The sequence below is a fragment of the Dyella jiangningensis genome (genome assembly GCF_003264855.1).
Classification (GTDB): Bacteria; Pseudomonadota; Gammaproteobacteria; order Xanthomonadales; family Rhodanobacteraceae; genus Dyella; species Dyella jiangningensis_C.
This window is the reverse complement of the sequence record NZ_NFZS01000001.1, coordinates 1,320,915-1,378,113: the sequence shown is the minus strand read 5'-3', so window position 1 is coordinate 1,378,113 and position 57,199 is coordinate 1,320,915. Positions and strand designations below refer to the sequence as shown.

The 57,199-nt window shown below is 65.6% G+C and carries 54 protein-coding genes (1 of these 54 running past the window's edge); 29 read left to right on the top strand and 25 right to left on the bottom strand.

What is annotated here, in order from left to right; translation table 11 throughout:
- Positions 1-58, top strand: the 3' end of a protein-coding gene (locus CA260_RS06130) for a phosphodiester glycosidase family protein (RefSeq protein WP_111981475.1). It extends 761 nt beyond the left edge of the window; only the last 58 of its 819 coding nucleotides appear in the window; the start codon falls outside the window, past its left edge; the stop codon is at positions 56-58.
- A 67-nt stretch (positions 59-125) separates the two neighbouring features.
- Positions 126-2,546: a penicillin acylase family protein gene (locus CA260_RS06125; protein WP_111981474.1), complete on the top strand. Its 2,421-nt coding sequence runs from the start codon at positions 126-128 to the stop codon at positions 2,544-2,546.
- A gap of 66 nt (positions 2,547-2,612) precedes the next feature.
- Here CA260_RS06125 and CA260_RS06120 read toward each other — a convergent pair whose 3' ends face one another.
- The 15 genes from CA260_RS06120 to CA260_RS06050 form a co-directional block, all read right to left on the bottom strand.
- Positions 2,613-3,260 (bottom strand): hypothetical protein, encoded by a 648-nt coding sequence (locus CA260_RS06120; protein ID WP_146745288.1) that lies wholly within the window; start codon positions 3,258-3,260, stop codon positions 2,613-2,615.
- Positions 3,257-3,922 (bottom strand): TadE/TadG family type IV pilus assembly protein, encoded by a 666-nt coding sequence (locus CA260_RS06115; RefSeq protein WP_111981472.1) that lies wholly within the window; start codon positions 3,920-3,922, stop codon positions 3,257-3,259. The genes CA260_RS06120 and CA260_RS06115 overlap by 4 nt, the downstream gene beginning before the upstream one ends.
- A complete protein-coding gene (locus CA260_RS06110; RefSeq protein WP_172461735.1) occupies positions 3,919-4,419 on the bottom strand; it encodes a tetratricopeptide repeat protein in 501 nt (166 codons plus the stop codon). Before CA260_RS06110 ends, CA260_RS06115 begins: the two co-directional genes overlap by 4 nt.
- A complete protein-coding gene (locus tag CA260_RS06105; RefSeq protein ID WP_111981470.1) occupies positions 4,416-4,769 on the bottom strand; it encodes a DUF192 domain-containing protein in 354 nt (117 codons plus the stop codon). The genes CA260_RS06110 and CA260_RS06105 overlap by 4 nt, the downstream gene beginning before the upstream one ends.
- Entirely contained in the window at positions 4,766-5,656 is an 891-nt protein-coding gene (locus CA260_RS06100) for a type II secretion system F family protein (RefSeq protein WP_111981469.1), read from the bottom strand. The genes CA260_RS06105 and CA260_RS06100 overlap by 4 nt, the downstream gene beginning before the upstream one ends.
- Positions 5,653-6,495, bottom strand: coding sequence for a type II secretion system F family protein (locus tag CA260_RS06095; RefSeq protein WP_111981468.1), 843 nt, complete (start codon positions 6,493-6,495; stop codon positions 5,653-5,655). The genes CA260_RS06100 and CA260_RS06095 overlap by 4 nt, the downstream gene beginning before the upstream one ends.
- Before the next feature lies 1 nt (position 6,496).
- Positions 6,497-8,200: an ATPase, T2SS/T4P/T4SS family gene (locus tag CA260_RS06090; RefSeq protein ID WP_172461734.1), complete on the bottom strand. Its 1,704-nt coding sequence runs from the start codon at positions 8,198-8,200 to the stop codon at positions 6,497-6,499.
- A gap of 9 nt (positions 8,201-8,209) precedes the next feature.
- Positions 8,210-9,559 carry a type II and III secretion system protein family protein gene (locus tag CA260_RS06085; RefSeq protein WP_111981467.1) on the bottom strand — a complete coding sequence of 450 codons (1,350 nt, stop codon included), beginning with the start codon at positions 9,557-9,559 and terminating at the stop codon, positions 8,210-8,212.
- A 2-nt stretch (positions 9,560-9,561) separates the two neighbouring features.
- The gene (gene cpaB / locus CA260_RS06080) at positions 9,562-10,338 is read right to left on the bottom strand and encodes a Flp pilus assembly protein CpaB (protein WP_111981466.1); all 777 of its coding nucleotides are present in this window, start codon (positions 10,336-10,338) and stop codon (positions 9,562-9,564) included.
- Between the two features lie 15 nt (positions 10,339-10,353).
- A complete protein-coding gene (locus tag CA260_RS06075) occupies positions 10,354-10,542 on the bottom strand; it encodes a hypothetical protein (protein ID WP_111981465.1) in 189 nt (62 codons plus the stop codon).
- A gap of 11 nt (positions 10,543-10,553) precedes the next feature.
- Positions 10,554-11,075 (bottom strand): hypothetical protein, encoded by a 522-nt coding sequence (locus CA260_RS06070; RefSeq protein WP_238149617.1) that lies wholly within the window; start codon positions 11,073-11,075, stop codon positions 10,554-10,556.
- Between the two features lie 133 nt (positions 11,076-11,208).
- Positions 11,209-12,105, bottom strand: coding sequence for a TadE/TadG family type IV pilus assembly protein (locus tag CA260_RS06065; protein ID WP_111981463.1), 897 nt, complete (start codon positions 12,103-12,105; stop codon positions 11,209-11,211).
- 24 nt (positions 12,106-12,129) lie between these two features.
- On the bottom strand, positions 12,130-13,014 hold the full coding sequence (locus CA260_RS06060) for a hypothetical protein (RefSeq protein WP_111981462.1): 885 nt from the start codon (positions 13,012-13,014) through the stop codon (positions 12,130-12,132).
- Positions 13,015-13,049: 35 nt separating this feature from the next.
- Positions 13,050-14,546 carry a pilus assembly protein TadG-related protein gene (locus tag CA260_RS06055; RefSeq protein WP_172461733.1) on the bottom strand — a complete coding sequence of 499 codons (1,497 nt, stop codon included), beginning with the start codon at positions 14,544-14,546 and terminating at the stop codon, positions 13,050-13,052.
- A 218-nt stretch (positions 14,547-14,764) separates the two neighbouring features.
- A complete protein-coding gene (locus tag CA260_RS06050) occupies positions 14,765-15,055 on the bottom strand; it encodes a pilus assembly protein (protein WP_111981460.1) in 291 nt (96 codons plus the stop codon).
- Between the two features lie 373 nt (positions 15,056-15,428).
- Here CA260_RS06050 and CA260_RS06045 point away from each other — a divergent pair, with 373 nt between their 5' ends.
- From CA260_RS06045 to CA260_RS06035, 3 genes are all read left to right on the top strand, one after another.
- Positions 15,429-16,406, top strand: a complete 978-nt coding sequence (locus CA260_RS06045; protein ID WP_111983029.1) for an OmpA family protein — start codon at positions 15,429-15,431, stop codon at positions 16,404-16,406.
- A gap of 53 nt (positions 16,407-16,459) precedes the next feature.
- Entirely contained in the window at positions 16,460-16,930 is a 471-nt protein-coding gene (locus CA260_RS06040; RefSeq protein ID WP_111981459.1) for a hypothetical protein, read from the top strand.
- Positions 16,931-17,022: 92 nt separating this feature from the next.
- Positions 17,023-17,703, top strand: a complete 681-nt coding sequence (locus tag CA260_RS06035; protein ID WP_111981458.1) for a zinc ribbon domain-containing protein — start codon at positions 17,023-17,025, stop codon at positions 17,701-17,703.
- Between the two features lie 94 nt (positions 17,704-17,797).
- Here CA260_RS06035 and CA260_RS06030 read toward each other — a convergent pair whose 3' ends face one another.
- The 8 genes from CA260_RS06030 to map form a co-directional block, all read right to left on the bottom strand.
- On the bottom strand, positions 17,798-19,447 hold the full coding sequence (locus tag CA260_RS06030; RefSeq protein ID WP_111981457.1) for a M20/M25/M40 family metallo-hydrolase: 1,650 nt from the start codon (positions 19,445-19,447) through the stop codon (positions 17,798-17,800).
- Between the two features lie 85 nt (positions 19,448-19,532).
- Complete coding sequence (dapE, locus tag CA260_RS06025; RefSeq protein WP_111981456.1) at positions 19,533-20,666, bottom strand: succinyl-diaminopimelate desuccinylase; 1,134 nt, start codon at positions 20,664-20,666, stop codon at positions 19,533-19,535.
- Positions 20,667-20,725: 59 nt separating this feature from the next.
- A complete protein-coding gene (locus CA260_RS06020; protein ID WP_111981455.1) occupies positions 20,726-21,787 on the bottom strand; it encodes a VIT1/CCC1 transporter family protein in 1,062 nt (353 codons plus the stop codon).
- A 16-nt stretch (positions 21,788-21,803) separates the two neighbouring features.
- Complete coding sequence (locus tag CA260_RS06015) at positions 21,804-22,301, bottom strand: DUF2165 family protein (protein ID WP_111981454.1); 498 nt, start codon at positions 22,299-22,301, stop codon at positions 21,804-21,806.
- Positions 22,302-22,314: 13 nt separating this feature from the next.
- Positions 22,315-22,671, bottom strand: coding sequence for a Spx/MgsR family RNA polymerase-binding regulatory protein (locus CA260_RS06010; RefSeq protein ID WP_111981453.1), 357 nt, complete (start codon positions 22,669-22,671; stop codon positions 22,315-22,317).
- Positions 22,668-23,495 carry a 2,3,4,5-tetrahydropyridine-2,6-dicarboxylate N-succinyltransferase gene (gene dapD, locus CA260_RS06005; protein ID WP_111981452.1) on the bottom strand — a complete coding sequence of 276 codons (828 nt, stop codon included), beginning with the start codon at positions 23,493-23,495 and terminating at the stop codon, positions 22,668-22,670. Before dapD ends, CA260_RS06010 begins: the two co-directional genes overlap by 4 nt.
- Positions 23,496-23,636: 141 nt before the next feature.
- Entirely contained in the window at positions 23,637-26,285 is a 2,649-nt protein-coding gene (glnD, locus tag CA260_RS06000) for a [protein-PII] uridylyltransferase (protein ID WP_111983028.1), read from the bottom strand.
- Positions 26,286-27,083: 798 nt separating this feature from the next.
- Positions 27,084-27,851: a type I methionyl aminopeptidase gene (map, locus tag CA260_RS05995; protein ID WP_111981451.1), complete on the bottom strand. Its 768-nt coding sequence runs from the start codon at positions 27,849-27,851 to the stop codon at positions 27,084-27,086.
- Positions 27,852-28,199: 348 nt separating this feature from the next.
- On the opposite strand from map, the gene rpsB reads away from it, so the two are divergent.
- Positions 28,200-29,084: a 30S ribosomal protein S2 gene (gene rpsB, locus CA260_RS05990; RefSeq protein WP_111981450.1), complete on the top strand. Its 885-nt coding sequence runs from the start codon at positions 28,200-28,202 to the stop codon at positions 29,082-29,084.
- A gap of 58 nt (positions 29,085-29,142) precedes the next feature.
- Entirely contained in the window at positions 29,143-30,021 is an 879-nt protein-coding gene (gene tsf, locus CA260_RS05985) for a translation elongation factor Ts (protein ID WP_111981449.1), read from the top strand.
- A 58-nt stretch (positions 30,022-30,079) separates the two neighbouring features.
- On the opposite strand, the gene CA260_RS21100 is transcribed toward tsf, so the two are convergent.
- Entirely contained in the window at positions 30,080-30,670 is a 591-nt protein-coding gene (locus tag CA260_RS21100; protein WP_111981448.1) for a hypothetical protein, read from the bottom strand.
- 119 nt (positions 30,671-30,789) lie between these two features.
- Between CA260_RS21100 and pyrH the strand changes: the two genes are divergently transcribed.
- The 13 genes from pyrH to CA260_RS05915 all read left to right on the top strand — a co-directional run bounded on the left by pyrH (position 30,790) and on the right by CA260_RS05915 (position 44,108).
- Entirely contained in the window at positions 30,790-31,512 is a 723-nt protein-coding gene (gene pyrH / locus CA260_RS05975; protein ID WP_111981447.1) for a UMP kinase, read from the top strand.
- A gap of 269 nt (positions 31,513-31,781) precedes the next feature.
- Entirely contained in the window at positions 31,782-32,339 is a 558-nt protein-coding gene (gene frr, locus CA260_RS05970; protein ID WP_111981446.1) for a ribosome recycling factor, read from the top strand.
- A gap of 26 nt (positions 32,340-32,365) precedes the next feature.
- Positions 32,366-33,109: a polyprenyl diphosphate synthase gene (gene uppS, locus CA260_RS05965; protein ID WP_111981445.1), complete on the top strand. Its 744-nt coding sequence runs from the start codon at positions 32,366-32,368 to the stop codon at positions 33,107-33,109.
- 8 nt (positions 33,110-33,117) lie between these two features.
- On the top strand, positions 33,118-33,936 hold the full coding sequence (locus CA260_RS05960) for a phosphatidate cytidylyltransferase (protein WP_111981444.1): 819 nt from the start codon (positions 33,118-33,120) through the stop codon (positions 33,934-33,936).
- Positions 33,933-35,123 carry a 1-deoxy-D-xylulose-5-phosphate reductoisomerase gene (locus CA260_RS05955; protein ID WP_111981443.1) on the top strand — a complete coding sequence of 397 codons (1,191 nt, stop codon included), beginning with the start codon at positions 33,933-33,935 and terminating at the stop codon, positions 35,121-35,123. The genes CA260_RS05960 and CA260_RS05955 overlap by 4 nt, the downstream gene beginning before the upstream one ends.
- Before the next feature lie 22 nt (positions 35,124-35,145).
- Positions 35,146-36,492 carry an RIP metalloprotease RseP gene (rseP, locus tag CA260_RS05950; RefSeq protein WP_111983027.1) on the top strand — a complete coding sequence of 449 codons (1,347 nt, stop codon included), beginning with the start codon at positions 35,146-35,148 and terminating at the stop codon, positions 36,490-36,492.
- 202 nt (positions 36,493-36,694) lie between these two features.
- A complete protein-coding gene (gene bamA / locus CA260_RS05945) occupies positions 36,695-39,157 on the top strand; it encodes an outer membrane protein assembly factor BamA (RefSeq protein ID WP_111981442.1) in 2,463 nt (820 codons plus the stop codon).
- A gap of 117 nt (positions 39,158-39,274) precedes the next feature.
- Positions 39,275-40,303, top strand: coding sequence for a UDP-3-O-(3-hydroxymyristoyl)glucosamine N-acyltransferase (gene lpxD / locus CA260_RS05940; RefSeq protein WP_111981441.1), 1,029 nt, complete (start codon positions 39,275-39,277; stop codon positions 40,301-40,303).
- Positions 40,296-40,769: a 3-hydroxyacyl-ACP dehydratase FabZ gene (fabZ, locus tag CA260_RS05935; protein ID WP_111981440.1), complete on the top strand. Its 474-nt coding sequence runs from the start codon at positions 40,296-40,298 to the stop codon at positions 40,767-40,769. Before lpxD ends, fabZ begins: the two co-directional genes overlap by 8 nt.
- A complete protein-coding gene (gene lpxA / locus CA260_RS05930) occupies positions 40,766-41,539 on the top strand; it encodes an acyl-ACP--UDP-N-acetylglucosamine O-acyltransferase (protein WP_111983026.1) in 774 nt (257 codons plus the stop codon). The genes fabZ and lpxA overlap by 4 nt, the downstream gene beginning before the upstream one ends.
- Before the next feature lie 76 nt (positions 41,540-41,615).
- Complete coding sequence (lpxB, locus tag CA260_RS05925; RefSeq protein WP_111981439.1) at positions 41,616-42,827, top strand: lipid-A-disaccharide synthase; 1,212 nt, start codon at positions 41,616-41,618, stop codon at positions 42,825-42,827.
- Between the two features lie 13 nt (positions 42,828-42,840).
- Positions 42,841-43,464, top strand: a complete 624-nt coding sequence (gene rnhB, locus CA260_RS05920) for a ribonuclease HII (protein WP_111981438.1) — start codon at positions 42,841-42,843, stop codon at positions 43,462-43,464.
- 428 nt (positions 43,465-43,892) lie between these two features.
- The gene (locus CA260_RS05915) at positions 43,893-44,108 is read left to right on the top strand and encodes a hypothetical protein (RefSeq protein WP_111981437.1); all 216 of its coding nucleotides are present in this window, start codon (positions 43,893-43,895) and stop codon (positions 44,106-44,108) included.
- A 55-nt stretch (positions 44,109-44,163) separates the two neighbouring features.
- Here CA260_RS05915 and CA260_RS05910 read toward each other — a convergent pair whose 3' ends face one another.
- Positions 44,164-45,597 (bottom strand): amino acid permease, encoded by a 1,434-nt coding sequence (locus CA260_RS05910; RefSeq protein ID WP_425479725.1) that lies wholly within the window; start codon positions 45,595-45,597, stop codon positions 44,164-44,166.
- Positions 45,598-45,880: 283 nt separating this feature from the next.
- On the opposite strand from CA260_RS05910, the gene CA260_RS05905 reads away from it, so the two are divergent.
- The 9 genes from CA260_RS05905 (at position 45,881) to CA260_RS21095 (ending at position 57,164) form a co-directional block, all read left to right on the top strand.
- Positions 45,881-46,417: a TlpA family protein disulfide reductase gene (locus CA260_RS05905; RefSeq protein ID WP_111981435.1), complete on the top strand. Its 537-nt coding sequence runs from the start codon at positions 45,881-45,883 to the stop codon at positions 46,415-46,417.
- 83 nt (positions 46,418-46,500) lie between these two features.
- Complete coding sequence (gene dnaE, locus CA260_RS05900; protein ID WP_111981434.1) at positions 46,501-50,058, top strand: DNA polymerase III subunit alpha; 3,558 nt, start codon at positions 46,501-46,503, stop codon at positions 50,056-50,058.
- 174 nt (positions 50,059-50,232) lie between these two features.
- Entirely contained in the window at positions 50,233-51,189 is a 957-nt protein-coding gene (locus tag CA260_RS05895) for an acetyl-CoA carboxylase carboxyltransferase subunit alpha (protein WP_111981433.1), read from the top strand.
- Between the two features lie 346 nt (positions 51,190-51,535).
- Positions 51,536-52,636 carry a hypothetical protein gene (locus CA260_RS05890; RefSeq protein ID WP_146745286.1) on the top strand — a complete coding sequence of 367 codons (1,101 nt, stop codon included), beginning with the start codon at positions 51,536-51,538 and terminating at the stop codon, positions 52,634-52,636.
- A 109-nt stretch (positions 52,637-52,745) separates the two neighbouring features.
- A complete protein-coding gene (locus CA260_RS05885) occupies positions 52,746-53,498 on the top strand; it encodes an NYN domain-containing protein (RefSeq protein ID WP_111981431.1) in 753 nt (250 codons plus the stop codon).
- The gene (gene tilS, locus CA260_RS05880) at positions 53,491-54,780 is read left to right on the top strand and encodes a tRNA lysidine(34) synthetase TilS (RefSeq protein WP_238149616.1); all 1,290 of its coding nucleotides are present in this window, start codon (positions 53,491-53,493) and stop codon (positions 54,778-54,780) included. The genes CA260_RS05885 and tilS overlap by 8 nt, the downstream gene beginning before the upstream one ends.
- Positions 54,781-54,875: 95 nt before the next feature.
- Positions 54,876-55,133 (top strand): exodeoxyribonuclease VII small subunit, encoded by a 258-nt coding sequence (locus tag CA260_RS05875; RefSeq protein ID WP_111981430.1) that lies wholly within the window; start codon positions 54,876-54,878, stop codon positions 55,131-55,133.
- Between the two features lie 251 nt (positions 55,134-55,384).
- Positions 55,385-56,284 (top strand): polyprenyl synthetase family protein, encoded by a 900-nt coding sequence (locus tag CA260_RS05870; RefSeq protein ID WP_111983024.1) that lies wholly within the window; start codon positions 55,385-55,387, stop codon positions 56,282-56,284.
- Between the two features lie 118 nt (positions 56,285-56,402).
- Positions 56,403-57,164 (top strand): hypothetical protein, encoded by a 762-nt coding sequence (locus CA260_RS21095; RefSeq protein WP_172461732.1) that lies wholly within the window; start codon positions 56,403-56,405, stop codon positions 57,162-57,164.
- Positions 57,165-57,199: the final 35 nt, after the last annotated feature.

The following is a 57,199-nucleotide window of genomic DNA, read 5'->3' as shown; positions in this document are numbered from 1 at the left end:
GTTCATGGTGAAGCCTTACGCGGGCATCTTCGCCGTGTTCGCACAACCCACGCCCTGATCACGGCGCGCTCGCGCCGCCGGGATCGTTTCCAACGTCACCACCAACGGATCGAGCATCGCGCGCCATGACCCAACCACGACGTTTCCGCTGGCTTCGTTATCTCATCGGGACCCTGCTGGTCCTGATCGTCGGCGCACTCGCCGCGGTCTGGTTCCTGCTGGCCGGCAGCCGCGCCAGGCTCGATGGCGAAGTGCGCGTGGCCGGGCTCGGCGACGCGGTCTCGATCACGCGCGACGCGCTGGGCACAGCTACCCTGCAGGGCAAGAGTCGCGACGACATCAGCTATGCACTCGGCTACGTGCACGGCCAGGAACGCTTCTTCGCGATGGACCTGATGCGCCGACTGCCTGCCGGCGAGCTCTCCGAACTGGTGGGAGCCAAGGCGCTGGATACCGACATCAACCATCGCCGCCATCGCCTGCGCGCCGTTGCCCAGGCTGCCTATGCCGCGCTGCCGCCGGAGCAGAAGCACACGCTCGACATGTATGCCTCGGGCGTCAACGCCGGCCTCACGCATCTGCACGTGAAGCCGTGGGAATACCTGCTGCTCAACACCAGGCCGCAACCCTGGCGTCCGGAGGATTCATTCCTGGTAATCGCGGCGATGTACCTCGACCTCAACGGCGATGGCCGCAACGAGCGCGAATTGCACATGGCCGAGTTGCGCGCGACCTTGCCGCGCCCCGTGGCGGATTTCCTGCTCTCACCCGATCCCGACTGGGAGGCACCACTCAAGGGTGATCTATCGCGCCCGCCGGTGATCCCGAGCGCTGACGTATTCGACCTGCGCCATGCGCAGCCCACCACCAGCGCTGACAACACCGCGCTCACCGCCGCGCTGCTGCCTGCACTCGACCAGCCGCGCCCCGGCAGCAACAGCTTCGCCGTCTCCGGCAACCTCACCGAGAGCGGCTCGGCCATTCTCGCCAACGACATGCACCTGAGCCTGCGCGTGCCGAACATCTGGTTCCGCGCGCGCCTGCGCTATGCCGACCCGACCGCGCCGGGCGGCCAGCGCGACGCCAGTGGCGTGACGCTGCCGGGCACGCCGGCCCTGGTGGTCGGCTCCAACGGCCAGGTGGCGTGGGGCTTCACCAACAGCTACGGCGACTGGCTGGACTGGGTGCGCGTGCAGCGCGATCCGAACGACGCCACGCACTACAAGGTGCCCGAGGGTTGGGCCGCCATCGAGACGCACGACGAAGTCATCCGCATCAAGGACGCGCCCAGCCATACGCTGAAAGTGGAAGTGACGCGCTGGGGCCCGATCATGGGCAAGGACACCGACGGCACCTCGCTGGCGCTGGCCTGGGTGGGCGATCGTGCGCGCGGCTACAACATCAACGTGATGCAGCTGGAGCACGCCACCACCATGCATGCGGCGCTGGATCTTGCCTCCACCATGGGCATGCCGCCGCAGAACCTGCTGGCTGCCGACGCCGCCGGCCACATCGGCTGGACCATCACCGGCAACTGCATTCCGCTGCGCAAGGGCTTCGATCCGAGGGGCCCGGCGGATTGGTCCACACCCGACACCGGCTGGACGGGCTGTGCCGATGCTTCGCAGTACCCGCGCATCGAGGATCCGTCCGACGGCCGCCTGTGGACGGCCAACAACCGCACCATCGACGGCGCGGAACTCGAACTGCTGGGCAATGGCGGCCACGATCTGGGCGCACGCGCGCAACAGATCCGCGACGACCTGCGCGGACGCAACAGCTTCACGCCGGGCAACCTGCTGGATATCCAGCTCGACAACCGCGCGGTCCTGCTCACGCGTTGGCAGCGCCTGCTGCAGGATACGCTGGCCGGCACGCATGATCCCGGCCTCGAACAGTTGCGCCAGCTCACCGCCACCTGGACCGGCCGCGCCGCGCCCGAAAGCGTGGACTACCGGCTGGTGCGTGCATTCCGCGACCAGGTGAAGGAAGCAGCGCTGGCGCCGTTCGTGGCGCAGGTGAAGGCGAAATACGACGACTTCGCGTGGCCCGGCATGGTCGATGCGGAGGCTGCGGTGTGGGCGATGCTGCGCGATCGTCCCGCCAACCTGCTGGATCCGAAGTACGACAACTGGAACGCATTGCTCACCGCTGCAGCACATCAGGTGGTGGACGAACTCGGCAGCCAGCCGGGCGGCCTCGCCGCACGCACCTGGGGCGAATACAACCGCACGCAGATCCGTCATCCGCTGTCGCGCGCCCTTCCCTCCTTCATCGGACGCGTGCTGGACATGCCCGATGAACCCGTGGCCGGCGACCACAACATGCCGCGCGTCGTCTCGCCTGGTTTCGGCGCCTCCGAACGCCTGGACGTCATGCCCGGCCACGAAGCGCAAAGCATCCTGCACATGCCGGGCGGCCAGAGCGGCCATCCGTTGTCGCCCTACTACGGCGCCGGCGAAGAAGACTGGGTAAATGGACGTCCAACACCGCTGCTGCCGGGCCCGGACCAACACACGCTGACGCTGATGCCTGCGTCGTCATGAGCGACGAAGACGCGTGTTCGCCGTGGTGCGAACACGCGTCCACTTGCACATGCCCGCGCCGTGCAGCTAGCGGCCCCAGCGTCCTGTCGGCAGCGTCACGCTCTTGGGCACTGCAAACACCGCGTCATCGAGCGTGACCTGCTCGAAGCTCACGGTCTGCATGCGGTAGCGGTGTTCGGCGAGATCGCGCGCATCGAACGCGAGCACGACGCCCGTGGCGGCATCGATCCAGAACTCGCCCTGATCGGTGCCCTGCGGGCCGCTGCGTTCGGCGTGGCGGTATCGCCAGCCGGTGGCCTGTCGCCCGGCAATGGTCTTGTTCTCCAATTCCTGGCAGGGAAAGCCCAGGTCCCAACAGGGACGCTTGGGATCGAGCCTGGTGACACGGCCGATCGCCACGCCACCGGCCGGTATGGCCTGATGCGAATTCGGACGGATCAACCAGGCGTGATCCTTGTCGCGCAGGATGCGCCCGCGCATGCCCGGCCCCGCGTCGAAATCCACGCGCACCTTGTCGCCGCTGAGCCAGGTCGTCGTGACCATCGAGCCTTCGCGCGAAACGCTGGCCGTGGAGGACCGGATGCCATCGCCGGTGATGACGGACGCCAGCTTGATGTCCTTCGCCTCGTCCGCGGCCAACGCGCGTGGAAGCGCACAGGCCATGACGAGCAGCGCAAGACCGCGCAACGGCAGCCCATGGCTTCGCATCGTCACGGCAGCAAGCCGCTGTCGCGGATCGGCGTCTGCATGCGCACCATCGCTTGCGTGGCGATGGGCAGGCGGCCGCTTTCCAGCATGGCGACTTCCTGCGCGCTCATGCCCTGGTAGAACGCGAGCCGGTAGACGCTGAGGATGATCTTGTCGATCACGGGCACGATCATCTTGTAGCCGTACACGACGCGGATCTTCAGCACGTTGGCGTCCTGCACGGTCAGGCCGCTGCGTCCGCCCGTGCTTGTGGATCGATACGGCAGGCTGTCATTGGGTATGGCGTCCACGCCATCGAACTGGCGCACCTTCCAATCCGCAAACGCGGCCTTGGTCGGACTGACCACCTGGATCTGCGAAGCCAGCGGATTGATGGTGTCCGCGTACGCCTTGGCGTAGGCATCGATCAGCGCCGTCTTGCTCGCTTCCGTCGTGTAGAGCGGCAGCAGGCCACGCGCCAATCCCACCCGCATCGCATTCATCTCCACCCCGTGGGTGGCGCCGTTGCGGGCGGCTTCCAGCGCAGCGTAGTCGACCAGGCTCTTGGCGCGATAGAACAGGATCATCTGGAAGATGCCCAGCAGGAACGTGCCGAACACGGCCATCACCACGCAGGTTTCGATCACGCTCTGGCCGCGCTGGCGGCGCCCGGCGACGCGGCGTTTCATGGCCCGTGCCCCGCATCGGGCGCCGCAGGCGCACGGCTGTCGCCCAGTGGCGATGTAAGGCGCGCGATGCCGTCGACCATGTGCGTGCTCTGCTGCTGCAGCGTGGGATCGGCGCCATTCGCATCGACTGCGCTTTCCGAGAATGCCGCGGCCGCCTGGCGCAGGCGCAACACGCCCAGGTTGTGCCACGCCTTCGCATGCTTGGGTTCGATCTTCAGTACCTGCTCGTAGGCCGCCACCGCCTGCTCCGGCTGACCAACGCGCACATAGGCATTGCCGAGGCGGAACCAGGCATCGGCGTTGGTCGGCAACTGATGGGCGAGTTGCCGGTAGGCAACCAGGGCCTGCTCGGGCCGACCCGACGCCGCATCGCGATCGGCCTGCTCCTGCAGCGCCTTGACGCCTGCAAGCGTGGGCTTGGGCGCGCTGGACGACGCACACGCGGCAAGCCCCGCGCATGCCATCGCCGTCATCACCATGCGCATCATCGTGTTCATGCCAACTCCCATGTCCATGCGTCTCCCAGCCTGGGCTTCAGGCGACGCAACGCGCCGGAAGCGAATTCGATGGTTTGATGAGCGCCGCGCGCGCCTCGCACGCGCCAGGGCCCGACATGCTCGTGGCAATCGATCACGCCGCCCTGGCGATCAAGGAACACCAGATCGAGCGGGTACCCCATGCCGATGGTGTGGACACTGCCGCACGGCACCAGCCACAGCGCTTCGCCGCGGTCCGCTCGCAGCGGCTCGCGTCCCAGCAAACCGCGCAGACGCGACCAGGCCCGGTCCGCACGCCATGCCGTCGACACGATCAGCCGTCCGTCGCTGCGGATGACGCCGCACTTCACAGGATGCCCTCCTCCTGCATGCGCAGGAAAATGAAATAGCCGAGCATCAGGAAGATCAGCGGGAAGAAGAACATCACCAGCGGCAGCATCATCTTGACCGGCGCTTCCAGCGCGAGTTTCTCGGCACGCAGGAAACGCTCCTCGCGACGTTGCGACGCCTGGGCGCGCAGCGTATCGCCGAGGCTGGCACCCACGCGGTCGGCCTGGATCAGCGTGCCGGTGAAACTGGAGATCTGCGGCATGTCCATCCGCTCGGACATGCGCGACAAGGCCTCCGAACGCGGCAGGCCCGAACGTACGTCGCGCAGCAACCGGGTGAATTCCTGCGCCAGCGGTCCCGGCGGCCCCTTCTGCGTGGCCTGCTCGATGCCGCCGGTCACGTTGAGCCCCGCCTCCACCGCCATGGTGATGAAGTCCAGATAGACCGGAAGATCCTTGATCACCTGGCGACGCCGCTTGTTGCGGCGTTCGCCCAGCCAGAGGTTCGGGTAGAACCAGCCGAGCACCGCGCCCAGGCCGACGGCGCCGATGTAGAGCATCAGCCCGTGCGCCTTGAGCAGCCCCACCAGCAGCCACATGAACAAGGCCACCAGTGTGGCGCCCACGACGCGCAGACCGTAAAGCTGTTCCGGACTGAGCACGAAATCCTGCCCGGCCGTCTGCAGCTCGCGATGCGCGCGCTCCAGCTTGTCCGGCGTCAGGCGCGGCCCGATCACGAAGGTCGCCGCGTTGACCAGCGGCCAGATCATGCGCAAGCCGAACGGCAGCGGATCCTGGAAGTGCCGGTCGGCCAGCGGCACTTCGCGCATGAAGCCGTACACCGACCAGATGACCAGGCCGATGCAACCGCCTGCGCACACGGAAAGCACGATAAGCAGGAAGGTCATATGTCGATGCTCATGATCTTGCGGCACATGCGGTAGCCCAGGTACTCCATCACCACGCAGATCGCGATGACGACCCAGCCTATGGGCGTGTGGTACATGGCTCGCATCGTGTCGGGATAGGCAAAGGTGAGGAAGGCCACCAGGCCGGCCGGCATCATCGCCATCACGATGCCCTGCAGGCGGCCTTGCGCGGTGAGCGATTTCACCTTGCCTTCCATGATCTGCCGGCGCCTCAGCGTGTCGGACAGCGAGGCGAGGATCTCCGCGAGATTGCCGCCGACCTCGCGCGAAATACCCACCGCCGACACGAACAAAGCGACGTCCTGCACCGGCACGCGTTCGTTGAAATGCACGAGCGCATCGTCGAGCTTCACGCCCATGCGCTGCTCGCGAAGCACGAGTGCGAACTCCTGCGCCAGGGGCGGCTCGATATCACGCGCCAGGCTTTCCAGCGCGGGCGTGAAGCCCAGGCCGGCCCTCATGCTGCCGGCGATCATCATCAGGCCATCCGGCAGCTGGGCCTGGATGAGGTCCATCCGTCGCTGGCGCATCCACGTGTAGACCTTCTTCGGCAACACGTAGATCAGCACCAGCACGGCGCCCGACAACAAGGGGTTGCCCGTCGCCACCCACAGCACGGCGGGCAGCACCACCATGGCGATCACGTTGAAACGGAACAGGTTGCCCGTGTCCATGAACATGAACATGTCGGCGAGATTGAACCGCGCCTGTTCGGTGAAGGCCTCCTGGTAGCGCCCCCAGAACACCGTGGACGAGCGCGCCATCAGGAAACCCACCAAGGTGACGCAGGCAAACACGGCAATGGCGATGCCCAGCATCTCAGCGCTCCTCGCCTTCGGGACGGAAGATGCCCAGGTCCACCGACACGCCGCGCGCGGCCAGCTCTTCGTAGAACTCGGGGACCGAACCCGTGGCCATGAACTGCCCGCGCACCTTGCCGCCCGGGCCGCCCTGGTCGCGCGCGCGGAACACGAACAGGTCCTGCGTCTGGATGGTCCCGCTCTCGATGCCGGTGATCTCGCAAACGTGGGTGATCTTGCGCGAACCGCAGGGAAAACGGCGCTGGTGGATGATCAGATCGATGGCCGAGGCGATCTGCTCGCGCACCACCACCATGGGAAGGTCCATGCCCGACATCATCACCATCACCTCCAGGCGCGAGAGCGCATCGCGCGGTGAGTTGGCATGGGCTGTGGTCAGCGAACCTTCGTGACCGGTGTTCATGGCCTGCAGCATGTCCAGCGCCTCGCCGCCGCGGCACTCGCCGACCACGATGCGGTCCGGGCGCATGCGCAAGGCGTTGCGCACCAGGTCGCGAATGGTGATCAGGCCCTTGCCTTCCACATTGGCCGGGCGCGATTCCATCGCCACCAGGTTGGGCTGGTTGAGCTTGAGTTCGGCCGCGTCCTCGATGGTGACGATGCGCTCGTGGTCGGGAATGAAGTTGGACAGGATGTTCAGCAACGTCGTTTTGCCCGAGCCGGTACCGCCGGTGACCACGATGTTGCGACGCTCGCGTACTGCCACCTGCACGAACTCCAGCATTTCCTCGTTGATCGAGCCGTACTTCAGCAGATCGTCACCACTCAGCTTGCGCTTGCTGAACTTGCGGATGCTGATGCTCGGCCCGCGCAGAGCAACCGGGGGAATCACCGCATTCACGCGCGAGCCGTCGGCGAGGCGCGCATCCACCATCGGCGAGCTCTCGTCGATGCGGCGGCCGATCGGCGCCACGATGCGCTCGATGGCCGCGAGCACAGCCATGTCGTTGGTGAAGATCACCGGCGACTTCTCGATGCGGCCGGAGCGCTCGATGAAGATCTCGTCGTGGCAATTGACCATCACTTCGGTCACGGTGTCGTCTTCGAGCAGGTCTTCCAGCGGCCCGAGGCCGATGGCCTCGTCGAGCACTTCCTTGGCCAATCGGCGACGATTGATCGACTTGGGCAACTCCGCCACGAACTCCCGCTCGATGATCTCCTCGATCAGGGCGGCGGTCTTGCTGCGCAGTTCCTCGTCGGTCATGCCGCGCACGTCCACGCGGCGAAGATCCATTTGACGCACCAGCGACTGGTGCACGCGCGTGCGCCACTCCAGCATGTCCGGCGGCATCACCACGGTGGAAGGTACGTTGCTTGCCTGCGCCTTGACCGGCTCGGGTTCCGGCGAGGCCGCGGCGAGTTCGTGGTTCGACGCCGGCTGTGTCGGAACCTTCACGTGCTCGCTGGGCGCCTCCGCCAGAACACGCAGGCGATAGGCACCGATCAGCACGATGTCGTCGCGCTGCAGCGGCCCGTGCTCGCTCTGCACGCGCGCCCCGTTGACGGTGATCGGCGCACGGCTGCTCAGCACTTCGATGAACACGCCCATCTTGCGCGCGCTGAGCGTGGCGTGCTCCTTAGCGATGTTCCATCCCTGCAGGATGACCAGGTTGTCCTCGCCGCGCCCGATGCCGCAGCTGGTATTCAGGCATCGCACCTGGCGCGGATCGCGATTGGCCGTTTCGATCAGTACTTCGAACATGCATCCACCTCAATCGACGATGTCGCTGCCGGCCACCTTGCGCATGTCGTCGCGCAGGCGGTCGCTCTTCTCGATCAGCTCGTGGTTTCTGGGAGACGAGGCATCGATCACCACCGGCGTCACGAAGATCACGAGGTCGGTGCGGTTGCGCTGGAAATTGCGCGAACGAAACAGCGAACCGAGGATCGGCACGTCGCCCAGCCCCGGCACCTTGTCGAAGGTCTTGGAAGCCGTGGCGTCCACCAGGCCCGAGATCACGATGGAGTCGCCCTCGTGCACGTTGAGCTGCGCGCTGGCGCGGCGCGTGATGAAGCCGGGATAGCCCTGCACGTTGACGCTGGGATCGATGCGGCTGATCTCGGTCTCGATGTCCGTGGAAATGTCGCCGGTCGCGCTCACGATGGGCGCGATGTGCAGCTTGATGCCGTACTGCTTGTATTCCACCGTGGTCTCGCCCAGGCCCTGGGTGATCGGAATCGGTACTTCGCCGCCGACCAGGAAATCGGCGATGCCCCCGCTGCGCGCGGCCAGCTGCGGCGCGGCGAGCTCCCAGGCATTGCCGGTCTGCTCCATGATGTTGATCTGCGAACCGATCGACGTGGCGATGCCGAAGTACGAAGCCGTGCCCGGCACGCGCAGTGGCAATTGCACGGCCTGGCCAGCGGCATCGATGCCCTTGAAGGCCGGATCGGTGAGTCGATAGAAGGGATTGGTGACCCAGTCGTGCACCAGGCCGCCGCCGGGACCGGCGATCATGCTGTCCCACTTGATGCCAAGGTCGCTCATGGCTTTCTTGTCGAACTCCATGATGCGCACCTGCATCATCACCATCGGCTTCATGTCGACGGCATTGGCGCTGGTGAAGTCCAGCACCTGCGGATAGAGCTTCTTGATCGCGGCAACCTTGGCGACGTCACCGGGCGAAAGATCATTGCCGGTCATCACCACATTGCCGCCCACGGCGTTCACGCGGATGCCGCTGCCGTCGCCTACCAGCCTGCCGACCAGGTCCGCCGCCTGGTCGGCATTGCCGGCCACCACGTGCACGCTCACGCTGCGCTGCGTACCGTCGGTCATCCACAGCTGCACCGACGTATCGCCGGGTTCGTTGGCGATCATCACCATTTCCTTGGTGCCGATCACCTTGACCTGCAGCAGCTTGCCGTCGCCGACGGCGACGCGACTGAGCGCGCCCGGCGCCTGCTGCACCAGCGCCTGCCCCGCGTACATGCTCACCGTATCCGGGATGATCTTGGTCGCCGACGGCACAGCGGCCGTCGATGGTTCGGCCGACGCGCCCACACCTGCCACGAGCATGCCCAGCAGCAACGTTTTTCCGATTCGCTTGATCGCTTCCATGCTTACTGTTTCCCGCCGATGATGAATTGGATGCCCGAGCCGCTCACGACAGGCCGGCCCATCCGCAAGAGATCCGCCTTGCTGAGCGTCTCCAACCCGAATGCATCCTTGTTGCCCGCACTGCGCAGCATCACGCGCAGTTCGCCCACCTTCATCGCCATGCCCAGGCGTTGTGCATCACCCGGCGTGAGGCCCAGCGTGAGGTTGGAGTAGCTCTCGTCATCGCCGGACGGCTTCACGCCCTGCGCGCGCTTGCCGGTCGCCAGCACCAGCACATCGCCGAGCAGCGGCCGGATCTGGTCCTTGCCCGCGGCCTCGCCGGAGAGCAGCAACATGATGTCCACGTGGTCGCCCGGCACGATCAGGCCCGACACCGAGCCGGATTCGTCGACACTGATGGTGTAGGCGACCTTGCCCGGATCGATCACGGTGGAGAAATGATCGCTGACCAGGTCGATGGCGCTGCCCGGAATGGGCGCACCTTTGCCTAGCGGCGAGCGAAGCAATTGCCCGAGATAGGTCTGGTAGTTGTCGGGCGTGAGCGCGTCCGCCGGCACGAATTCCACCGGCACGTCACGCGTGGCCACGTCGTCATCGCTCAGCAGCACGCCTTTCTCCAGGTCGCGGACCGGCACCACCACGGTGCGTGTTTCCTGCGGCTTGACCTGGGTGCGCTCGGCCACCTTATTGTTGATGTAGTGCACCGCCATGAAACTGGCAGCGATGCCCAGAAGGATGGCAACCCCGAGAAAAAGCAGGTTGCGGTTGATCTTTGGCATACGAGTTCCCTTCCCTTAGATCCAACTGACGGATAATGCGTAGACGAAACTGCTGTAGGCCTCCTTGAGGCTCTGGATCAGCTTCGGGATGGCATCCGGATTGGCCATCAGCACCAGCACGAGGAACAGCACCACGATGGTGTATTCGGCCACCGCACTCCCGCGCTGGTACCGGCGCAGACCCTGTCGCGAAACATGGCTCATGGCCGCCCTCATCACGGTTGCAGCACGTTGATCAGCACCTGCGACTGGCTGGCGCTTTCGCGCATGACCAGCAGGGTGAGCTTGCTGTCGCCACGTTCGTAGCGCATGACGCAGTTGGCCGCGCCACAGGTGCCTGCGTCGTCCACCTTCCAGCCGTCCGCCACCAGGTGTTCGCGGAAATACGCCGTGTTCTGCGCGGGCGACAAGCTGTTGCGCATGGCCACCGTGCGCGCAGGCACGCTGTCGTCGGGATAGGCGATGTCGTTGAACACCTTGGATCCCGCGGGCGCCGGCAGGCCCTTGCCGGGCACGAAATGCTTCGGCGCATCGGCCACATCCACGATCCCGATGTTGCCCTTGCTTCCCGAACCGCTGCTGCTTACCTGCACGGTGATGTAGTAGTCGCCGTCGCGATGGCCGATGACCTGGGCCGGACCCAGGCGATTGACCACTACCTCCTTGTCCCAGGCTGTGCGGTAGAACTCGACCAGGTCGTCCTGGCTATGCGACGAGGTAAACGTCTGCGCACGCATGTCCAGGCCGTTGAAAACGATGTGCTGCGCGACTTCGTCCGTGCGCGTCCCGGCCGGCAGGGGCGCGCTCGGCCAGGAGCCTGCCAATGCGACAGAAGGCAGTGCCGTACAGGCCGCCCAGGCAAGCAGGTGTCTAGCGCTTGTCCGCATACTTCACCAGCTTGTCGGACGGGACCACGTCCGGTGCCATCTTGCCGAGCTCGAACTGGTCGAAGCCGGGCGTAAAGATGTCGTTGACGAACGGAATGCTGCCCAGCAGGTGCATCACGTTGTTGGTGGCGTCGTCGAACTTGTCGCCCACCAGCGACGTGGGCACCAGCGGTCGGATCACGTTGCGCACCGTGCGGTTGCTGGCACCACTGATGCCTTTGCCATTCCGATCCTCGCCGCCGCCGGCGGCATCCCATGCATCGGCCAACAGCACGGTCTTCGAGGAGAAGTCGAGCTTCATGGTGTCCAGCGGATCGAGATAGGCGAGCGGACTGCCGTCCCTGCCCAGAATCACTTCCGGCTTGGCGTGCACTTCGGCGGTGACCAGGCCCTTGGTGTTCGGCGGCAGATTGCCCAGCGACTTCGTCGCCTTGCCGACGATCGCCAGCCCCTTGTCGAGAAAGCCGGGCGAACTCTCCTGCTTGTATACCTGCAGGGTCACCGCGTTCGGCTTGAGCAGTTCGTTGCCCGCGAATGTGGTGAGCATGGCGTCGCTGAACTGGCGCGGCGCGCTTTGCCCGCTGCGAAGCTTTTCCTTGGCATCGCCATACTGGCGCACCCGAAGATCCTGCTCGACACGGCCTCGCGCCGGCAATTGCTCGCTAAGCAGCGTGCGGTCCGCCGTGGCCGCCCATGCGGCCTGGCGTGCGGCTGCCTGCGTCTGCTGCTTCACATGGATGTACTGGCCAAGCAACATCACGCCGGCGGCCAACGGCACGAGCACGATGCAGGCCACCGCCATCTCGACCAGGCTCTGCCCGCGCTCGCGACGCCCCGATCCTTGTCGCCTGTGTCGCCCGTTCCGCTGCTTCGCTTCCATAGCTCCCTCCCGGGACATCCAACGTCAATTCGTGGCGGACACCGCTATGCCGGACGGCACCTCGAACACCTTGCCGTCGATGGCTTCGCCCACCGTCATTTTTTCCGTGGTCCACTGCTTGCCGGTGCCCTGCGGCGGATGGCGCCACAGCAGGATGCTGTCGAGCCGGCCATTGAGCCCCTCGGTGTCATCCACCACATCGGACGAAAAGCCCCACTTCCTGCCGCCGCTCCACACGCAGGATTCACCGATGCCAGGCTGGTCGAGCCGCTTGCAGGGCTGGCCTGCGGCGGTATCCGTGCCTCCGGCATGCGCCATGAGGTCGCCCTTCCCCTGCTTGCTCAGCTGTGCTGCCACGGCTGCGCGCAGCGCCGCGTCGTCATCGCTGTCCGCCGGTTTGGCGGCCTTGTCGTCGCCGTCGTCCACCCTTGTTTCACGCATCACGCCGTCGGAAGGCTGCCGCGTGCCGGTCTTGCCGATCAGATCGACCGTCACCGCTTCGCCGGGTTTGATGATGGCCAGCGTCGACTCATGCACGAGTTTGAATTGGCACGTACCGGTCGTCTCGTAGTCCCAGCGCTCCGCATGCTCGGACACGCGCGCGCCCTCGTACCACACGTCGTAGAACGTGCGTCCCAGCTTGCCCGCCACGTCGTCTCCGAGCGGCTGCGTGGGGAACGGCCCCTTGCGGCAATCGGCGAGCGCCTGTCGATAGTTCTGTTCGCTGGCCGGCTGGCCGTCGCGCAGCACCACCATGGTCTGCCTGACGTGGATCGGCGGCGTGGCGCTGGCCGCGTCGGAGGAGCCGCTGGCGTTGTCGGTCGCCTCGTGATTGCTGCTGGCGGAGCAGGCGGCCAGCGGAAGAATGATCAGGGCGGACACCCACCAGGTCGTCGAACGTTGCGGCATGGATTTCCTCAAAGGCTTGGCCAGGGTTCACTTCGTCATTTCACGCACGGCGCCACGGTGCCGTAACTCACGGCTACTTCCTGGCGCACGGTGCATGGCGTATCGATCAGACGCACTTGCCAGTACGGACTGAACAGGCTGCCCAGTTCGCGGCGCGAATCGATCACGTTGGCGAACAGTTCGCGCGGACGGCTGAAATAGACCTGCGCGGAAGACAGCGCCGTCATGTTGTCGGCGACTGCCTGGTCCTTGGTCTGGAAATCGGGTGGACCACCGATGCCCTGCACGTTCTCGCTGGTGCGCACGGTGTTCATGGGCTGCTCGACCAGCACGGTGAAGACGGGCCCGACATCGACCTTGTTCACTCCGTTCTGCATGGCGCTGCGGCCGTTGTCGTAGGGTACGGTCGCCTTGTCGGCGGCCACGTCGTTGTAATCCTGCAGGCCGGGAGAAGTGCCTGAATAGCTCTTCAGCCATGCCTTGCTCGTGCCGCCCATCGCTGGCGACGACAGCACGCGCCCGCTCGCGGCGTTGTTGTCCAGGCCATCGGCATAGCGGCTGTAGTGGCCGCGATCGATTTCATAGGGCGAATCCCAGCCGCGGCCGTTGTTGATGCCGGGCGATGCCACCGAGCGGAACGACGCGGGCGTTCGTGCCACCGCGGCTGCGCCGCCCCAGGCCAGGGGCACGTCTATCTTCACCGGTGGAATGAATGAACGAAACTTCACGTTCAGCGTATCCACGCCCACCCAGTCGCGGTAATTGACCAGATCGGTACCGCCGCGCTTGTGGATGGGGCCGATGCCGCCGTCGCGCTTCTTCGAAAAACCATCGCGCGCTTCCATCACCACGTTCGCCAGGCGATCGGCATCCGCCGTGCGGCGACCCGCCGTGGGGATGGTGTACCGCTTGGCGTACTGCGCGGCCGCGATCGCATCGGTTTCGAGCAGCCCCATCCCTCGTACGCCGACCGTGGCCTTGTTGTCCGTATTGAGCTGGACGATCTTGCGCGCCAGCAGCAACGACGATTGCGGCTCGCCGATCGCGATCAGTTGCGATGCATCGGAATAGGCGGCGTCCAGCGCACTGATGGCGGTTACTCCCGCGGAGAACGCCACCTGCATGCCGTCGCGGAGCTCCTGCACCGCCGTCTTCACCTCGCTCAGCGCGGAGACGATTTCCTGCAAGGCTGCACCCACTTCCGCGCCGACGATACTGATGTCGAACAGGATCGCTATGGCCTGCACCGCATCCTTGAAGTTGTCCGTGCCGCGCAGCATGAAATTGGTCCAGGAATACCAGCTCACCATCTGCGCCACGGCGACCTGGTTCGCCACGGTGGCGCGGTTCATGTAGGCGATGAGGTTGAACGCGCGGGCCTGCTCCACGCCCACGCTGTAGGCAGCGGCGTCCGCGGTATTCACCAGCTCGACCTTCTTCGACACCGTCTGCCCGGTATTGAACAGCACGATCACGCCAAGGCAGAGCACCAGCAGGGACACGATGGCCAACACCAGGGCCTGTCCCTTCACGGTCCTCCGCTTTTCGAAGCCTGCACCCACAGGCTCCGCCCGTCGCAGCATCTTCATCTCGGTTCTTCCTGCATCCATCGCCCAGACGTCCAACAGAACGCTTCCCGCGAGGTCACGCTCGCGGTTCCTCCGGCAGTCGACCGGGCGCGGACAAAGCATCGCCCGGGCGCGCCGCCGCCTGGCGGCGCGCCATGACTAGCAACGGTGTGATGACGGAATTACTGCGCCGTCTCGTTGTTGTAGCTCTTGAGGGTCTTGTCCTTCGTGCCCTCGGAGTGCGCCTTGTTGCCCTGGTTGCCGGCGCGGTTGATGTCCTGCGACGCGCTCTGTCCTGACAACTCGCGTGCCATGCCACCAATCTGGGCGCGGGCAGTGCCACCAAAATAGGTTACGGCGGCAATCGCTGCGATCGCGATAAGTGCGGTGATGATGATGTACTCCGTCATGCCCTGGCCACGCTGACGGATGCGGTACGAGGTGTTGCGGTTGCTCTGACGCTTCGGGTCCATCGGACTACCCCTATCGATAAAGGTTACGGCTCGTCCTTGACGAGTCCGATCCACTAAGGATCAAAGGCAAGCGTCCCCTGTATCAGTCTTTCGACCACGCATTGCACTGAAAGCTACGCATGAACTTTCAGCGGCGTGCAAACTAACGAATCAAGATGTTCGCTTTGTGAAAACTTTAGAGCGAATGCCTAAAAATGTGACTTACTCCCCGCAAACGGCGTAAGTAATCCCTGACAAGAAAGTAGGAAAGTTCATTCGCATGCACGATATTCACATCGCTGAATGAATCTTCACGGTGCATCGCCGCGATCGTTCAAGAGCGCACGGGTTCGTTATCGTTAGTCACCCGAGAACGGAAATGGAGAAGGGATTCATGTTGTTCAGCGCGCGGCGCGTGATCTTCATTGCACTGACGGTGTTTTCAGCGACAGCCATGGCCGCCGACGTTTCCGGCGCACACGACCACCCGTTGGTGACGCGTTTCACGGACTCCAACATCATTGGTTACCAGCAGGTTTCCTACGACAAGGCGGTGCTGCCGCTGGGGCCACTCAAGCCAGGAAGCTCGGATCAGTTCACCGCAGCGGATGTCATCGAAGGGCGCGTCACGCGTATCGCGTACGAAGCGCCGGCAGGGAAATCCCTCGTCGAGGTCTATCGCAATTTTTCCCAGGCGCTCGCCAAGGCCGGCTTCAAGACACGCTTCGAATGCACCGGCTCATCGTGCGGCAACGGCGCGGATTTCTCCGATCGCGTGATCCAGCCATTGCTTGAACCGATGCATGCACGCAACGCCATGACAGCAGCGCTGTACGCCGCCAGCGGCGATATGCAGCAACTGACGGCGCGACTGGAGCGACCCGAAGGCCGCGTCGATGTTTCTTTGCTGGTGGCACAAGCCGATGAAAAACGTCCCGTGGGCATCCTGCTGCAGATCGTCGAAGCGCAGGCCATGGCGACGGGCCAGGTGAACGTCGATGCCAAGGCCATGAGCCAGGGCCTCAGCCAGCAAGGCCATATCGCGCTTTACGGCATCCACTTCACCACCGACAGCGCCAATCTGGCGGCGGATTCGGACGCCACGCTCGCGCAGATGGCGCAATTGCTCAAGAATGAACCAACGCTCAAGGTGTTCATCGTCGGCCATACCGACAACACCGGCGAACTCAACCACAATCTGGCGCTTTCGCAGCAACGCGCGGAGTCCGTCATCAAGGCGTTGACGACACGCTACGGCATTGCTGCACAGCGTGTCGCCGCGAAGGGCGTGGCGTCCTACGCCCCCGTCGCCAGCAATCGCGATGAAGCGGGACGTGCGCAGAATCGCCGCGTCGAGCTGGTTGCGCAGTAACCGAGAAGGCTTCGCACCCTGACCACAAGGCCTCAGTCCTGGAGATAGACCTGATGAACCGCAAGCCCACGAAGTCCTACCTGAAGAGTGTTGCGCTGGCCCTGTTGCTGCTTCCCGTCGGCCATGCGTTCAGCCAGGGCATCTCGTCCCATGCGCTTACGCCTGCCGACAAGACCGCGGTGCGCCAGTATGTGATCACCGAGGCGGTGTTCGACAAAGTGCGTGCGGCAAGCAAGGATGCGCAGACCAAGGGCGTCGAATTGAGTCCGTTCAAGCCGGGCGCGCATTCGCTCGATGAATCGGCGGCAGCACTCGATGCACAGCCCGCTGCGCATGACATCCTCAAGTCGCACGGGCTCACCTCGCACGAGTACGTGCTGGCGAGCGCAGCTACGCTGGGTGCGGTGATGACGCTGAAGTACGGCAAGGCGAAGTCCAAGAACAACGGCGATGAACTGGTGAACCCCGCCAACATCACCTTCGTGCAGAAACACATGGACGAACTCGGCGTCGACGACAACTGACCCGCCATTCAGGAACGCCACTTCCCGCGTGCGGCGGTGGCCGGCAAAATGCGCGTTCCGGTCCTTGCACGCCGGCACGCCACGAGGGAACGATGAGCGACGATCTGCATTTCTCCAGCAATTACCGCGACCTCAGCCAGCAGTACGGCACCGGATCGGGTTTCCAGTTCGAGTTCTATTGCCAGTCGTGCAGCGACACCTGGCGCTCGCCGTTCGCGCCTTACCGAAGTGGCCAGGCATCCGGCTGGGTGCGCGAGATCGGCAACTTCGCCAGCAACCTGCTGGGTGGACTCGGTAACGGGCTGGACAACGCCGTCGAGGGATTGGCCAAGGCCGGCTGGGGCGGTTCGCGCGATGAGGCCTTCAAGGAGGCCATTGCCGCGGCGCAGGCGCACTTCCATCGCTGCGCGCGCTGCCACAACTACGTGTGCGATCGCTGCTGGAGTACGGACAGCGGCCTGTGCCAGACCTGCGCGCCCGACCTGTCCACGCAGGTGCAGGCCGCACGCCACCAGGGCAAGCTCGAAGCCGCGATGGAGAACGCGCGCGAATACGGCAAGGGACAGGCCGGCCAGGTAGACGTTGCCACCGCGAAGCAGCTCGTGTGCCCGCAGTGCGGCTGCGAAGCACGCGGCGGCAAGTTCTGCCCGGATTGCGGTTTCCGCCTCGCTGCACCGGATGAGTGCAGCGGTTGCCATGCCAAGCTGCCTGCGGGCAGCCGCTTCTGCCCGGAGTGTGGCGAGCGCACCGGTGCATCCCTGGCCAAAGCCTGAGTACCGCAGGCCACATCACCGCGCAGGGCGTAGACCAGCGCTCAGCCCACGAGACCGTCACCACCGCTCCACGAAGCGGTGGTGACCTGCCGGCTCAATGGCCCGGCGTGCTGCCGGGGTGCGAGATGAAGCGTGGCGGCGTGGTTTCGTCCGCGAACTGCCACGCACTGAGGTAAGCCAGCTTCAGGATCTTCGCCATCTTCGGATAGTCGATCTTGTCCGCCGTGTCGCTGGGATGGTGATAGTCCGGATGGAATCCGGTGAACCACCAGAACGCCGGCACGTTGTGCAGCACGAACGGGAACTGGTCGGAACGAAAGAACACGTTCAGCGCGTACTCGTGGTCGAAGCGGTCGTCCAGCACGAGCCCGACCTGTTCGTTCTGCTTCGCCACCGTGTGCTGATAGCCGGGGCTGTAGGCGGCGCCGATCAGGTTGAGGCGATTGCTGGTATCGGCCGGCACGTCGATCAGGCCGTCCGTCTGCTGGCTCGGCTTCTCGTCGCGGCCGATCATGTCGAAATTGATCATGGCGCGCGTGGTATCGAGCGGTCGAAGCGGATGCGCCGCCATGTAGTAGGCGCCGAGCAGGCCGCGCTCTTCCGCGGCGAACACTGCGAACAGGATCGACCGCTTGGGCTTGACCGGATTGGACGCGAACGCGCGCGCCAGCGTCACCACGCCGACCGTGCCGGAGGCGTTGTCGTCCGCACCGTGCCAGATCTTGTCGCCGCTCTGGCCATCATGGTCATGATGACCACTGATGATGATGGTCTCCGGCGCCAGCTTCGGATCGCTGCCCTCCACCAGGCCCACCACATTCCAGGTGGTGGCTTCGCGGCGCGAGCTGTTGTGCAGGTGCAGGCTGATCGTGCCGTCCTGCAGGGCTTCCGAATGCGGCTTCAGGTCCTTGTCGATGGCACTCTGCAATGCCATCGGCGTTTCTCCGCCGGTACCGAGCAACTGCTCGGACACCGCCGACGAAATCACCATGGCGGGAATATGCACGGGGCTGTCCGCCAACGCCTGCGCGGGAATCGGATTGGCGGCATGCTCGGCGTGATGACCGATACGCGTGCGGATTTCCTGCGCGGAAGGATGGTTGTGCGACGGCTCGGGGGCCAGCAGCACCGCCACCGCGCCGTGCTCCTGCGCGTTGAGGATCTTCACGTAGCTGGTGGCGTAACGGGTGTTGCCGGTGCCGTTGAACACGGAGTTCGCATTCTTTTCCTGCGGCTCATGATCGAACACGACGACGATCTTGCCTTTCACATCCAGGCCGGCGTAGTCGTCATAACCGAGTTCCGGCGCCGTGATGCCGTAGCCGGCGAAAACCAGTGGCGCATCGACATCGCGATCCTCCGGAAACGAGCCGGCGACGTCCGGATCCTTCCACTCCACCACTTTCCCGTTGCGTTTCATCGCGAGGCGCGTGGCTTTCGCATCAGGCCGATACTCGACCAGCGGCACGGCCTGCAGATAGCTGGGCTTGCCCTGGGCATCGGTCGCGGCAGGCTTCAGCCCTGCCTTGGCGAATTCGGAAGCGATCCATTGCACGGCGGCATCGTCACCCGGTTGCAGCGAAAGCCTGCCCTGCAATGCGTCGGAGGCGAGGAACCCGATGTCGGCGCGTAGATCGGTTTCGCGAATCTGGGCAAGACCGGCCTGCTGTTGCGAAGGGGTGCCGGCGAAAGCCGTGGCCGAAAGCATCGTGGCGCATAGGGCCGCGAGTAGCGTGCGAGACATGGGGACTCCCGTGAAGTGGACTTCTGGATGTCTGGACTCCCCTGAGGGTGCCACGACATCAAGCCCCGGGCAAACCCGCGCCTGGTCAGGCCAGCAGCTTTTCGCAGACGGCCTGGTAGAGCGAAGGCAGCTTTTCGAGATCGGCCACGGCCACGCACTCGTCCACCTTGTGGATCGTCGCGTTCACCGGGCCAAGCTCGACGACTTCGGCGCCCAGCGGTGCGATGAAACGGCCGTCCGACGTGCCGCCGCCGGTGCTTTCCTCGGGTGAGATGCCACACAGTTCGCGGCATACGGCGATCACCGCATCGCGTACCGCGCCGCCAGGCGGGGTGAGGAATGGCTCGCCGGAGAGCGACCATTGGATCTGCCAATCGAGCCCGTGCTTCCTGAGGATGGCTTCGGTGCGCGCACGCAGGTCGTCGGCGCGGCTCGCGGTGCTGTAGCGAAAATTGATCAGCGCCGTGAGCGCGCCAGGAATGACGTTGTTGGCGCCCGTGCCTGCATTGAGGTTGGACACCTGGAACGAGGTCGGGGGGAAATCCTGGTTGCCTTCGTCCCATCGCTCGGCGGCGAGTTCGGCCAGCGCCGGGGCGAACGCATGGATCGGGTTCCTGGCCTTCTCGGGATAAGCCACATGCCCTTGTATGCCACGCACCGTGAGCGTGCCCGACAACGATCCGCGGCGCCCGACGCGAATCAGGTCGCCGAGGCGTTCCCTGGAAGACGGCTCGCCCACGACGCACCAATCGATGCGCTCGCCCTGCGCCCGAAAATGCTCGGCCACGCGACGCACGCCATCGAGGTTGTCCGGCCCTTCCTCGTCGCTGGTCAACAACAGGCCCACCCGCCCGCGATGGCGAGGGTGCGTCGCCACGAACGCCTCAAGCGCCACCACCATCGCCGCCACCGAGCCCTTCATGTCGGCCGCGCCACGGCCGTACAGACGGCCATCGCGAATGGACGGCTCAAACGGATCGCTGCTCCAGGTGTCGACCGGCCCTGTCGGCACGACATCGGTGTGCCCGAGGAACACCAGGGTAGGCGCACCTTCACCATGGGTGGCCCAGAGGTTGTCGACCTCGCCATAACGCAGCGACTCGCATTGGAAGCCGGCCCGTGCGAGCCGTTCCGCGATCAACGCCTGGCAGCCGGCATCGTCCGGCGTCACCGAACGGCGGCGGATCAGATCACGGGTGAGTTCGAGCACTTCGGTCATGGCGTGCGGGTCGCGGGATTAGGCTGCAACAGCATACCAAGCAGCGATCCGCCCGCCCGCTATCCGGAAATCGCCGCGCCAAGCAGATGGCCGACCAGGTAGGTGATGGCGCTGGCCGAAAGCGTAATGCCCAGCTGTCGCGCGATGGAGAACATCAAGCCACGACCAGTGAACAGCGAGGTGCCCAGCGCAATGAGCACCAGCCCGACCAAGGTCGAGGCGATGCTTGCCGCCAACGCCTGCGATCCATGCAGCGCAAAGTAAGGCGCCACGGGAAAGATGGCCCCGAACGCGAACAGGCAGAACGAAGAGATCGACGCGCTCCAGGCGGAGCCGCCAAGATCGGCGGGATCCACGCCCAGGTCTTCGCGCACCATCGTGTCCAGCGCGGCGCGCGGCGTATCCAGCAGGTGCTTGGCCAGCGCGTCCGCCGCCTTCGCATCCAGACCCTTCTCGCGATAGGTACGCGCCAGGTATTGCAGGCCGTCTTCCGGCGCCACGGCCAGGCGCTCGGCGCGCTCGGTGATCTGCGCCTGGTAGAACTCGCGCGAACTGTTCACCGACAACCACTCGCCCAACGCCATCGAACAGGCGCCGGCCACCAAGCCTGCGAGGCCTGCCAGCAGCACGGCATGGTCGCCGGTCGACGCACCGGCCATGCCCATCACCAGGCTGGTGTTGGAAACGAGCCCGTCGTTGGCGCCCAGCACGGCCGCGCGCAGGGTGTTGCCGCTCTGCGTGGCGTGGCGCCCATGCCGCATCGGCAGCGCGTCATCGGCGAAATGATTGCGCTGCCCCTGTCGATCCACCGGCGTGGCCAGGTGGTCGGCATGCTCCATGCGCACCACCGTCGGCATGACGAACTCGGTACCGAAACGCGCCGCCAGCCAGCTCAGCACGCGAACGCGAACGCTCGTCCGCGGCGGCGGCACGGTTTCGCCGTGTTCGCGCAAGCGCGCTTCCCAGAAACCCGCGTTGGTCTGCTCGATGTCGGCAATGCGGCGATAAGCGGTCGCCAGGCGTTCGTTTCGCGCAAGCTTGGCCAGGCGCCCGTAGAGCACGGCGTTGTCGCGTTCGATGCGCAGGTTGCTCTTGAAACGCTGTGTGCGGTGCGTGGTCATACCGTCCCTCGATGATTCACTCGTCCAACGGCTCTTCGCGCTGGCCGAGATAGAGCAGTGCGGCCAGCAACACGACCACGAAGCGGAATGCACTCTCCAGGCCGTTCCATTGCGTGGACATCCACATGCCGAACCACTCGCCACCTACGGCGAGGAAGCCGCCAAGCCACAGCAGCACGCCGGTCGTCATGCCGAGCACGCCCAGCCGCTTCGCCCGGTGGAAGCTCTCGCTGCCCGACATGCGGGCGCGCCACAGGCGCCAGGTGCCCAGGCCGCACAACACGGCAGCCAAGGTTTCCACCGCGATGATCAGCGCATAGGCGGCGCGTTGCAGCCATGGCGAGGTAATCGCCCGATAGTGAATGCCCGCGTTCGGAAAGATCGTGTCCATCGCGAGCACGTGTTGCACGAACGGCCAGTTGCTGCCGTAGTCGGTGAGGTTGCCGAAAGCCACCAGCGCCAGCCATAACGCAATGGTGGCCATCAGCAGGATCTTGGACAGGCGCACCACCATGGAGCGCCCCCCCTCAGCGTCCGAACAGCTTCTTGAAGCCGTTGTCGGTGAAACCGACGCTGACCGAACCGTCTTCCTGCAGTACCACGGGCCGGCGTACCAGCGCCGGATATTCCTTCAGCAGCAGCGTCCACTCCGGATCGCTGCCCGGGTTCTTGCGCTGCGGCAGCAGGTTGCGCCAGGTGGTCGAGGACTTGTTGACCAGCTTTTCCCAGCCACCCAATTGCTGCGCCCATGTCTTCAGCGTGGTGGCCGGCACCGGATCGGCGCGATAGTCGACGAAGGTGTACGGCACGCCGAAACGATCCAGCCAGTTGCGCGCCTTGCGGCAGGTATCACAGGTGGTCAGGCCGTACAGGGTCACGCTCATTCGGCGCTCCGCAACAGCTCGTTGATGCCGGTCTTGCTGCGCGTCTTCTCATCGACCTGCTTGACGATGATCGCGGCGTACAGGCTGTGCGTACCGTCCTTGGACGGCAGGTTGCCGGCGACCACCACGCTGCCGGCCGGCACGCGGCCGTAGCTGACTTCGCCGGTGGCGCGGTTGTAGATGCGCGTGGACTGGCCCAGGAACACGCCCATGCCGATCACGCTGCCCTTCTCCACGATCACGCCTTCGACCACTTCCGAGCGCGCGCCGATGAAGCAGTTGTCCTCGATGATGGCCGGGTTCGCCTGCAGCGGTTCAAGCACGCCACCGATGCCCACGCCACCGGACAGATGCACGCCCGCGCCGATCTGGGCGCACGAACCCACCGTCGCCCAGGTGTCGACCATGGTGCCCGCACCCACGTAGGCGCCGATGTTCACGTAGCTCGGCATCAGCACGGCGTCCTTCGCCACGTGCGCACCACGACGCACCAGCGCGCCCGGCACCACGCGGGCGCCGAGGCCCTGCAGTTCCGCGTCGTTGCCATGCGCGAAACGCAGCGGCACCTTGTCGAACGCCAGCGCCGGGCCGCCATCGACCACCTGGTTGCCGTTGATGCGGAAATACAGCAGCACCGCTTTCTTGATCCACTGGTTGACCGTCCAGCCGCCCTTGCCATCCGGCTCGGCCACGCGGCGCTCACCGCTTTCGAGCAGGTTGATGACCTGTTCCACGGCCGGACGCAGATGCGTCTCGATCTCCGCCTGGGTCAGTTCGTTGCGACGCTCGAAGGCGTCCTCGATGAGGGACTCGATGCTTTGCATGGGTGTTTCGCAGGACTGAGTGGATACCCGCGAATGCTAACGCAGGCACAGGGCCGACGTAACGAAAATGATCATTCTCCCGCCGAAAAACCGCCATTCGACGGCGGTCTCTTTGCCGCGCCGGCATCCCGGCCGGCGCGTTCAGGCCGCCCTGCTGGTTCCCAGCCGATCGAGCAATGCATGCAGCAGCCTGTCCTGCTGATCGATGGCAAGCGGTGCATCGTGGCGATTGGTGATCAGGAAGAAGTCTTCCACGCGTTCGCCGAAAGTGGCGATACGCGCGTCATGTACCCGCACTCCCGATTCGAACATCACCTGCGCCACGGCGGCGAGCAACCCGGGGCGATCACTGCATACCAGCGCGAGCCGCGTGCGCCCGCTCACGGTACTGAAGGAGATCTTGGGCGTCGCCTGGAAGTGCTTGAGATGGCGCGACATGCTGCGTCGCGACGGTTGATGCACATGGCCCGGCTGCGAGAGTGCGCGATGCAGACGCTGCTTCAGCTCCTCGGCACGCTCCGGCGAAGCCGGTTGCTGCGATTCCGATTCCAGCAGCAGGAAGGTATCCAGCGCCATGCCGGTGGACGAGCTCAGGATGCGCGCTTCCATCACCGAGAAGTGCAGCCGGTCGAGCATGATCGCCACCGCGGCAAACAGGCCATCGCGATCGGGTGTATAGACGAACAGTTCGGTCGTGCCGCGCACTGACTGCGGATGCACGGCGACCAGCGGCGTGGCGCCCCGTGCCTCCAGGATCGCAGCCGTCTGCCATGCGATCTGCTCGGGCCGATGGCGCAGGAAGCTCTGCTCCGGGAAACCGCGCCACACGCGTGCAAGCGCGTCGGACGCATAGCCGTCCTTGGCCAATATCGCCTCCGCCTGCTCGCGACAGGCGGCCACCCGCGCCGCGGCATCGGACGGCAACTCGTCTTCGCTGCGCAGCGCATAACGTGTGGCCGTATAGAGGTCCGACAGCAGGCGATCCTTCCATCCGTTCCAAAGCTTGGGACTGGTGCCGATGATGTCGGCGATGGTAAGCAGGTAGAGATAATCCAGGCGCTCGGCATCGCCTACCGTCTCGGCGAACCGCTGTACCACGTCAGGATCGGTGATGTCCTGGCGTTGCGCCGTAGTACTCATCAGGAGGTGCCAGCGCACCAGCCATGCCACCAGCTGCGTGTCTTCCTCCGGCAAGCCCAGGCGCGCGCCAAAGGCCAGCGCCTCTTCTTCGCCGAGCACCGAATGGTCGCCGCCGCGCCCTTTCGCGATGTCGTGGAACAACGCGGCCAGCAGCAGCAATTCCGGCTTGGGCAGCGTGGGCCAGATTTCGCAGGCGATCGGGAACTCCGTGGCTGCAGCGGGATCGGCAAAGCGCGCGACGTTGCGCAGCACGCGCAGCGTGTGTTCGTCCACCGTATACACATGGAAAAGGTCGTACTGCATGCGACCGAACACCTTGCCGAACGCGGGCAGGATCGCCGCCAGCAGGCCATGGCGATTCATCCGCCACAACGCCTCCACGGCCGGCGCACCCAGGCGCAGCAGCCGCAGGAACGCGACCAGCACGTCGTGATCATCCCCCAGTGAACCATCCAGCACGGCTGATGCCTGGTGCATGCGGCGCATGGTATCCGCCGTGAATCCCGTGATGCCCGGCTCGCCGAGTCGCGCAATGAAGGCTTCGACGAGCGCCGCATGACGACGCATGAAAATGTCGGGATCACGCGCGGCCAGTCGCTTGCCGTAGCGCACGAAATCCTCGCCGACCGGCTGTGCAGCGGTCGGCGGCTCCAGCATTTCCTCGAAACGCTCGGCAATCTGCACGCCAAGGCGCTCGACCTGGCTGGCCGCACGGTAATACCCCTGCATGAACTGTTCGACGCCGAGGTTCTTCTCGTGCTCGTCCTGGAAACCAAGGCTGGCCGCGAGCGCACGCTGGTAGTCGAACAGCAGGCGTTCCTCGGCACGGCCCGCTTCCAGATGCAGCGCGAAACGGTAGCGGCGCAGCGTTGCCTCGGACTGCTCCAGCGAATCCTTCTCCGCCGGATCGAGCAAGCCTTCGGCCACCATGTCGTCGAAGTCATCCGCGTGCGCAAGCCGCCGTCCCAACCAGCGCAGCGAATCGAGCGTACGCAGTCCGCCCGGACCATCCTTCAGGTTCGGCTCAAGGTTGTACGCCGTGTCGTTGTAACGCGCGTGCCGCGCATCGCGCTCGGCGAGACGAACCGCAAGGTAGGCGGCGGGAGGCCACAGCGCGGGATCGTTGATGATCGCCCGCAATCCTTCCTCCAGGGCGGGATCGCCGACCAGCCGTCGCGCGTCGAGCAGGCTGGTGAATACGCTGGCGTCCTGCGCAGCCAACGCACGACATTGCGCGAGATCGCGTACCGCATGGCCGACCTTGAGCCCGATGTCCCACAGCGTGGCGAAGCACTGCTCCAGCGCACGCAGCCGCGCCGGTTCGGACGGCCCGACCAGCGCCAGCAGATCGACGTCGGAATGCGGAAACAGCAGGCCTCGACCAAAGCCGCCCACGGCGAACAAAGCCGCATCGCTCACTTCGCCCAGGCAAGCCGTCCACACATGCACCACGATGCGTTGCACCGACTCGCTGCGTCGGTGCGCCAACGCAGTGGCGTCGGCACCCTGCCGAAACGCCGTCGCCAGCGCCCGATCCACGTCCCCCAGCAACTGACGCAACGCCCGACGCGCATCGCTCGACACACCCGAACGCGGCACCGCCACAGGCAGGCGCGGCAAGGGAGGCAGCACGATCGGGGCGACAGGCATGGTCAGCAGACACGTGTGGCAGTGCAGCAAGTCTGCCATGCATGGGGGCTAGAAGGGGTCATGCGTGGATGAAATTCGTGGCGAGACCTCCAAAGCCCCACGCAAGCCCCGCCCCTCACCCCAGCCCTCTCCCCGGAGGGGAGAGGGAGAAGGCGCGGCACTCATGCATTTCTCATCATCCAACGAAGCCGCTTTAAGTCCTCTTCGCTACGACGCGTTGCGGTGTAGCCACTTCGTTCGAGGTAGTAACGAGCACACCCCGGCTGGCCTCGGTCGACCGACGCTTCTATCCCACATATCGCTACGAGCCTTGGCTCTGAAGGCCACTACTTTGGGTTACTTTTGACGCGAAGCTAATCCCGTGGGACTTTGACTCCGGGCTAGCGCCCTCCGCCCTTCCTCGCTCCTCAAAGCCGGCGCCATCCATGGCGCCTCCCCGCGTGCGGGCCGGCTTCGCCGTTCGCACGCAAAGAACGCGTGCGTGGGCCAGCAAAAGAAAAGTGACTCGGCGGTCCCACGGGACTAGCTTCGCGTCGCCGGAAGGACGTCGAAACGCCCGCTGCGTCCCACAGGGACTAGCTTTACGTCGTAAGCGGCATCCTCGCGGCAGAGTGGCAGCCGAAGGCCATACCCAGCGCTCACAACAGCAAGAACCATTCAGCCCGTCGCGAAAGGCTGTCGCGCACAGGGTGCGCTCCTACAGGGGGGAGCGGGCGCCATGGTGCGTGAGGCGGCATTCGCCCAAAAAAAGAAGGGCCGCCGAAGCGACCCTTCCCAAACCTCACATCACATCAAACCTCAAGCCGCATCCGGCCAAGGCGTCAAAATCTCGAACCCGTCATCCGTCACCGCGATGGTGTGCTCCCACTGAGCCGACAGCGAATGATCCTTGGTGACCACCGTCCAGCCGTCCGGCAGCTGCTTGGTCTGCGGCTTGCCGGCGTTGACCATCGGCTCGATGGTGAAGGTCATGCCCTTCTTCAGCTCAAGGCCCGTGCCCGGGCGGCCGTAGTGCAGCACCTGCGGCTCGTCGTGGTAGACCTTGCCGATGCCGTGGCCGCAGTATTCGCGCACGACCGTGAAGCCGTCCGCTTCCGCGTGCTTCTGGATCGCCGCGCCGATGTCGCCCAGCGTGGCGCCGGGGCGCACGGCACGAATGCCCTGCATCATCGCCTCGAAGGTGGTCTCGACCAGGCGCCTGGCCAGCACCGAAGGGGTGCCGACGAAATACATGCGGCTGGTATCGCCGTGCCAGCCGTCCTTGATGACGGTGACATCGAGATTGATGATGTCGCCATCCTTCAAGAGCTTCGCCGGGCTCGGGATGCCGTGGCAGATCACGTGGTTCACCGACGTGCACAACGTCTTCGGGAAGCCGTTGTAGCCGACGTTGGCGGGAATCGCCTTCTGCACCTTGGTGATGTGCTCGTAGGCGAGGCGGTCCAGGTCCTCGGTCGTGACGCCGGGCTTGACGTGCTCTTTGAGCATGGCCAGCACTTCGGCGGCCAGCTTGCCGGCCTCGCGCATGGACTGGATGTCTTCGGGGGTTTTCAGGGTAACTGCCATAGCTGTGCTCATATGGCGGCAATTGCCCGGGACTCAACTCGTTGAATCCGCAGCAACTTGCCGCGCCGCCGGCGTACCGGCTACAATTTCGAAGTTTTGCTGACCCGACCTGTCCGTTTCAACGGACACATGCGGTAGTCGCAAAGCGGTGGAGATTGTAACCGCGTTGCGGTGCAAGCCCCACAAGTCCTTGATTGGACACTTTAAATCGCCACACACGTATCGGCACCGCCTTCGGGGTGCCTTGGTCAACCCTCCACATCATACGGGTTGCCAGGGTCGAAGTCGGGGATGCGTGGAGGTCCCAACCCCCCGGGCCTAGCCGGCCCAACAATCGGAGTTTTACCCATGGCTCAAGTCACCATGCGCCAGATGCTCGAAGCTGGCGTGCATTTCGGTCACCAGACCCGTTACTGGAACCCGAAGATGGCCCCGTACATCTTTGGCGCCCGCGGCAAGATCCACATCATCAACCTCGAGAAGACGCTGCCGCTCTTCACCGACGCGATGAACTTCCTGTCGGCCGTGGCCCAGAAGCGTGGCACCGTGCTGTTCGTCGGCACCAAGCGTTCGGCCCGTGAGCCGTTGGCTGAAGAAGCCGCACGCGCCGGCATGCCGTTCGTCACCGCCCGCTGGCTCGGCGGCATGCTGACCAATTTCCGCACCGTCAAGCAGTCCGTGGCCCGCCTCAAGGAGCTGGAAGCCGCCGAGACCGACGGTTCGTTCGACCGCCTGGTCAAGCACGAAGTGCTGGCCCGTCGCCGCGAGCGCGACAAGCTCGAGAACTCGCTGGGCGGCATCAAGGACATGAACCGCCTGCCGGACGCCCTCTTCATCATCGACATCGGTCATGAAGACATCGCCGTGCAGGAAGCCAAGAAGCTCGGCATCCCGGTGATCGCCGTGGTCGACACCAACTACAACCCGGAACTGGTCGACTACGCCATCCCGGGCAACGACGACGCCATCCGCGCCATCCAGCTGTACGCCCGCGCTGCCGCTGACGCCATCCTGGAAGGCAAGGCCGCTGCGCCGGCTGCCGCCCAGGGCGACGCCAACGAATTCGTCGAGCTCGACGAAGAAGGCAACCCGGTTGCCAAGGAAGAGCGCAAGGCTGCCCCGCGCCGTGACGACCGCAACAACCGCGGCCCGGCCAAGAAGGGCGCTGGCGCGCCGCGTGGCGACCGTGGTGGTCGCGGCGGCCGTCGCAACGAAGAGTCGGACGGCGAGTAAGCCCTCCCTGCCCCGGCCCGCAAGGGTCGGGGCGCATCAAAGTTTTTGAGGATTCCAGATGACTGCTATCACCGCAAAACTGGTTAGCGAACTGCGCGAGCGCTCGGGCGCCGGCATGATGGATTGCAAGAAGGCGCTGGTCGAGAACAACGGCGACATCGACGCCGCTGTCGAGTACCTGCGCAAGACCGGCCTGGCCAAGGCCGACAAGAAGGCCGACCGCGTGGCCGCCGAAGGCCGCATCGCCACCGCCCAGGCCAATGGCCAGGCCGTGCTGGTCGAAGTGAACAGCGAGACGGACTTCGTCGCCAAGGCGCCGAACTTCATCCAGTTCACCAACGACGTCGCCGAGGCCGTGCTGGCATCGGGCGCTGCCGACATCGACGCCGCCAAGGCTGCCGCCTTCCCGGGCGCCGACAACGTCGAGTCCGCCGCCAAGGCCCAGACCGCCACCATCGGCGAGAAGATCGAAGTGCGCCGCGTGGCCCGCATCGCGAACGATGGCCCGCTGGCCACCTACTCGCACGGCGGCAAGATCGGCGTGATCGTGGCGCTCAAGGGCGGCTCGGAAGAGCTGGCCAAGGGCATCGCCATGCACGTCGCCGCCATGAACCCGCCGCACATCAAGCCGGAGCACGTCCCGGCCGAGTTCGTCGCGAAGGAAAAGGAAATCGCGCTGAGCCAGATGACCGAGAAGGACAAGGCCAAGCCGGCCGAGATCCTCGAGAAGATCATCTCCGGCAAGATCAACAAGATCGTCTCGGAAGTGACCCTCGTCGGCCAGCCGTACGTGATCGACACCAACACCACCGTGGGCGACGTCCTGAAGAAGGAAGGCGCCGACGTGGTCGCCGTGGTGCGTCTCGCCGTGGGCGAAGGCATCGAGAAGGTGCAGGAAGACTACCTGGCCGAAGTCGCCAAGGCGATGCAGGGCTAAGCAGCTCGCTTCATGCAACATCGAAAAAGCCGCGGGAAACCGCGGCTTTTTCGTTGTCTCACCGCACCCGCCGGCCAAGGTCGCGGACATGTCGGCTATCGACGACATACAGTCCATAGTCGCTGCGATAGCCGATCAGCGCCAGTTCGACTCGACGATCGGGATGGGCGCGGTAGTAATCCGCGCCGACGCACAGGATGAACGCGCCAAAGTGATCGTCCAGGTGCGTACGGGCGCGATACCGACAACCCTTGCCACCACGCAGCTCCTCTGTTTCGAACACGGCGACCTTCACCGTGGGCGTACCGAACAGTCGGGTATAGGCACCGGGAATGCCGTCGGAAATCGGGTACCAGAGCATGAACGCGAATATGAACGCGTATACCGGCGTCATGAGCACGGCGACCGTCGGCGACATGCGGGCGGTCTTGATGCGCCCGGACACTATCAGCCAAGTCATCCAACATGCCATGGCCAAGCCGAGTACACCCGCGTACCACACTGCGTTGCGCGCTACCCATGGCTCAGATTCGAAATCGATCCACAGGCTGTAGCAGAGTGCGGCAAGCACGAGAAAAACTGCGGATACTGTGATCACCCCGCTGGCCGTGAGCTCCTCCGATCCAAGCACGTGCGTGCGCCAGCCCATGTCGTCCCTCCATGAATGTTGCCCGCTGCTCCATTCCCCCGAGCGGTCGGAGAAGCTTAACTGAGCGGCCACGTCCGGCTACAATGCGCGCGTTTTGCCACACACAATCCGGAGACCCCATGAGCAACCCGCTTAAGTACCGTCGCATCCTGCTCAAACTCTCCGGCGAAGCCCTCATGGGCGAGGCCGATTACGGCATCGACCCCAAGGTGATCGGCCGCCTGGCCGATGAAATCATCGAAGTGCAGAAGGCCGGCGTGCAGATCGGCGTGGTCATTGGCGGCGGCAACATCTTCCGTGGTGCGGGCCTCGCGGCCGCAGGCATGGATCGCGTGACCGGCGACCACATGGGCATGCTCGCGACCGTCATGAACGCGCTGGCCATGCAGGACGCCATCGAACGTCGCGGCGGCTTCGCCCGCGTGATGAGCGCCATCCAGATCCACGACGTGGCCGAGGATTTCATCCGTCGCCGCGCGATCCGCCACATCGAAAAGGGCCGCATCGCGCTGTTCGCCGCCGGCACCGGCAACCCGTTCTTCACCACCGATTCGGCGGCGGCGCTGCGTGCGGTGGAGGTCGGCGCGGATCTGCTGCTCAAGGCCACCAAGGTCGACGGCGTCTACACCGCCGATCCGGCCCGCCACGCCGACGCGACGCGCTACGACCAGCTCACCTACGACCAGGTGATCGAACGCAAGCTGGCCGTGATGGACACCGCCGCGATCGCGCTGTGCCGCGACCATGGCATGCCGCTGCGCATCTACGACATGACCGTGGCAGGCAACCTCATGCGCATCATGCGCGGCGAAGCGGTCGGCACCATCGTTTCCGACAACTGACGCTGCAGTGCCCTCCCTCCCCTCCGGGCGACGCGAAGCTAGTCCCCATGGGGGAGAGGGCTGGGGTGAGCGGTCGCCCTTGCCGTAACGCAACATCGAAGCGGGGCTTGGTTGAAGCGCTATCGCGAGCACCTTCCCTCACCTCGATCCTCTCTCCCACAGGGACTACCTTCGGGTCGCCCACAGGGGGAGGAAGAAAACGGCCAGGCCCCAATGCCTTGTAGGCCCCTGCTATACTCGCGGGCTTGCACGGTTCAAGGGGTGTACCCATGCTCAACGACATCAAGAACGATGCCCAGACCCGCATGGGCAAGAGCATCGACTCGCTCAAGCACAGCCTGACGCGCCTGCGCACGGGCCGCGCGAGCACCGCCCTGGTCGATGGCATCAAGGTGCCGTACTACGGCTCCGACATGCCGCTGAACCAGGTGGCCACGGTCGCTCTGGGCGACTCGCGCTCCATCATCATCACCCCGTTCGAAAAGACCCTGGTGGCTCCGATCGAAAAGGCCATCATGGCCTCTGACATCGGCATCACGCCGAACACCGCCGGCACCACCATCCGCCTCAACATGCCGCCGCTCACCGAAGAGCGTCGTCGCGAGCTGGCCAAGCACGTGGCGCACGAGGGCGAGGAAGCCAAGATCGCGATCCGCAACGTGCGCCGCGATGCCATGCAGCAGGTCAAGGACCTGCTCAAGGAAAAGCTGATCACCGAGGACGACGAGCGTCGTGCCGAGGACGAGATCCAGAAGCTCACCGACCGTTTCGTCAAGGATGTCGACGGTGTCGTCAAGAACAAGGAAGACGAGCTGATGGCGCTCTGAGGCGCCGTCATCCTCAGAGCCTGTCCATGACCAGCGCCGACTCCGCGCGAATACCGCGCCACATCGCCATCGTGATGGATGGCAACGGCCGCTGGGCAAAGCTCCGGCATCGGCCGCGCACCTTCGGCCACAACGCGGGCCGCAAGGCCGTGCGCAACGTGGTCGAGGGCTGCCTGCGCCAGGGCGTGAAGGTACTCACCCTCTTCGCGTTTTCCAGCGAGAACTGGAAGCGTCCGGAGGAAGAGGTCGGCGCGTTGATGGAACTGTTCGTGCGCGCGCTCGACAAGGAAGTGGACGAGCTGCACGGCAATGGCGTGCGCATCCGCTTCGTCGGCGACCTCAACGCCTTCGACGCCGGCCTGCGGCAACGCATGACCGGCGCGATGACGCGCACGGCGGCCAATGATGCGCTGCATCTGAACATCGCGGTGAACTACGGCGGTCGCTGGGACATCGTGCAGGCGGCGCGCAAGGCCGCCGAAGCGGTGTCGCGCGGCGAGCTGCGCGCCGACGAGATCGACGAAGCATTGCTGGGCCATTGGATGTGCCTGGCAGAACTGCCGCCGCTGGACCTGTTCATCCGCACCGGCGGCGAATACCGCGTCAGCAACTTCCTGTTGTGGCAGCTGGCTTACGCCGAACTGCATTTCACCGATACCCTGTGGCCAGACTTCGACCAGGCGTCCCTCAAGGACGCCATCGACGATTACGCCCGCCGCGAACGACGCTTCGGCAAGACCGGCGAACAAGTCGCCCGCCAGGCCAACTAAGGACCCGCATGCTGCTTCAGCGCACCCTCACCGCCTTGCTGCTCGCTCCGTTGGTGATCGCACTGATCCTACTGACGCCGACCTGGCTGTTCGCGCCGATCGTCGTCATCGCATTCCTGGCGGCCATGTGGGAATGGACCCGGCTGTCGGGCCTCAAGGAGACCGCGCCGCGCGTCGGCCTGCTCGTGCTGACGGCCATCGTGTTCGCGCTGTGCTGGTACGCGCGCGGCAGCGCATGGTGGCCGCTGGTGATCGGCATCGGCGTCGCCTGGTGGATCGTGGTCGGCCAGTGGCTGCGCCACTTCGCCTTCGCCGCCGCGCCCACGCGCGAGAACTGCCTGATGAAGCTGGGCGCGGGCCTGCTGGTGATCGTGCCGGCCTGGGTCGCGGTGGTCTCCATCCACGGCACCGGTGAGCACGGCCATTGGTGGACCCTGCTCGCGCTCTTCATCGTCTGGGCTGCCGACATCGGCGCCTATTTCAGCGGCCGCCAGTTCGGCCGCCGCAAGCTTGCCCCGACCATCAGCCCGGGCAAGACCTGGGCCGGCGTGTATGGCGCCTTCGTGGCCGGAGCGCTGGTTACCGTGGTCGGCGGGCTGATGCTCGGGGTCACGGGTGGCAAGCTGGTCGGCCTGCTGGTGCTGTCGGTGCTGACCGTGGTTGCGTCTATCGTCGGCGACCTGCTGGAGAGCCTGATGAAGCGCCACGCCGCCGTGAAGGATTCGGGCAACCTCTTCCCGGGCCATGGCGGCCTGCTCGATCGCCTCGACAGCGTATTCGCCGCCCTGCCCGTATTCGCTGCAGGCAAGCTTCTGCTGGGCCTATGAGCAGTCCCACGCTTCGTCACGTCGCCGTCCTGGGCGCCACCGGCTCGATCGGCGGCAACACGCTCGACGTGATCGCGCGCCACCCTGAGCGCTTCCGCGCCAGCGTGCTGACGGCGCACAGCAATGTCGCCGCGCTTGCGGAACTTTGCGTCCGGCATCGCCCGGACCTCGCCGTCATTGCTGACGCTGCGCTGGAAGGCGAACTCGCCCGCCGGCTCGCCACCGCCGGCGTGCGTTGCGATATCGCCAGCGGCCACGACGCGATCACCGCGGCGGTATCGGGTACGTTGTGCGACACGGTGGTCGCGGCCATCGTCGGCGCCGCGGGGCTCGACTCCACGCTGGCCGCCGCACGTACCGGCAAGCGCCTGTTGCTCGCGAACAAGGAATCCATCGTGATGGCCGGGCCGCTGCTGCTGGAGGCCCTGGCGGCCGGCGACGGCGACCTCATTCCGGTGGATTCCGAACACAACGCCATCTTCCAGTGCCTGCCGGGTGGCCGTCCGGACCTGAAGGGCAACGGCGTACGCCGACTGATCCTCACCGCTTCCGGCGGCCCGTTCCGCGGCCGCAAGCGCGCCGAGCTCGCCGGCGTGACCCCGGAACAGGCCTGCAAGCATCCGAACTGGGTGATGGGCCGCAAGATTTCGGTGGATTCGGCGACGCTGATGAACAAGGGCCTCGAGGTGATCGAGGCACATCACCTGTTCGGCGCCACGCCGGACACCATCGACGTGCTGGTGCACCCGCAAAGCCTGGTGCATTCGATGGTGGAGTACGTGGACGGTTCGGTGCTCGCGCAGCTGGGCAACCCCGACATGCGCACCGCCATCGCGCACGCACTGGCCTGGCCGGCGCGCGTGGAGGCCGGCGTGTCACCGCTCGATCTCGCCACCTCGGCGCCGCTGGCGTTCGAACAGCCCGATCTGGGCACCTTCCGCTGCCTCGCCCTGGCCTTCCAGGCCTTGCGCGCCGGCGGCGACGCGCCAGCCATCCTCAATGCAGCTAACGAGGTGGCGGTGGATGCGTTCCTGGGCGGCGGACTGTCCTTCCTCGGCATCGCCGATCTCGTCGAGAGCGTTCTTGCGGAACTGCCGTCTCAAGCTGTGGTCGATGTGCAGACCCTGAATGAACGCGACCGTGCGGCCCGCGAGGCTGCCCGCCGCGTTCTCCGCAACGCCTGCTGACAAGCCTGATAAGCTCTTGCCGATGAATACTCTTCTTGGATCCGTGTTTTGGTTGCTGGTCACGCTTGGCGTGCTGGTGACCTTTCACGAATTCGGCCACTACTGGGTCGCCCGCCGCTGCGGCGTGAAGGTGCTCCGTTTCTCGGTGGGCTTCGGCAGGGCCATCTGGAAGCGCATCGGCAAGGACGGCACCGAGTATCAGGTCGCCGTGATTCCGCTGGGCGGCTACGTGAAGATGCTCGACGCCCGCGAAGGCGAGGTCGATCCCGCGCTCGCCGGCCAGGAGTTCACCGGCAAGCCCGTCTGGCAGCGCATCGCGATCGTCGCTGCAGGTCCCGCTTTCAATCTCATCTTTACCGTGGTGGCGTTCTGGCTGATGTTCATGCTGGGCAAGCCGGACATCGCCCCGCTGGTCACTGCCGCGCCGCAGAGCATGGCCGCGCAGGCCGGCATCCACCCGGGCGACCGCGTGCTGCGCATCGACGGCAAGGCCGTCGCGACGTGGAGCGACTCCCTGGAGGCCGTGGCCAACGCCATGCTTGGTCGCGAGCCGCTGCCGATGGATGTGCGCGGCACCGACGGCGCCGAACGCCATGTCGTGCTGCCGCTGCAGGAACTGCCGGCCGGCCAGGGTATCGACCAGTATCTGGACAAGCTGGGCCTGAGACCCGCGCCGCTGCCGGCCGTCGCAGCCATCGTCACCGAGGGCGATCCGGCGCAGACCGCCGGCATGCGCGGCGGCGATCGGCTGGTCAGCGTCAACGGACAGCCAGTGGCCGACTTCGACGTCTTCGGCAACCTGGTGAAAGATGAAGCGGCCAAGTCGCCCAGGCTGACCATCGCCATCGAGCGGGCCGGCAAGCCCATGACGCTGACCGTCACGGCGGTCAAGAAGTCCTACGAAGGGCGTCCCCCGCAGTGGCTGATCGGCATCCGGCCACCGCAGCCTGAGGAAGCGCTGGTGCGCTATGGACCGGTCAAGGCCCTCGGCGCCTCCCTGAGCACTACCTGGGACCGCGCCATGTCGATCTTCAACATGATCGGCAAGATGGTCAGCGGCCAGGCCTCCACCAAGAACCTCTCCGGCGTGATCGGCATCGCCCAGGTGGCCAATGCCTCCGCCAGCATGGGCGCCACCTGGTTCATCGAATTCCTGGCGCTGGTGTCGCTCAGCCTCGCCGTGCTCAACCTGATGCCCATCCCCGTCTTGGACGGGGGTCACCTGCTGTATTACCTTATCGAGTTGGTCAAGGGCAGCCCCTTAAGCGAACGCGCAATGATGGCCGGTCAGTATGTCGGCCTGATCCTGCTGTTTACGTTGATGGGACTGGCTTTCTACAACGACATCCATCGCTTCCTGCCTTCGTGACGCGCGCTGACCTTGCTGGGAGTCGCGCCGTGTCCGAGGGCAAGGCGTACCTGCGGCGCGAGCCGCCGGTATGGCGCGATGGTTGACCCGCCGCATCCGGGGAAGATGCAAGCACCCATTCAAGGCTGGGCTCGTCCTGGCTTCACGCATTGATCGGGCGGTCCAGGCCGCCTCATCGGAATAAAAAACAACGGAATCGACGATGAAGCGTATCGCCGCCCTGATCTTGCTTGCCTCACTGTCCGCCAACGCACTCGCCTTCGAGCCGTTCGTCGTTTCCGATATTCGTATCGACGGCCTCAGCCGCATCTCCCAGGGCACGGTGCTCAACTACCTGCCCGTCAACCGGGGCGACCGACTCACCAACGACAGCGCGCAGCGCGCCATTCGCGCCCTGTACCAGACCAAGTTCTTCAGCGACGTGGAAGTCGATCGCGAAGGCGACATCATGGTCATCAAGGTGGTGGAGCGCCCGTCCATCGCCAAGCTCAACATCCGCGGCAACAAGGACATCAAGGAAGACGACCTGCGCAAGGGCCTGAAGGAGATCGGCCTGTCCGAAGGCGAAACCTTCGACCGCCTGTCGCTGGATCGCGTGCAGCAGGAACTGGTGCGCCAGTACTACAACCGCGGCAAGTACAACGTGTCGGTCGAGCCGCACGTGACCAACCTCGATCGCAACCGTGTCGCCATCGATATCGAGATCCGCGAAGGCAAGGTCGCGAAGATCAAGGAAATCAACATCGTCGGCAACAAGGCGTTCACCGACAAGGAAATCCGCAAGGGTTTCGAGTCGGACACGTCGAACTGGATGTCCTGGTATTCCAAGGACGACCAGTATTCGCGCGAGAAGCTTTCGGGCGACCTCGAGAAGCTGCAGTCCTACTACATGGACCGCGGCTACGCCGACTTCGGCGTCGACTCCACGCAGGTGACCATCGCGCCGGACAAGCGCACGATGTACATCGCCGCCAGCGTGAAGGAAGGCGACATCTACACCATCTCCGAGGTGCATCTGCTCGGTGAGCTGATCCTCCCCGAGGATTCGCTCAAGCAGCTGGTGTACGTGAAGAAGGGCGACACCTTCAACCGCAAGGCGATCGAGGCCAGCACCAACTCGATCAAGAGCATCCTCGCCAGCATCGGCTACGCGTTCGCCAAGGTGACGCCGGTGCCGAAGCTGGACAAGGACAAGCGCACCGTCGACCTCACGCTCTACATCGAGCCGGGCAAGCGCGTGTACGTGCGTCGCGTGATCTTCCAGGGCAACACCCGCACGGAAGACGACGTGATGCGCCGCGAAATGCGCCAGCTGGAAGGCAGCTGGTTCTCGCAGCCGGCGATCGACCGTTCGAAGATCCGCCTGCAGCGCCTGGGCTACTTCAAGACCGTCAACATCGACAAGGCCCTGGTGCCCGGCACCGAGGACCAGGTCGACCTGACCGCGAAGGTGGAAGAACAGTCCGCCGGCAGCCTGATGTTCGGCGTGGGCTACTCGCAGTACTCGGGCATCATCCTGTCCGCATCGGTGTCGCAGAACAACTTCCTCGGCACCGGTGACAGCTTCACCGTGGGCGCGTCGCGCAGCGACTACTCCACCTCGGTCAACGCGAGCTACTTCAACCCGTACCTCACCGACAGCGGCGTGGGCATCGGTTACAACGCTGGCTTCACCAAGAGCAATTACGCCGACACCAACAGTGACTTCGTGAACTACGAAAGTTCGATGAAGTCGTTCTCGAGCTTCCTCAGCTTCCCGATCTCGGAAACGGACAACATCCGCACCGGCCTGGGCATCAGCAGCAACAAGATCAACCTCGCCTACGAGTACCAGACGTTTGACGCGAACGGCAATCCCACCGGTCAGACGACGACGGTGAACTACTCGCCGCAGATCATGATCGACTACCAGAATGCGATCGGTCACAAGACCATCCATACCTGGGACGCGACCATCGGCTGGACCCACGACACCCGCAACGGTTACTGGGCGCCGACGCGCGGCGGCCTGATCTCGCTGTCGACCGACATCGCGCTGCCGGGCTCCACCGTGCAGTACTACAAGATCTTCGGCGAGGCGAACCACTACTGGCCGATCGGCAAGGGTTTCGTGCTGTACCTGGACGGCCAGGTCGGTTACGGCAAGGCCTACGGCCAGACGTTCGACTACAACGGCGGCACCAGCTACAAGGCGGGCGACCCGGTCACCTTCCCGTTCTGGGAGAACTACTACTCCGGCGGTGTGCGTGACGTGCGCGGCTTCCAGGACAACACCCTGGGCCCCCGCGTGTGTACCGGCACGAACGCCGACGGTTCTCCGATCCAGCCCAACAAGGACGGCACCTGTACCGGCGGCTACTACTCCTACGCACAGCCGATCGGCGGCGCGTTCAAGGTGCTGGGCACGGCCGAGCTGTACCTGCCGCTGCCGTTCCTCAAGGACATCAACACGGCCCGCGTGTCGTGGTTCGTCGACGTCGGCAACGTGTACCAGGACTACCAGAGCTTCAAGGCGAGCGAACTGCGCGCCTCGACCGGTATCTCGCTGCACTGGCAGGCGCCGATCGGCCCGCTGATCATCAACTTCGCGGTGCCGCTGCGCACCCAGCAGGCGGACAACCATTACGAGGAGCGCATCCAGTTCACCTTCGGCAGCCAGTTCTGATGGCGTAGCCGGGCTGGAACAGCCCACGGAAAGAAGGCGCGGCCCTGCCGCGCTTTCTTTTTTTCATGCGCCCGGTGGCGCCTCCTCCTACAATGGCCCGATTGCAGGGAGCCAAGCATGAGCGTCTTCAAAACCACCGTGTCCGAGCTGGCCGAACGCTTCGGCCTCGCCTTTCATGGCGACGGCGAGCGCGTCATCGATGGCGTGGGCACCTTGGCGGGCGCGGGTCCGAGCCAGCTCAGCTTCCTTTCGAACAGCAAGTACGCCTCGCAGCTTGCGTCCACGCGCGCGGGCGTGGTGGTCATGCGCGAGGAGAACGTTGCCGACAGTCCCGTCGCCGCGCTCGTGGCGCGTGACCCCTACGTGGCCTACGCCAAGATCGCAGCGCTGTTCGAACGCCTGCCTGCCTCGCCGCAAGGCATTCATCCCACCGCGGTGGTATCGCCCAACGCACGCGTCGCGCCGACCGCCAGCATCGGGCCCGGTTGCGTGATCGAGGATGGTGCGGTGGTGGAAGACGGCGCGATCCTCGGGCCCCATTGCATCATCGGACCGGACTGCACGGTCGGCGCGCAATCGCGCCTGGTAGCCCGCGTGACATTGGTGATCCGCGTCACCGTGGGCAAACGCGTGCTGGTGCATCCGGGCGCGGTGATCGGTTCGGACGGCTTCGGCCTTGCCTTCGATCGCGACCATTGGATCAAGCTGCCCCAGCTCGGCGGCGTGCGCATCGGCGACGACTGCGAGATCGGCGCCAATACCACCATCGATCGTGGCGCGCTGGACGACACCGTGCTGGAAGAGGACGTGCGCCTGGACAACCAGATCCAGATCGCCCATAACGTGACCATCGGCGCGCATACCGCCCTGGCCGGCTGCGCCGCCGTGGCCGGCAGCGCCAAGATCGGCCGCTACTGCATGATCGGCGGCAATGCCGGCGTGCTGGGTCATCTGGAAGTGGCCGACCGGGTTACCATTACCGCCAAGAGCCTGGTCACGCACTCCATACGCGAGCCCGGTGAATATTCTTCGGGCGTCCCGCTGCAGGAAAACCGACTGTGGCGCCGCAATGCGGCCCGATTCAAGCATCTCGACGAATACGCGCGCCGGCTCTCGGCGCTGGAGAAGGACAGCAACAATGAGTGACCTCACCGTGCCTTTCCACCTTCCTGTGACTGTGGAACATATCCAGCAGCTGCTGCCGCACCGCTACCCATTCCTGCTGGTCGACCGCGTGATCGAGCTCGTGCCCGACAAGAGCGTGGTGGCCCTCAAGAACGTGACCATCAACGAGCCGTTCTTCCAGGGCCACTTCCCCGGCCACCCGGTGATGCCCGGCGTGCTGATCGTGGAAGCCATGGCCCAGGCCGCCGGCCTGCTCACGCAGATTTCCAGCCGCCTCAAGGGCAACACCGGCAGCCCGCTGTTCTATCTCGCCAAGGTCGACAACGCGCGCTTCAACGCGCCGGTGGTGCCGGGCGACCAGCTGCGCCTGGAAGTGACGCTCAAGCGCCTGCTGCGCAGCATGGGCCTGTTCGAGGCGCGCACCGTGGTGGGTGACAAGGAAGTGGCGAGCTGCGAGCTGATGTGCGCCGCGAGGTCGGAGAAATGATCCACGCCACCGCGCAGATCGATCCGTCGGCCGTCATCGCCAGCAACGTCACCATCGGCGCATTCAGCGTGATCGGTGCCGATGTGCATATCGGCGAAGGCACGGTGATCGGACCGCACGTGGTGATCGAGGGTCCGACCCGCATCGGCCGCGACAATCGCATCAGCCAGTTCGCCTCGCTGGGCGGCGCGCCGCAGGACAAGAAGTTCCAGGGCGAGCGCACCGAACTGGTGATCGGCGATCGCAACCAGATCCGCGAGTTCGTCACGATCAATCGTGGCACGGGCGATGGCGGCGGCGTTACGCGCATCGGCAACGACAACTGGTTGCTCGCTTACGTGCATGTCGCGCACGACTGCCAGATCGGCAACAACACGGTTTTCTCCAACTACTCGGCGCTGGCCGGCCACGTCGAAGTCGGCGACTGGGTGGTGATGGCCGGTTTCTCCGGCGCGCACCAGTTCTGCAAGGTGGGCGCGCATGCGTTCATCGGCATGGGCTGCCTGCTGGGTTCGGACGTGCCGCCGTTCGTGATGATGGCCAACGAGCAGCGCGGCCGTCCGCGCGGCATCAACAGCGAAGGCCTCAAGCGCCGCGGTTTCGACGCGTCGCGCATCTCCGCGATCAAGCGTGCCTACCGCACGCTCTACATGGCCGGCCTTACCCTGTCCGATGCCCGCGAACAACTGGTGGCACAGGCCGCCGACAGCGAAGACGTGCGCGCCATGCTGGAGTTCCTCGATCGCAGCGAGCGCTCGCTGGCGCGCTGACATGAGTCGCGTATATGAGCTTCGCTCGTATACGCATTGAGGCACGGGGGTTTGCTGTTGTCGTTTTTCATAAGCCATGACTCCCACTGATACCGCAAACCTGGCTCCCCTCATTGCCATCAGCGCCGGCGAAGACTCCGGCGATCAGCTCGGTGCCGACCTCGTCACCGCGCTGCGCCGCCGCTATCCCCAGGCGCGCTTCGTCGGCATCGGCGGCGCGCGCATGCAGGCGGTCGGGTTCGATTCCTGGTACGACATCAAGGAACTGTCGCTGTTCGGCTTCGTCGAGGTGATCTCGCACCTGCCGCGCCTGCTGCGCCTGCGCAAGCAACTGGTCGCGCGGCTGGTCGATGCGAAGCCCGCCGTGGTGATCGGCATCGACGCACCCGATTTCAACCTCGGCGTGGAGAAGCGCCTCCGCGAGGCGGGCCTTCGTACCGTGCACTACGTCAGCCCGTCGGTGTGGGCATGGCGCGAGAAGCGTGCGGAAAAGATCGGCCGTAGCGCGGATCGTGTGTTGTGCCTGTTTCCGATGGAGCCGCCGATCTATGCCAGGCACGGCGTGGATGCCCGCTTCGTCGGGCATCCGCTCGCGGACCGCTTTGCGATGGTCTCCGACCGCGCAGGCGCGCGTGATTTCCTGCAGCTGCCGCACAACGTGCCGGTACTGGCCGTACTGCCTGGCAGCCGCGCATCGGAAATCGAGCGGCTGGGCCGCAGCTTCATCGAGGCGGCCGGCAAGGTCGCCGCCACCCTGCCCGGCCTGCGCGTCATCGTGCCGGCCGCGAACGAACGCGTGCACGCGACGCTGAAGGCCCTGTTGGGCGACGCCCAGGGCGACGACGCGCCGCTGTTGCTGGACGGCCATGCCCATGAGGCGATGCTGGCCGCGGACGTCGTCCTGCTGGCCTCGGGCACGGCGGCGTTGGAAGCCATGCTGGCGAAGCGGCCGATGGTGGTAGGTTATCGGGTCTCGCCGGTGAGCTATCGCATCGCACGCATGCTCAACATGCTGAAGACGGACGTCTATTCGCTGCCCAACATCCTCGCGCGCGCGGCTGGCATGGGCGACAAGGCCGTGCTCGTCCCGGAACTGATGCAGGACGATTTCACCCCCGACAAGCTCGCCGAAGCCACGCTGTCGCTGTTCCAGGACAGCGAGCGTCGCGGCGCGATCGTGACCGCGTTCGAACAGTTGCATCGCGCCCTGCGTGGTGACCTGGAAGGACAGGCAGGCGACATGGCGGCCGATGCCGTGGCGGAACTGGTGGAGGCCGGACGTGGCTAGCTCCAAGTTGAAGATGGACGCGCCGTCGTCGGTCGCGACTACCGAAACGGTCATCCGTCTCATCGCCGGCGTGGATGAAGCCGGGCGTGGTCCGCTGGCGGGCCCGGTCGCGGTTGCCGCCGTCATCCTCGATCCCTCCCGCCCGAAGATCCGCGGCCTGGACGATTCGAAGAAGCTCACCGAAGCCAAGCGCGAGGCGCTCTACGAGAAGATCGTGGATCGCGCGCTGGCCTATTGCATCGTGCTGGTCACGGCCGATGAGATCGATCGCATCAACATCTTCCAGGCCACCATGACCGGAATGTGCCGCGCGCTGGCCGGTCTCAATCCTTCCGCGCACGAGGCCTGGATCGACGGCAACGCCCTGCCGCGCGAACTGCCCTGCGCCGGTCGCGCCATCATTGGCGGCGATGCGCTGGAACCGGCCATCAGCGCCGCGTCGATCCTCGCCAAGGTGAGCCGCGATCGCTGGATGATCGAACTCGATCGCGAGTATCCCGGCTACGGTTTCGCCGAGCACAAGGGCTATGGCACGCCCTTCCATCTCGACGCGCTCAAGCGGCTCGGCCCCTGCCCCCAGCACCGCCGCAGTTTCGCGCCGGTGAAGATCCTCGTGGACCAGGGCGTACTGTTCTGAGCGCGTGATTGGACGTCCAAACGGACGCCATCCCAAGCATCAAGGAGGCCAAGAAGCGCGTGCGCGAGCATGCCCTATGGGCCACGTCATGCGCGTGCAACGGAGCTAGCATACAGTCGACTTCGCACGAGGCCGCGACCTGCGACGCGACTTGCGCAAAGCCGAAAAAGACAGCGGCGAAATCGATCCCGGGCGCCGGGCCGGCATTCCCCGTCAGGCAACCTTTTCCGCCGCTGCCGCATCCGAACGGATACAGGAAACGAAGTCACCGGGCCGCTACAGGTAGAGCCCACGGCGAAACACCGGCACGCACGATTCCGCGGCACGGCGCACTTCCTCCAAGGCATGGATGCATGGGTCGACCCGCATGGCCTCCATACCGTGCGGCCTGCAAATCATCGCGTGCATTAGACCGCAGGAGTGGTGCCATGACGCTTCCCAACCGCCCGCACGGCTATTCCCCGCAGCCGGACGACCATTCGACCGAAGCAACGCCGGAGCTGTTTTCCCTCGAGCAGCTCGCGGCCATCGTAGACGCGACAGACCGGCATATGGACTACGACCGGCATCCGCTGTCGGTACGCCGCTTCGACCACTACATCGAAGGGCCGCTAGGCGACGGGCGCTTCCACATCTCAGGCTGATCGAGAACCTGACCGACGGCGGCACCGTTGGGCGTGCCGTCGTCCCGGGCCGGCCTCAGCGGCGGCCGCGCAGCAGGCTGTGCCGGTAGCCGTAGCCGACGTAGATCAGCATGCCGATCGCCGTCCACGTCGCGAGCAACAGCCAGTTGCCCGCGTTCATCTGAGCCAGCAGGAACAGGCAGACCACGACGCCCAGCGAGCATACGACCGGCGCAGCCGGCACGCGGAAGCCACGCGGCAGTTCTGGATGCGTGCGGCGCAGCACCAGCACGCCGATGCACACCGTGGCGAAGGCCAATAGAGTGCCCATCGACAGCAGGTCGCCCAGCAGGCTGAGCGGGAATACCGCCGCCAGCACGCCGCCCACGAGGCCCACCAGCAGGGTCGTGCGATGCGGCGTGCGGAAACGCTCGTGTACGGCACCGAACATGCGCGGCAACAGGCCATCGCCGGCCATGGTGTAGAGGATGCGCGCCAGGCCCATGTGCATCACCAGGATGACCGAAGTGAGGCCGGCGACCGCGCCCACCTGGGTCAGCAGCTTGAGCCATGCCAGCGCCGGGTGTGCGGCCAGCGCGGTCGCCACCGGCTCTGCGGTGGCCAACTGCGGATAGGGGACCAGGCCCGTGAGCACGGCCGCGACGATGATGTAGAGCACGGTGCAGATCGCCAGCGAGATGAGGATGCCGGCCGGCACGTTCTGCTGCGGGTTGCGGGTTTCCTGCGCCGCGGTGGCCACCGCATCGAAGCCGATGTAGGCGTAGAACACGCTGGTGGCCGCACGGAACACGCCGGCCCAGCCGTAGTGGTCCCCGCCCTGGTTCGCCGGCACGTAGGGATGCCACAGCGACGGATCGACGTACTGCAGGCCGAACACCACGAACAACACCACCACCAGCACCTTAAGCACCACCACGAAGCTGGCGAACACCGTCGACTGGCGGGTACCCACGTAGAGCAGCGCGGTGATCGCCGCGACCACCAGCAGGGCCGGCAGGTTGATCCAGGCGCCGGTCATCACGAAATGGCCGTCCCGGAACGACAGCGGCGCATTGGCCAGGACCGACGGGATGTCGATGCCCATGCTGTGCAGCAGGCCGACGCCGTAACCGGACCAGCCCACCGCCACCGACGACACCGCCAGCAGGTACTCGGCCACCACGTTCCAGCCGATGAACCAGGCCAGCAGTTCGCCGAAGGTGGCATAGGCGTACACATAGGCGCTGCCCGACACCGGCAGCATGGCGGCGAATTCGGCGTAGCTGAGCGCCGCCAGCGCGGCGGCCAGGCCGGCCAGCACGAAGGAAAGCGTGAGCGCAGGGCCGGCATGTTCCGCGGCCGCCTGCCCCGTGATCACGAAGATGCCCGCACCGATCACCGCGCCCACGCCCAGCACGACCAGGTCCTTGAGACCGAGCGTGCGACGGAGGTTGTCGCCAGCCGAAAGCGACGCCTCGATGGGCTTGACCGAAAACAGGGAGCGGATCAGTGACATGGAGTGCCCTCGGAGGCCCGACACGGCCGCCGTCCTTGCGTGAAAAGTCCTGAACCATGCCAGTCGCGGCGGTCGCCCGCAACCGCCAGAAGTCCGGAACGATGATCCGGTCGCGATGCCATTGATCACCCGCGCTGTCACGTCGGAGCTCTGGACTCAACCGCCATGAGGTGGCAGACATGCTGGCCGCGTCGCGGGACCAGCCTGGGACGGTCAGCCACCGGTTCACGTCTGCTGCCTGCCTGGATCCGCTAAGCTGGTTCCAGGGGGATTTCTCATGAAACGCATCGCGCAACTCGCGCTGGCCATGCTCGCGCTCATGCTCGTTACCGTCTGCCAGGCCCGGCCCGGGCCCGGCGATGTACCGCCCGATTTCCTCGGTCGCGATCGCAACGGCCATGATCTGCACGTGTCCGATCTGCGCGGCAAGGTCGTCATCGTGACGTTCTGGGCCACCTGGTGCGGCTACTGCATGAAGGAGCTGCCCGTGCTCGCCGCGCTGCAGAAGATGAAGGGATCGAACGATCTCGCCATCGTCGGCGTCAGCCACAACGACGATCTGGAGGCGTTCAAGAAGGCCCGCCACAACTGGCGAAGCCTCGATGTCATCCTGACCTACGACGCCAAGGACCAGCGCATCGCCAAGCCCTACGGCGTCAATACCATTCCGCACATGGTGATCATCGGACGCGATGGCCGCATCGACGACGTATACGTCGGCTACGACGAAAGCATGCTGGACCAGATCCTCGCCGAGGTGGACGAGCTGCTGAAGCAGCCGGCTCCGCAAGCGCCTGCGGCAGCCGCGCCCTGAGCCGAATCGGCCCTCGCCGGATGTCAATTCTTGTCCGCCCGGGCCGGCGCCGGTAGGCTGGCGTTCCATCCTGCGCGCACGCCATGTCCGTCCGCTTCGCACACCTCCACCTGCACAGCGAATACTCGCTGGTCGACTCGACCATCCGCATCAAGGGACTGGTCGACTCCTGCGTGCGCGCAGGCATTCCGGCGGTGGCGCTGACCGACGACAGCAACATGTTCGCGCTGGTGAAGTTCTACAAGGCCTGCAGCGCAGCCGGCATCAAGCCGATCGGCGGCGCGGACCTGTGGGTGAGCTCGCCGGACGACCCGCGCCCGTGGCGTCTCACCGTGTTCTGCCAGAACCACGAGGGCTACCTCAATCTGTCGCGCCTGGTGTCGCGCGCCTGGCGCGACGGCCAGCACAGCGGTCGCGCCATGGTCGACATGGCGTGGCTTACGCCACAGGCGACCCGCGGCCTCATCGCCATGATGGGGCGCGAGAGCGAAGTCGGTCGCATCGCGGTGAACCAGGGCGTGGATGCCGCCGCCACACGTCTGCGCCCGTTCGCGCAGCAGATGGCCGACCGTCTCTACCTGGAACTCACCCGCACCGGTCGCGAAGGCGAGGAAAACTGGAACGCCGCCGCGCTCGGCCTCGCCGCGGAACTCGACCTGCCGGTGATCGCCAGCAACGACGTGCGCTTCCTCAAGCAGGAAGGCTTCGAGTCGCACGAAGCGCGCGTGTGCATCAACCAGGGCCGCGTGCTGGGCGATCCCAAACGCCCGCGCGACTACAGCGACCAGCAGTACCTGAAGACACCGGAAGAGATGGAGGCGTTGTTCGCCGACATTCCCGAGGCGCTGGAAAACACCATCGAGCTGGCCAAGCGCTGCACGCTGGAACTGAGCTTCGGCACGTACTACCTCCCCGACTTCCCGGTGCCCGAAGGCCACGACCTGGCCAGCTACATCCGCGAGCTTTCCCGCGAGGGCCTGAAGGAGCGCCTGGCGTTTGCCGGCGTGGCACCCGGCCGCACGCGCGAGGAATACGAGGAGCGCCTGGAGCGCGAGCTGGACGTCATCATCAAGATGGGCTTCCCCGGCTACTTCCTGATCGTGGCGGACTTCATCAACTGGGGTAAGCAGAACGGCATCCCGGTCGGTCCGGGCCGCGGTTCGGGCGCCGGCTCGCTGGTGGCGTGGGTGCTGAAGATCACCGATCTCGACCCGATCCAGTTCGACCTGCTGTTCGAGCGATTCTTGAATCCCGAACGCGTGTCGATGCCCGACTTCGACATCGACTTCTGCATGGATCGCCGCGACGAGGTGATCGACTACGTCGCGCGCAAGTACGGCCGCGACCACGTCAGCCAGATCATCACCTACGGCTCGATGGCGGCGAAGGCCGTGCTGCGCGACTCCGGCCGTGTGCTCGGCATGGGCTACAACGCGGTCGACCGCATCGCCAAGCTGATCCCCGCGCGCCCGCTCGACCTCACGCTGCAGTGCGCGCTGGGTCGCTCGGAGAAGGCGAAGAAAGAACCCGACCGCATCGTCAAGGATTTCTGCGACCTCTACGAGCAGGACGAGGAAGCGCGCACGCTGATCGATCTCGCGCTCAGCCTGGAAAGCCTCACGCGCGGCGTCGGCAAGCACGCCGGCGGCGTGGTGATCGGCCCCAAGCCGCTCACCGAATTCGCCCCGCTGTACTGCGAACCGGGCGGCGCCGGCGTCGTCACGCAGTACGACAAGGACGACGTGGAAGCCGTCGGCCTGGTGAAGTTCGACTTCCTCGGCCTGCGCACGCTCACCATCATCGACTGGGCGGTGAAGGCCATCAACGCGCGTCGCGCGGCCAGCGGCGAGGAAGCGCTGAACATCGCGGCGATTCCCACCGACGATCCGGCCGCCTACGACGTACTGAAGAAGGCGCAGACCGTCGCGGTGTTCCAGCTCGAATCCTCGGGCATGCAGCGCATGCTCAAGGACGCCAAGCCCGACCGCTTCGAGGACATCATCGCGCTGGTGGCGTTGTACCGTCCGGGCCCGATGGACCTGATCCCGAGCTTCTGCGCGCGCAAGCACGGTCGCGAGGAGGTGGAGTATCCCGACCCGCGCGTCGAACCGGTCCTGAAAGAGACCTACGGCATCATGGTCTATCAGGAGCAGGTGATGCAGATGGCGCAGATCATCGGCGGCTACTCGCTCGGCGGCGCCGACTTGCTGCGCCGCGCGATGGGCAAGAAGAAGCTCGAGGAAATGGCGAAGGAGCGCGCCAAGTTCCGCGAAGGTGCCGCCAAGGACGGACTCACCGGCGAGAAGGCCGACGAGATCTTCGACTTGATGGAGAAGTTCGCGGGCTACGGCTTCAACAAGTCGCACGCCGCCGCGTACGCGCTGGTTTCCTACCAGACCGCCTGGCTGAAGGCGCACTACCCTGCCGAGTTCATGGCCGCGACGATTTCGTCGGACATGGACAACACCGACAAGGCAGTGACCTTCATCGACGAATCGAAGGCGATCGGCCTCACGGTGCTGCCGCCGGACGTCAACGCGTCGGAGTTCATGTTCGTCGCGGTGGAGCCCAAGGTCATCCGCTACGGCCTGGGCGCCATCAAGGGCGTAGGCCAGGGCGCGTGCGAGGCGATCGCCGATGAGCGTCGCCGCGGCGGTCCGTATACCGACCTCGCCGATTTCTGCCGCCGCGTCGACTCGACCAAGCTCAATCGCCGCGTGCTCGAAGCGCTGATCCTGTCCGGCGCGCTCGATGCACTGGCACCCAATCGCGCCAGCCTGATGGCCCAGCTGCCGAACGCCATGAAGGCGGCCGAACAGCACCTGCGAAACAAGCAGTCCGGCCAGAACGACATGTTCGGCGCCATGATGGGGGCGACCGCGCCTACCGTCGAAGTCGACCTGCCAGTGGTGCCCGACTGGCCGCTGGAGCAGCTGCTGCAGGGCGAACGCGACACGCTCGGCCATTACCTGTCCGGCCACCCCACCGATCCGTGGAAGGAAGAACTCGCCCAGCTTTCCACCTGTCCGCTCGGCGAAATCGCCGATCGCTACCAGCCGCCCAAGCCGCGCAAGAACGACGGTGACGACAACCGTTTCCGCCGCGGCCCGGACACGCCGTGGACGGTGGCTGGCATGGTCACCGCCGTGCGCAAGCGCGGTGACAGCGATGCCTTCGTGCGGCTGGAAGACGGTACCGGCATCATCGAGGTGAGCTTCTTCGGCGAGCTGTACCAGCAGGTCGCCCCGTTGCTGGTGCGCGACGAGTTGCTGGTGGTGGAAGGCGGCCTGCGCATCGACGATTTCTCCGGCGGCGGTTTCGCCCTGCGCGCCCGCAGCGCGCTGAGCCTGGGCGACGCCTGCCGCCGTTACGCCCGCCTGCTGCGTTTGAAACTGAACGGCGTGGGCCCCGGCTTCATCGACGACCTGCGACGCACGCTCAGCGGTTACCGCGGCGGACGCGCCAGCGTGGTCCTGTACGGCTACCACAACAAGACCGCGCAGGCCGACCTTGAACTGGGTGAGGAATGGCGTGTGGAGGCCATCCCCGAGCTGCTGCGCGCCATCCGCGCGGTGCCGGGGGTGGAGGCGGCGAAGCTGCGCATCGTCAAGACGGACGACCGGCCGCGCGGCGGCGACTGACCGTCTTCTCACCTTTCCTGCCCGTCATTCCGGCGCAGGCCGGAATGACGGCAAGAAGCACGACTCCCACATGGTGAGGCACTCTTCACCCTTTCCTCACTCCCATACGCCCCCGTTTCCGCGAAATTTCCCGGCCCGGTATACTGGCGCGCTTCCGGTTTTGAACTGCACCGAATGAATCCCAACTTCCTCGATTTCGAACAACCCATCGCCGAACTGGACGCGAAGATTGAAGAGCTTCGCCATGCCAGTCATGGCCAGGCGTTCAACATCGACGAAGAAGTCGGACGCCTGCGCGAGAAGCTGAAGCTCAAGACCAACGAGATCTTCCGCAACCTCACGCCGTGGCAGGTGACCCAGCTGTCACGCCATCCGGGGCGCCCGTACACGCTCGACTACATCAGCGTGATCTGCGACGAGTTCCACGAGCTGGCCGGTGACCGCGCCTATGCGGACGACGCCGCCATCGTCGGCGGACTGGGTCGCATCAACGGCCGCTCGGTGATGATCATCGGCCACCAGAAGGCGCGCGACACCAAGGGCAAGGTGCGCCGCAACTTCGGCATGCCGCGCCCCGAGGGTTACCGCAAGGCGCTGCGCCTGATGAAGATGGCCGAGCGCTTCGGCCTGCCGCTGCTCACGCTGATCGACACCCCAGGCGCCTACCCGGGCGTCGGCGCCGAGGAGCGCGGCCAGTCCGAAGCCATCGCGCGCAACCTGCTGGAAATGGCCGACCTCAAGACGCCCATCGTCTGCACCGTGATCGGTGAAGGCGGTTCCGGCGGCGCACTCGCTATCGGCGTGGGCGACCGCACGGTGATGCTGCAGTACTCGACCTACTCGGTAATCTCGCCGGAAGGCTGCGCCTCCATCCTGTGGAAGAGCGCCGACAAGGCCAAGGACGCCGCCGAAGCGCTGGGCCTCACCGCGCCGCGCCTGCTCGAGCTCGGCCTGATCGACAAGGTCGTGCGCGAACCGCTGGGCGGCGCGCATCGCAATCCGCATTCGATGGCCGTGCGCCTGAAGGCGGTGCTGATGAACCAGCTCGACGAGCTGGAAGCGATGCCGATGAAGGATCTGCTCGAGCAGCGCTACAAGCGCCTGCGCGGCTACGGCGCCTACATCGAGTAAGCAGCGCCGCGAGCGCGCGTGGTGTCGCCGGTTCACGCCAGCGTCCGCCATGCGCTTGCGTGCACAAACCCGTGACCTGCAGTCCACGCGTTCGACGCATGGCTATCTTGCGCCTGAACAAGGCGCCGGCCGTTGTGAACCGAAGGCCGTGTATCGGGCATTCACCGCCTGCAAGGCCTCAAAAACCTTGTCCCCGTCACGGGTGACATCGATCGTTCGTGGATTCATGCAAGCCGTTGCCCGCGACGGCTGATCGGAGAGCCGACCCCAGCCATCCGCCCGGCCTGGAGCAGACGTGGGATCGCGCCCTCCGTCTCGCCACTCCCACCGAACGGAGGTGTCTGACATGGCACGCTTCCCACCCCGCATGACCGGATCCCGCCTCGTGCTGGCCATCGCCGGCACGATCGTGCTGGCGGGAGCCGGCCTCGCCGCGCCGGCGCGAGCCCAACCGGAAGGGCCCATCCTCATCGCCGATCAATTCAACAATCGGGTCATCGAAATCAACCCCGCCACGCACCGCGTGATCTGGCATTTCGGCAGCGGTTCCGACCTGCCCGGCCCGAACAGCATCGTGGGCGTCAACGATGCCGAACGCTTCGGCCCCTTCACCTTGATGGCAGGCACCGGCACGCCGCCTGGACTGCCGGGCTGCAGCGATACCGTCAACGGCTGTCCCGACAACCGCGTGATCATTGTCGATCCCAGCGACCACATCATCTGGCAATACGGCCAGGCCGGCGTCACGGGCGCAGGTCCCGACCAGCTCAACACACCGGTGCATTCGCTATTCCTCAGCAGCTTCCCGGGCCACAGGGGATTGCATGTGCTGATCACCGACCAGGGCAACCAGCGCATCATCCTGGTGAACCTCAAGCACCAGATCGTGTGGCAGTACGGCACCACCGGCGTTGCGGGCAATGGTGCCAACCAGCTCAACAACCCCAACAGCGCCGAGCTGCTCGAGAACGGGCATGTGCTGATCTCCGACGAAAACAACAACCGCGTGATCGAAGTCACGCCCGGGCTCGCCATCGTCAAGACCTTCACGGCGCAAGGCACGGTAAGCGGTGCGGCGTTCGCCAGCCGGCTGTCGAACGGCGACACCCTGATCAGCGATTCCAACAACAACCGCATCGTGGAAGTGAACGCGAATGATCAACCCGTCTGGCAGTACATCACCAACACGATGCCAGGCAGCAACCCATCGCCACTGCCGACGCGTGCCGTGCGACTGCGCAACGGCGACACGCTGATCAGCGACCAGTTCAACGATCGCGTCATCGAGGTGACCAAGGCCGGCAAGATCGTCTTCCAGCAGGGCACGCTCAATGCGCCCGGCGCCGGCTTCAACCAGTTGAACGGACCGTATGACGCCAAGGTCGTCGGCGACTTCACCGGACTCACGCCACCCTTCGACTTCGACGACAACCAGGGCAACCAGTGAACCCATGGCGGTTCCCCGGCCCCGGCTTGCGGGCCGGGGCCATGTTTTTGCCATGACCCGTCATCGCGAGGCGCTATCATCGGCGGCGCCCATCCCTGCGGAGCCGGTCATGGCCACCGACAGCACCAAGCTCGCCGTTCTCATCGACGCGGACAACGCGCAGCCAGGCATCGCCGAAGCTTTGCTCGCCGAGGTGGCGAAGTACGGCACGGCGCACGTGAAACGCGCCTATGGCGATTGGACGTCCAATCACCTGAAGAGCTGGAAGGAGCAGCTGCTCACCCAGTCGATCCAGCCGATGCAGCAGTTCGGCTACACCAGCGGCAAGAACGCCACCGATTCGGCGATGATCATCGATGCGATGGACCTGCTGTATTCCGGCCGCTTCGACGGTTTCTGCATCGTCTCCAGCGACAGCGATTTCACCCGCCTCGCCGCGCGCATCCGCGAGTCGGGCCTGATCGTCTACGGCTTCGGCGAGCGCAAGACGCCCGACCCGTTCGTCGCCGCGTGCGACAAGTTCATCTACACAGACATCCTCGTCGCCAAGCCCGACGAGGAACAACCGCTCAAGCCGCGCACGGCGGCGCAGCTGAAGCAGGATTCCAGCCTGGTGAACCTGCTGCGCAACGCGGTAGAAGCGGCCTCCGATGATGATGGCTGGGCTGCGCTTGGCGGTGTCGGCTCGATCATCACCAAGCAGCGCCCGAACTTCGACGCGCGCAGTTACGGCTATCACAAGCTCAGCGAATTGATCACCGCCACCACCTTGTTCGAGATGGACCGCCGCAGTCCGGGCGAAGGCCGGCCCAAGGTGATCTACGCGCGCAACAAGACGAAGAAAGCCGCGGTCCGTGAGTGAGCTCGCGTCGATCCTGCGCGACGCGTTGCGCAGGGAGCCGCGGGGGCCGTTGTGCGTGGCGTACAGCGGCGGCCCCGATTCCACGGCGCTGCTGCATGCACTGGCACAGCTGCCCGAAGCACGCGATCTCGGCCTGCGTGCACTGCATGTCGATCATGGCCTGCACGCCGACAGCCACGCCTGGGCCACGCATTGCCGCGAGCTCGCGCAGGAATGGCAGGTGCCCTGTCTGGTGCTGCGCGTGGAGGTGAACCATGCGAGCGGCTATGGACTGGAAGCGGCGGCGCGTGACGCGCGTTATCGCGCCTTCGCACTGTCGCTGCATGACGGCGAGCGCATCGTGCTCGGCCATCACCGCGACGACCAGGCCGAGACCGTGCTGCTCAAGCTGCTTAGAGGCGCCGGACCCGAGGGACTCGGCGGCATGCGCGTGGCACGTCCGCTCGGTCGCGGCACGTTGTGGCGCCCGCTGCTGGACGTGCCGCGGGAAACCTTGCGCCGCTACGTCGACGCGCAGGGCCTGCCGTGCATCGCCGATCCGTCGAATGCCGACCATCGCCTGACCCGCAACTTCCTCCGCCACGAGATCCTTCCCCGCCTCAGCGAGCATTGGCCGCAGGCCGTGGAGTCGATCGTGCACAGCGCGCGGCACAGCCGGGAGGCTGCCGAAGCCCTGTCGCAGCAGTGGCGTGCCGCTCGCCACGATTTGCTGGATGGCGCCTCCGGCAGCCTGGACGCCGCCGGCTGGTTGGCGCTCTCGCCCGCGCTGCGTCATCCACTGCTCGACGATTGGCTGCATGCGCGAGGCCTTCCGGCGCCCACCACCGCGCAGCGCCAACAGATCGAGCGCCAGTGCGTGGCGCGGGACGGCCAGCTGCCGTGCATCCGCTGGCCCGGGGCCGAGCTGCACGTGTGGAAGGGCCGCCTCTGGGCATTGCCGCCACAGCCCGCCATCGACCCGCAATGGCGCGCCGACTGGTCCGGCGCGCCGCTGGCCTTGCCCGACGGCGGCAGCCTGCAACTGGAACCCACGGGGCAACTTGCCGAACCCCTCAGCGTGCGCCTGCGCCAGGGCGGCGAGCACCTGCGCCCCGCGGGCAGCCCGCACACCCGCGAGCTGCGCGACCTCATGCAGCAGAGCGGCATGCCGCCCTGGCGCCGCCTGGCCTGCCCGCTGCTGTATGCCGATGGCGAGCTGGTCGGCGTGGGCGATCGCTGGCTGACCGAGCGAGGTGTGCAGCTGTTCGGAAAGCATCGACCGCTCTGGCATCCGGCCTTCTGAACACTGCGCCGGTCCGCCGCAAAAAGCGGCCACGGCGCCGCGTTTGTCTCGCCGCAGATTGATTCCGCACGGCCCCTGCGTTAGCTTTGCGGGCCATGGCCAAGTCTGCATCCGCCCCCGCCAATCCCGCTCCCGCCGCCGATTTCGAGCATTCGCTGGACGAACTCGAGCAGTTGGTGGCGCGCATGGAAGGCGGCGAGCTGAGCCTGGACGAATCCCTCGCCTCTTTCGAGCGAGGCATCGGCCTCTATCGCCATTGCCAGCAGGCACTGGAAAGTGCCGAACTGCGCGTGCGACTCCTGCTTGATCCCGATGCTCCCGACAACGCCGAACCGTTTGAACCCCAGCTTTAAGAGTCTGTCTTCACCATCCAAATGCGCCGCGTTGCCCTGCAGCGGCTGTCAGGTGGCAGACCAAGGCGCAGCCCATGCTGGCTGCATGGGTAAGCCGCGGGCTGACGCATGACGGCCGCTGCAGGGCAACCCGCAGGGCCGGGTCTGTTTGCCCACGGGACTGTGTCATCGCTCGGTCATGTATCGACATACACTCCCTCGCTCTTCCTTGTCCCGCGGGCAAACAGCTCCCGGCGCGGCGTATTTGGATGATGAAGACAGACTCTAAGCTCGGTGCTGCCCTCAAGTCGCTGATCGTGCGCGCCGACGAGGCGCTGGCCCGTTCGCTGCCGTCGGAAGACACCGCTCCCTTCGAACTGCACCGCGCGATGCGCTACGCCGTCCTCGGCGGCGGCAAGCGTCTGCGTCCGTTGCTGGTGTACGCCGCTGGCCACGCCTTTGGCGAGAGTGGCTCGCGGCTGGACGCGCCGGCCTGCGCGGTGGAACTGATCCACGCCTATTCGCTGGTGCACGACGACCTGCCGGCGATGGATGATGATTCGCTGCGCCGCGGCCGTCCCACTTGCCACATCGTGTTCGGCGAGGCGATGGCGATCCTCGCCGGCGACGCGCTGCAGGCGCTTGCCTTCGAACTGCTGGCGCACGACATCGAGCTGGGCGTGGCTCCCGCGCGCTGCGTGGAAATGCTGCGCGTGCTGGGTCGTGCCTGTGGCGCCGAAGGCATGGCCGGTGGTCAGGCGTTGGACCTCGCCGCCGTCGGTCGCAAGCTGACGCTGGCCGAACTGGAACACATGCATGCCTGCAAGACCGGCGCGCTGATCCGCGCATCGGTGCGCCTCGGCGCGCTCGCGGCCGGCGCACCCGATGATGCGCTGGCCGCGCTCGATCGTTACGCCCATGCGGTAGGCCTGGCCTTCCAGGTGCGCGACGACATCCTCGACGTGGAAGGCGAGGCTGCCGTGATCGGCAAGACCGCCGGCAAGGATGCAGCCGCCGACAAGCCGACGTTCCCCTCCATCATCGGCATGGAGGCATCACGCGAGCATCTGGCCCGCCTCACCAGCGACGCCCTGGAAGCCATCGCGCCGCTGGGCGAACAAGCCGCCCTGCTGGAAGAACTGGCGCGCTACGCCGCCGCCCGCCTGCACTGACCTGCCGAAGTCCCTTGTAGGAGCGCACCCAGTGCGCGACCGCAGCATCGGGGAATCACCCAGTCAACACCGCCAGCACTAGGACGTTCCCCTAGGAACCTCCGCTGACGCCCCGACGATGATCGCCACGCCTTCCCCAATCCAGCGTCTGCTGGGCTCGATCCTCCTGGCCACGCTGTACACGCTGCCTGGCCACGCGGCGCCCACCCAAAAACCCGACTTCACCGGCGCCTGGCGCCTCGACGACCGTAACAGCGACACCACCGACACGCTCACCACCGCCATGCGCAACGAAGCGCGCCATGAGCAGCAGGCATCGCTGCCCCAGAACCCCGGCGCGGGTAGCCCCGGCGCCCCCGCTGGCGGCGCCGGCAATGGCGGTGGCCACCGCGGCGGCGGCATGGGTGGCCACGGCGGTGGTATGGGTGGCGGGGGCATGGGCGGGCACGGCGGCGGCATGGGCGGCGGGGGACATGGCCACCATGGCGGCGGCGACAGCAGTACCGGCAAGAAGCAAGACGCCGACAAGGATCCCATCGCCACGGCGACCTATCCGATGCCGCCGATGCTGAAGGTGGATTCGGTGCTGCTCGTACAGCAGGACGACAAGACCTTCCAGGTGCGCCTCAACGACGGCAGCCAGCTCACCGGCAAGCTCGACGGGCAGCCACGCCAGTCGCTCAGCGGCAACGCCATGGTGCGTGGCCATATGGAGAATGGGCAGCTCCACGTCTCCGTGCAGTACGCCGACGGCATGCAACTGGAGCAGACCTGGGCAATGTCCCCGGACGGCCAGCAGATGGTCGTTACCGGCGCCTGGAAAGTGCCCACGCTGGAGCAGCCCGTCACCTTCAAGCGCACCTACGTCGGGCTTCACTAGGCATGAAAAAAGGCGGCCCGAAGGCCGCCTTTTCC

Coding starts and splice junctions, on each gene's coding strand:
- CA260_RS06125 (WP_111981474.1), top strand. CDS start 126: ATGACCCAACCACGACGTTTCCGCTGGCTTCGTTATCTCATCGGGACC.
- CA260_RS06115 (WP_111981472.1), bottom strand. CDS start 3,922: ATGAAACGCCGCGTCGCCGGGCGCCGCCAGCGCGGCCAGAGCGTGATC.
- CA260_RS06110 (WP_172461735.1), bottom strand. CDS start 4,419: ATGAACACGATGATGCGCATGGTGATGACGGCGATGGCATGCGCGGGG.
- CA260_RS06100 (WP_111981469.1), bottom strand. CDS start 5,656: ATGACCTTCCTGCTTATCGTGCTTTCCGTGTGCGCAGGCGGTTGCATC.
- CA260_RS06095 (WP_111981468.1), bottom strand. CDS start 6,495: ATGCTGGGCATCGCCATTGCCGTGTTTGCCTGCGTCACCTTGGTGGGT.
- CA260_RS06090 (WP_172461734.1), bottom strand. CDS start 8,200: ATGTTCGAAGTACTGATCGAAACGGCCAATCGCGATCCGCGCCAGGTG.
- CA260_RS06085 (WP_111981467.1), bottom strand. CDS start 9,559: ATGGAAGCGATCAAGCGAATCGGAAAAACGTTGCTGCTGGGCATGCTC.
- cpaB (WP_111981466.1), bottom strand. CDS start 10,338: ATGCCAAAGATCAACCGCAACCTGCTTTTTCTCGGGGTTGCCATCCTT.
- CA260_RS06075 (WP_111981465.1), bottom strand. CDS start 10,542: ATGAGCCATGTTTCGCGACAGGGTCTGCGCCGGTACCAGCGCGGGAGT.
- CA260_RS06070 (WP_238149617.1), bottom strand. CDS start 11,075: ATGCGTGCGCAGACGTTTACCTCGTCGCATAGCCAGGACGACCTGGTC.
- CA260_RS06065 (WP_111981463.1), bottom strand. CDS start 12,105: ATGGAAGCGAAGCAGCGGAACGGGCGACACAGGCGACAAGGATCGGGG.
- CA260_RS06060 (WP_111981462.1), bottom strand. CDS start 13,014: ATGCCGCAACGTTCGACGACCTGGTGGGTGTCCGCCCTGATCATTCTT.
- CA260_RS06050 (WP_111981460.1), bottom strand. CDS start 15,055: ATGGACCCGAAGCGTCAGAGCAACCGCAACACCTCGTACCGCATCCGT.
- CA260_RS06045 (WP_111983029.1), top strand. CDS start 15,429: ATGTTGTTCAGCGCGCGGCGCGTGATCTTCATTGCACTGACGGTGTTT.
- CA260_RS06040 (WP_111981459.1), top strand. CDS start 16,460: ATGAACCGCAAGCCCACGAAGTCCTACCTGAAGAGTGTTGCGCTGGCC.
- CA260_RS06035 (WP_111981458.1), top strand. CDS start 17,023: ATGAGCGACGATCTGCATTTCTCCAGCAATTACCGCGACCTCAGCCAG.
- CA260_RS06030 (WP_111981457.1), bottom strand. CDS start 19,447: ATGTCTCGCACGCTACTCGCGGCCCTATGCGCCACGATGCTTTCGGCC.
- dapE (WP_111981456.1), bottom strand. CDS start 20,666: ATGACCGAAGTGCTCGAACTCACCCGTGATCTGATCCGCCGCCGTTCG.
- CA260_RS06020 (WP_111981455.1), bottom strand. CDS start 21,787: ATGACCACGCACCGCACACAGCGTTTCAAGAGCAACCTGCGCATCGAA.
- CA260_RS06015 (WP_111981454.1), bottom strand. CDS start 22,301: ATGGTGGTGCGCCTGTCCAAGATCCTGCTGATGGCCACCATTGCGTTA.
- CA260_RS06010 (WP_111981453.1), bottom strand. CDS start 22,671: ATGAGCGTGACCCTGTACGGCCTGACCACCTGTGATACCTGCCGCAAG.
- dapD (WP_111981452.1), bottom strand. CDS start 23,495: ATGCAAAGCATCGAGTCCCTCATCGAGGACGCCTTCGAGCGTCGCAAC.
- glnD (WP_111983028.1), bottom strand. CDS start 26,285: ATGCCTGTCGCCCCGATCGTGCTGCCTCCCTTGCCGCGCCTGCCTGTG.
- map (WP_111981451.1), bottom strand. CDS start 27,851: ATGGCAGTTACCCTGAAAACCCCCGAAGACATCCAGTCCATGCGCGAG.
- rpsB (WP_111981450.1), top strand. CDS start 28,200: ATGGCTCAAGTCACCATGCGCCAGATGCTCGAAGCTGGCGTGCATTTC.
- tsf (WP_111981449.1), top strand. CDS start 29,143: ATGACTGCTATCACCGCAAAACTGGTTAGCGAACTGCGCGAGCGCTCG.
- CA260_RS21100 (WP_111981448.1), bottom strand. CDS start 30,670: ATGGGCTGGCGCACGCACGTGCTTGGATCGGAGGAGCTCACGGCCAGC.
- pyrH (WP_111981447.1), top strand. CDS start 30,790: ATGAGCAACCCGCTTAAGTACCGTCGCATCCTGCTCAAACTCTCCGGC.
- frr (WP_111981446.1), top strand. CDS start 31,782: ATGCTCAACGACATCAAGAACGATGCCCAGACCCGCATGGGCAAGAGC.
- uppS (WP_111981445.1), top strand. CDS start 32,366: ATGACCAGCGCCGACTCCGCGCGAATACCGCGCCACATCGCCATCGTG.
- CA260_RS05960 (WP_111981444.1), top strand. CDS start 33,118: ATGCTGCTTCAGCGCACCCTCACCGCCTTGCTGCTCGCTCCGTTGGTG.
- CA260_RS05955 (WP_111981443.1), top strand. CDS start 33,933: ATGAGCAGTCCCACGCTTCGTCACGTCGCCGTCCTGGGCGCCACCGGC.
- rseP (WP_111983027.1), top strand. CDS start 35,146: ATGAATACTCTTCTTGGATCCGTGTTTTGGTTGCTGGTCACGCTTGGC.
- bamA (WP_111981442.1), top strand. CDS start 36,695: ATGAAGCGTATCGCCGCCCTGATCTTGCTTGCCTCACTGTCCGCCAAC.
- lpxD (WP_111981441.1), top strand. CDS start 39,275: ATGAGCGTCTTCAAAACCACCGTGTCCGAGCTGGCCGAACGCTTCGGC.
- fabZ (WP_111981440.1), top strand. CDS start 40,296: ATGAGTGACCTCACCGTGCCTTTCCACCTTCCTGTGACTGTGGAACAT.
- lpxA (WP_111983026.1), top strand. CDS start 40,766: ATGATCCACGCCACCGCGCAGATCGATCCGTCGGCCGTCATCGCCAGC.
- lpxB (WP_111981439.1), top strand. CDS start 41,616: ATGACTCCCACTGATACCGCAAACCTGGCTCCCCTCATTGCCATCAGC.
- rnhB (WP_111981438.1), top strand. CDS start 42,841: ATGGACGCGCCGTCGTCGGTCGCGACTACCGAAACGGTCATCCGTCTC.
- CA260_RS05915 (WP_111981437.1), top strand. CDS start 43,893: ATGACGCTTCCCAACCGCCCGCACGGCTATTCCCCGCAGCCGGACGAC.
- CA260_RS05905 (WP_111981435.1), top strand. CDS start 45,881: ATGAAACGCATCGCGCAACTCGCGCTGGCCATGCTCGCGCTCATGCTC.
- dnaE (WP_111981434.1), top strand. CDS start 46,501: ATGTCCGTCCGCTTCGCACACCTCCACCTGCACAGCGAATACTCGCTG.
- CA260_RS05895 (WP_111981433.1), top strand. CDS start 50,233: ATGAATCCCAACTTCCTCGATTTCGAACAACCCATCGCCGAACTGGAC.
- CA260_RS05890 (WP_146745286.1), top strand. CDS start 51,536: ATGGCACGCTTCCCACCCCGCATGACCGGATCCCGCCTCGTGCTGGCC.
- CA260_RS05885 (WP_111981431.1), top strand. CDS start 52,746: ATGGCCACCGACAGCACCAAGCTCGCCGTTCTCATCGACGCGGACAAC.
- CA260_RS05875 (WP_111981430.1), top strand. CDS start 54,876: ATGGCCAAGTCTGCATCCGCCCCCGCCAATCCCGCTCCCGCCGCCGAT.
- CA260_RS05870 (WP_111983024.1), top strand. CDS start 55,385: ATGAAGACAGACTCTAAGCTCGGTGCTGCCCTCAAGTCGCTGATCGTG.
- CA260_RS21095 (WP_172461732.1), top strand. CDS start 56,403: ATGATCGCCACGCCTTCCCCAATCCAGCGTCTGCTGGGCTCGATCCTC.